Source organism: Rhizobium sp. PAMB 3182 (assembly GCF_052908355.1).
This window is the reverse complement of record NZ_CM128607.1, coordinates 2,848,949-2,904,869: the sequence shown is the minus strand read 5'-3', so window position 1 is coordinate 2,904,869 and position 55,921 is coordinate 2,848,949. Positions and strand designations below refer to the sequence as shown.

Annotated in this window: 56 protein-coding genes (2 of these 56 cut by a window edge); 36 read left to right on the top strand and 20 right to left on the bottom strand. The window is 62.7% G+C overall.

What is annotated here, in order from left to right:
- The 10 genes from ACU5AZ_RS14060 to ACU5AZ_RS14015 form a co-directional block, all read left to right on the top strand.
- Positions 1 to 1,174, top strand: partial view of a sensor histidine kinase gene (locus tag ACU5AZ_RS14060; RefSeq protein ID WP_446822972.1) — the 3' portion only. Its footprint begins 572 nt before the window's first position; the window shows 1,174 of its 1,746 coding nt (coding positions 573-1,746); its start codon lies off the left edge, out of view; the stop codon is at positions 1,172 to 1,174.
- 3 nt (positions 1,175 to 1,177) lie between these two features.
- Positions 1,178 to 2,557, top strand: a complete 1,380-nt coding sequence (locus ACU5AZ_RS14055; protein ID WP_446822971.1) for a sigma-54-dependent transcriptional regulator — start codon at positions 1,178 to 1,180, stop codon at positions 2,555 to 2,557.
- A 306-nt stretch (positions 2,558 to 2,863) separates the two neighbouring features.
- Entirely contained in the window at positions 2,864 to 3,865 is a 1,002-nt protein-coding gene (locus ACU5AZ_RS14050; protein ID WP_446822970.1) for a DctP family TRAP transporter solute-binding subunit, read from the top strand.
- A gap of 82 nt (positions 3,866 to 3,947) precedes the next feature.
- Positions 3,948 to 4,634 (top strand): TRAP transporter small permease, encoded by a 687-nt coding sequence (locus ACU5AZ_RS14045; protein WP_446822969.1) that lies wholly within the window; start codon positions 3,948 to 3,950, stop codon positions 4,632 to 4,634.
- Positions 4,635 to 4,638: 4 nt separating this feature from the next.
- Positions 4,639 to 6,258 carry a TRAP transporter large permease gene (locus tag ACU5AZ_RS14040; protein WP_446822968.1) on the top strand — a complete coding sequence of 540 codons (1,620 nt, stop codon included), beginning with the start codon at positions 4,639 to 4,641 and terminating at the stop codon, positions 6,256 to 6,258.
- Between the two features lie 278 nt (positions 6,259 to 6,536).
- Positions 6,537 to 7,718: an ABC transporter substrate-binding protein gene (locus ACU5AZ_RS14035; protein ID WP_446822967.1), complete on the top strand. Its 1,182-nt coding sequence runs from the start codon at positions 6,537 to 6,539 to the stop codon at positions 7,716 to 7,718.
- A 63-nt stretch (positions 7,719 to 7,781) separates the two neighbouring features.
- Positions 7,782 to 8,564 (top strand): ABC transporter ATP-binding protein, encoded by a 783-nt coding sequence (locus ACU5AZ_RS14030; RefSeq protein ID WP_446822966.1) that lies wholly within the window; start codon positions 7,782 to 7,784, stop codon positions 8,562 to 8,564.
- A complete protein-coding gene (locus ACU5AZ_RS14025) occupies positions 8,561 to 9,265 on the top strand; it encodes an ABC transporter ATP-binding protein (protein WP_261928933.1) in 705 nt (234 codons plus the stop codon). Before ACU5AZ_RS14030 ends, ACU5AZ_RS14025 begins: the two co-directional genes overlap by 4 nt.
- Before the next feature lie 2 nt (positions 9,266 to 9,267).
- Positions 9,268 to 10,281: a branched-chain amino acid ABC transporter permease gene (locus ACU5AZ_RS14020; protein ID WP_446822965.1), complete on the top strand. Its 1,014-nt coding sequence runs from the start codon at positions 9,268 to 9,270 to the stop codon at positions 10,279 to 10,281.
- Complete coding sequence (locus tag ACU5AZ_RS14015; protein WP_446822964.1) at positions 10,278 to 11,591, top strand: branched-chain amino acid ABC transporter permease; 1,314 nt, start codon at positions 10,278 to 10,280, stop codon at positions 11,589 to 11,591. Before ACU5AZ_RS14020 ends, ACU5AZ_RS14015 begins: the two co-directional genes overlap by 4 nt.
- Positions 11,592 to 11,637: 46 nt before the next feature.
- Here ACU5AZ_RS14015 and nagB read toward each other — a convergent pair whose 3' ends face one another.
- The 3 genes from nagB to ACU5AZ_RS14000 form a co-directional block, all read right to left on the bottom strand.
- Positions 11,638 to 12,390 (bottom strand): glucosamine-6-phosphate deaminase, encoded by a 753-nt coding sequence (gene nagB / locus ACU5AZ_RS14010; RefSeq protein WP_446822963.1) that lies wholly within the window; start codon positions 12,388 to 12,390, stop codon positions 11,638 to 11,640.
- 169 nt (positions 12,391 to 12,559) lie between these two features.
- Positions 12,560 to 13,765 carry an ROK family transcriptional regulator gene (locus ACU5AZ_RS14005; protein WP_446822962.1) on the bottom strand — a complete coding sequence of 402 codons (1,206 nt, stop codon included), beginning with the start codon at positions 13,763 to 13,765 and terminating at the stop codon, positions 12,560 to 12,562.
- Positions 13,766 to 13,858: 93 nt separating this feature from the next.
- On the bottom strand, positions 13,859 to 15,181 hold the full coding sequence (locus ACU5AZ_RS14000) for an aspartate aminotransferase family protein (protein WP_446822961.1): 1,323 nt from the start codon (positions 15,179 to 15,181) through the stop codon (positions 13,859 to 13,861).
- A 79-nt stretch (positions 15,182 to 15,260) separates the two neighbouring features.
- On the opposite strand from ACU5AZ_RS14000, the gene ACU5AZ_RS13995 reads away from it, so the two are divergent.
- Positions 15,261 to 16,088 (top strand): 3-keto-5-aminohexanoate cleavage protein, encoded by an 828-nt coding sequence (locus ACU5AZ_RS13995; protein ID WP_446822960.1) that lies wholly within the window; start codon positions 15,261 to 15,263, stop codon positions 16,086 to 16,088.
- A 132-nt stretch (positions 16,089 to 16,220) separates the two neighbouring features.
- Here ACU5AZ_RS13995 and ACU5AZ_RS13990 read toward each other — a convergent pair whose 3' ends face one another.
- The gene (locus tag ACU5AZ_RS13990; RefSeq protein ID WP_446822959.1) at positions 16,221 to 16,427 is read right to left on the bottom strand and encodes a DUF2735 domain-containing protein; all 207 of its coding nucleotides are present in this window, start codon (positions 16,425 to 16,427) and stop codon (positions 16,221 to 16,223) included.
- Positions 16,428 to 16,850: 423 nt separating this feature from the next.
- On the opposite strand from ACU5AZ_RS13990, the gene ACU5AZ_RS13985 reads away from it, so the two are divergent.
- On the top strand, positions 16,851 to 17,885 hold the full coding sequence (locus tag ACU5AZ_RS13985; RefSeq protein ID WP_446822958.1) for a glutamine synthetase beta-grasp domain-containing protein: 1,035 nt from the start codon (positions 16,851 to 16,853) through the stop codon (positions 17,883 to 17,885).
- Positions 17,886 to 17,964: 79 nt separating this feature from the next.
- Here ACU5AZ_RS13985 and ACU5AZ_RS13980 read toward each other — a convergent pair whose 3' ends face one another.
- Positions 17,965 to 18,339, bottom strand: a complete 375-nt coding sequence (locus ACU5AZ_RS13980; RefSeq protein WP_446822957.1) for a DUF2147 domain-containing protein — start codon at positions 18,337 to 18,339, stop codon at positions 17,965 to 17,967.
- 139 nt (positions 18,340 to 18,478) lie between these two features.
- Here ACU5AZ_RS13980 and ACU5AZ_RS13975 point away from each other — a divergent pair, with 139 nt between their 5' ends.
- The 3 genes from ACU5AZ_RS13975 to ACU5AZ_RS13965 are packed head-to-tail and all read left to right on the top strand — an operon-like array spanning position 18,479 to position 20,846.
- Complete coding sequence (locus tag ACU5AZ_RS13975) at positions 18,479 to 19,297, top strand: DUF1295 domain-containing protein (protein ID WP_446822956.1); 819 nt, start codon at positions 18,479 to 18,481, stop codon at positions 19,295 to 19,297.
- Complete coding sequence (locus ACU5AZ_RS13970; protein WP_446822955.1) at positions 19,294 to 20,319, top strand: SAM-dependent methyltransferase; 1,026 nt, start codon at positions 19,294 to 19,296, stop codon at positions 20,317 to 20,319. The genes ACU5AZ_RS13975 and ACU5AZ_RS13970 overlap by 4 nt, the downstream gene beginning before the upstream one ends.
- Entirely contained in the window at positions 20,316 to 20,846 is a 531-nt protein-coding gene (locus ACU5AZ_RS13965; RefSeq protein ID WP_446822954.1) for a hypothetical protein, read from the top strand. The genes ACU5AZ_RS13970 and ACU5AZ_RS13965 overlap by 4 nt, the downstream gene beginning before the upstream one ends.
- A 3-nt stretch (positions 20,847 to 20,849) precedes the next feature.
- Here ACU5AZ_RS13965 and ACU5AZ_RS13960 read toward each other — a convergent pair whose 3' ends face one another.
- Genes ACU5AZ_RS13960 through ACU5AZ_RS13950 form a run of 3 tightly spaced genes read right to left on the bottom strand, consistent with a single transcriptional unit; the run spans position 20,850 to position 24,182 of the window.
- Positions 20,850 to 22,079 (bottom strand): class I SAM-dependent methyltransferase, encoded by a 1,230-nt coding sequence (locus ACU5AZ_RS13960; protein WP_446822953.1) that lies wholly within the window; start codon positions 22,077 to 22,079, stop codon positions 20,850 to 20,852.
- Entirely contained in the window at positions 22,060 to 22,872 is an 813-nt protein-coding gene (locus ACU5AZ_RS13955; RefSeq protein WP_446822952.1) for a DUF1365 domain-containing protein, read from the bottom strand. Before ACU5AZ_RS13955 ends, ACU5AZ_RS13960 begins: the two co-directional genes overlap by 20 nt.
- Positions 22,869 to 24,182 (bottom strand): NAD(P)/FAD-dependent oxidoreductase, encoded by a 1,314-nt coding sequence (locus tag ACU5AZ_RS13950; RefSeq protein WP_446822951.1) that lies wholly within the window; start codon positions 24,180 to 24,182, stop codon positions 22,869 to 22,871. Before ACU5AZ_RS13950 ends, ACU5AZ_RS13955 begins: the two co-directional genes overlap by 4 nt.
- Here ACU5AZ_RS13950 and ACU5AZ_RS13945 point away from each other — a divergent pair.
- From ACU5AZ_RS13945 to ACU5AZ_RS13935, 3 genes are read left to right on the top strand one after another with little or no spacing between them, the layout of a single operon-like run.
- Entirely contained in the window at positions 24,088 to 25,020 is a 933-nt protein-coding gene (locus ACU5AZ_RS13945; protein ID WP_446822950.1) for a sigma-70 family RNA polymerase sigma factor, read from the top strand. The two genes, ACU5AZ_RS13950 and ACU5AZ_RS13945, sit on opposite strands and share 95 nt — an antisense overlap.
- Positions 25,017 to 25,688 carry a ChrR family anti-sigma-E factor gene (locus ACU5AZ_RS13940; protein WP_446822949.1) on the top strand — a complete coding sequence of 224 codons (672 nt, stop codon included), beginning with the start codon at positions 25,017 to 25,019 and terminating at the stop codon, positions 25,686 to 25,688. The genes ACU5AZ_RS13945 and ACU5AZ_RS13940 overlap by 4 nt, the downstream gene beginning before the upstream one ends.
- A 28-nt stretch (positions 25,689 to 25,716) precedes the next feature.
- A complete protein-coding gene (locus ACU5AZ_RS13935; RefSeq protein ID WP_446822948.1) occupies positions 25,717 to 26,121 on the top strand; it encodes a DUF2177 family protein in 405 nt (134 codons plus the stop codon).
- 22 nt (positions 26,122 to 26,143) lie between these two features.
- Here ACU5AZ_RS13935 and ACU5AZ_RS13930 read toward each other — a convergent pair whose 3' ends face one another.
- On the bottom strand, positions 26,144 to 27,121 hold the full coding sequence (locus ACU5AZ_RS13930; RefSeq protein ID WP_446822947.1) for a GlxA family transcriptional regulator: 978 nt from the start codon (positions 27,119 to 27,121) through the stop codon (positions 26,144 to 26,146).
- 123 nt (positions 27,122 to 27,244) lie between these two features.
- Between ACU5AZ_RS13930 and ACU5AZ_RS13925 the strand changes: the two genes are divergently transcribed.
- A complete protein-coding gene (locus ACU5AZ_RS13925) occupies positions 27,245 to 28,159 on the top strand; it encodes a 3-keto-5-aminohexanoate cleavage protein (RefSeq protein WP_446822946.1) in 915 nt (304 codons plus the stop codon).
- Positions 28,159 to 29,667 carry a carnitine 3-dehydrogenase gene (locus tag ACU5AZ_RS13920; RefSeq protein ID WP_446822945.1) on the top strand — a complete coding sequence of 503 codons (1,509 nt, stop codon included), beginning with the start codon at positions 28,159 to 28,161 and terminating at the stop codon, positions 29,665 to 29,667. The genes ACU5AZ_RS13925 and ACU5AZ_RS13920 overlap by 1 nt, the downstream gene beginning before the upstream one ends.
- Positions 29,668 to 29,906: 239 nt before the next feature.
- Here ACU5AZ_RS13920 and ACU5AZ_RS13915 read toward each other — a convergent pair whose 3' ends face one another.
- Positions 29,907 to 30,263, bottom strand: coding sequence for a hypothetical protein (locus tag ACU5AZ_RS13915; RefSeq protein WP_446822944.1), 357 nt, complete (start codon positions 30,261 to 30,263; stop codon positions 29,907 to 29,909).
- 104 nt (positions 30,264 to 30,367) lie between these two features.
- Here ACU5AZ_RS13915 and ACU5AZ_RS13910 point away from each other — a divergent pair, with 104 nt between their 5' ends.
- From ACU5AZ_RS13910 to ACU5AZ_RS13870, 9 genes are all read left to right on the top strand, one after another.
- A complete protein-coding gene (locus ACU5AZ_RS13910; RefSeq protein WP_446822943.1) occupies positions 30,368 to 31,957 on the top strand; it encodes an ABC transporter substrate-binding protein in 1,590 nt (529 codons plus the stop codon).
- 108 nt (positions 31,958 to 32,065) lie between these two features.
- A complete protein-coding gene (locus ACU5AZ_RS13905) occupies positions 32,066 to 33,073 on the top strand; it encodes an ABC transporter permease (protein ID WP_446822942.1) in 1,008 nt (335 codons plus the stop codon).
- Positions 33,070 to 33,897, top strand: a complete 828-nt coding sequence (locus ACU5AZ_RS13900) for an ABC transporter permease (RefSeq protein WP_446822941.1) — start codon at positions 33,070 to 33,072, stop codon at positions 33,895 to 33,897. The genes ACU5AZ_RS13905 and ACU5AZ_RS13900 overlap by 4 nt, the downstream gene beginning before the upstream one ends.
- Complete coding sequence (locus tag ACU5AZ_RS13895) at positions 33,890 to 35,521, top strand: ABC transporter ATP-binding protein (protein WP_446822940.1); 1,632 nt, start codon at positions 33,890 to 33,892, stop codon at positions 35,519 to 35,521. Before ACU5AZ_RS13900 ends, ACU5AZ_RS13895 begins: the two co-directional genes overlap by 8 nt.
- A gap of 64 nt (positions 35,522 to 35,585) precedes the next feature.
- Entirely contained in the window at positions 35,586 to 36,251 is a 666-nt protein-coding gene (locus ACU5AZ_RS13890; protein WP_446822939.1) for a dimethylsulfonioproprionate lyase family protein, read from the top strand.
- A gap of 77 nt (positions 36,252 to 36,328) precedes the next feature.
- Positions 36,329 to 37,285, top strand: a complete 957-nt coding sequence (gene ppk2 / locus ACU5AZ_RS13885) for a polyphosphate kinase 2 (protein ID WP_446822938.1) — start codon at positions 36,329 to 36,331, stop codon at positions 37,283 to 37,285.
- Between the two features lie 18 nt (positions 37,286 to 37,303).
- Complete coding sequence (locus ACU5AZ_RS13880; protein ID WP_446822937.1) at positions 37,304 to 37,603, top strand: type II toxin-antitoxin system Phd/YefM family antitoxin; 300 nt, start codon at positions 37,304 to 37,306, stop codon at positions 37,601 to 37,603.
- Positions 37,603 to 38,052: a PIN domain-containing protein gene (locus ACU5AZ_RS13875; protein ID WP_446822936.1), complete on the top strand. Its 450-nt coding sequence runs from the start codon at positions 37,603 to 37,605 to the stop codon at positions 38,050 to 38,052. The genes ACU5AZ_RS13880 and ACU5AZ_RS13875 overlap by 1 nt, the downstream gene beginning before the upstream one ends.
- 39 nt (positions 38,053 to 38,091) lie before the next feature.
- Entirely contained in the window at positions 38,092 to 40,092 is a 2,001-nt protein-coding gene (locus tag ACU5AZ_RS13870; protein ID WP_446822935.1) for a CocE/NonD family hydrolase, read from the top strand.
- Here the strand turns inward: ACU5AZ_RS13870 and ACU5AZ_RS13865 are convergent.
- The 10 genes from ACU5AZ_RS13865 to ACU5AZ_RS13820 all read right to left on the bottom strand — a co-directional run bounded on the left by ACU5AZ_RS13865 (position 40,085) and on the right by ACU5AZ_RS13820 (position 49,163).
- Positions 40,085 to 40,999, bottom strand: coding sequence for an alpha/beta hydrolase (locus ACU5AZ_RS13865; protein WP_446822934.1), 915 nt, complete (start codon positions 40,997 to 40,999; stop codon positions 40,085 to 40,087). The two genes, ACU5AZ_RS13870 and ACU5AZ_RS13865, sit on opposite strands and share 8 nt — an antisense overlap.
- Positions 41,000 to 41,096: 97 nt before the next feature.
- Entirely contained in the window at positions 41,097 to 41,435 is a 339-nt protein-coding gene (locus tag ACU5AZ_RS13860) for a hypothetical protein (RefSeq protein ID WP_446822933.1), read from the bottom strand.
- Between the two features lie 74 nt (positions 41,436 to 41,509).
- Positions 41,510 to 42,610 carry an ABC transporter substrate-binding protein gene (locus tag ACU5AZ_RS13855; RefSeq protein WP_446822932.1) on the bottom strand — a complete coding sequence of 367 codons (1,101 nt, stop codon included), beginning with the start codon at positions 42,608 to 42,610 and terminating at the stop codon, positions 41,510 to 41,512.
- 48 nt (positions 42,611 to 42,658) lie between these two features.
- Complete coding sequence (locus ACU5AZ_RS13850) at positions 42,659 to 43,696, bottom strand: ABC transporter permease (RefSeq protein ID WP_446822931.1); 1,038 nt, start codon at positions 43,694 to 43,696, stop codon at positions 42,659 to 42,661.
- Positions 43,697 to 43,709: 13 nt separating this feature from the next.
- A complete protein-coding gene (locus ACU5AZ_RS13845; protein WP_446822930.1) occupies positions 43,710 to 45,206 on the bottom strand; it encodes a sugar ABC transporter ATP-binding protein in 1,497 nt (498 codons plus the stop codon).
- A gap of 112 nt (positions 45,207 to 45,318) precedes the next feature.
- Entirely contained in the window at positions 45,319 to 46,209 is an 891-nt protein-coding gene (locus ACU5AZ_RS13840) for an NAD(P)-dependent oxidoreductase (protein ID WP_446822929.1), read from the bottom strand.
- Between the two features lie 21 nt (positions 46,210 to 46,230).
- Positions 46,231 to 46,728 (bottom strand): gluconokinase, encoded by a 498-nt coding sequence (locus ACU5AZ_RS13835; RefSeq protein ID WP_446822928.1) that lies wholly within the window; start codon positions 46,726 to 46,728, stop codon positions 46,231 to 46,233.
- Between the two features lie 9 nt (positions 46,729 to 46,737).
- Positions 46,738 to 47,502, bottom strand: a complete 765-nt coding sequence (locus ACU5AZ_RS13830) for an SDR family oxidoreductase (RefSeq protein WP_446822927.1) — start codon at positions 47,500 to 47,502, stop codon at positions 46,738 to 46,740.
- 149 nt (positions 47,503 to 47,651) lie between these two features.
- Complete coding sequence (locus ACU5AZ_RS13825; protein ID WP_261928894.1) at positions 47,652 to 48,077, bottom strand: GlcG/HbpS family heme-binding protein; 426 nt, start codon at positions 48,075 to 48,077, stop codon at positions 47,652 to 47,654.
- 48 nt (positions 48,078 to 48,125) lie between these two features.
- Complete coding sequence (locus tag ACU5AZ_RS13820; protein WP_446822926.1) at positions 48,126 to 49,163, bottom strand: LacI family DNA-binding transcriptional regulator; 1,038 nt, start codon at positions 49,161 to 49,163, stop codon at positions 48,126 to 48,128.
- A gap of 276 nt (positions 49,164 to 49,439) precedes the next feature.
- On the opposite strand from ACU5AZ_RS13820, the gene ACU5AZ_RS13815 reads away from it, so the two are divergent.
- The 7 genes from ACU5AZ_RS13815 to ACU5AZ_RS13785 form a co-directional block, all read left to right on the top strand.
- The gene (locus ACU5AZ_RS13815; RefSeq protein ID WP_446822925.1) at positions 49,440 to 50,366 is read left to right on the top strand and encodes an SMP-30/gluconolactonase/LRE family protein; all 927 of its coding nucleotides are present in this window, start codon (positions 49,440 to 49,442) and stop codon (positions 50,364 to 50,366) included.
- Positions 50,367 to 50,460: 94 nt separating this feature from the next.
- Entirely contained in the window at positions 50,461 to 51,408 is a 948-nt protein-coding gene (locus tag ACU5AZ_RS13810; protein WP_446822924.1) for a 2-hydroxyacid dehydrogenase, read from the top strand.
- 11 nt (positions 51,409 to 51,419) lie between these two features.
- Positions 51,420 to 52,451, top strand: coding sequence for an L-idonate 5-dehydrogenase (locus tag ACU5AZ_RS13805; protein WP_446822923.1), 1,032 nt, complete (start codon positions 51,420 to 51,422; stop codon positions 52,449 to 52,451).
- 137 nt (positions 52,452 to 52,588) lie between these two features.
- Positions 52,589 to 53,737, top strand: a complete 1,149-nt coding sequence (locus ACU5AZ_RS13800; protein ID WP_446822922.1) for an extracellular solute-binding protein — start codon at positions 52,589 to 52,591, stop codon at positions 53,735 to 53,737.
- On the top strand, positions 53,737 to 54,624 hold the full coding sequence (locus ACU5AZ_RS13795; RefSeq protein WP_446822921.1) for an ABC transporter permease: 888 nt from the start codon (positions 53,737 to 53,739) through the stop codon (positions 54,622 to 54,624). Before ACU5AZ_RS13800 ends, ACU5AZ_RS13795 begins: the two co-directional genes overlap by 1 nt.
- Positions 54,624 to 55,448, top strand: coding sequence for an ABC transporter permease (locus ACU5AZ_RS13790; RefSeq protein WP_446822920.1), 825 nt, complete (start codon positions 54,624 to 54,626; stop codon positions 55,446 to 55,448). The genes ACU5AZ_RS13795 and ACU5AZ_RS13790 overlap by 1 nt, the downstream gene beginning before the upstream one ends.
- A 34-nt stretch (positions 55,449 to 55,482) precedes the next feature.
- Positions 55,483 to 55,921, top strand: the start of a protein-coding gene (locus ACU5AZ_RS13785) for an ABC transporter ATP-binding protein (protein ID WP_446822919.1). Its footprint extends 641 nt past the window's final position; the window shows 439 of its 1,080 coding nt (coding positions 1-439); it begins with the start codon at positions 55,483 to 55,485; the stop codon falls past the right edge of the window.

The window sequence follows — 55,921 nt, the reverse complement described above, 5'->3', positions numbered from 1 at the left end:
CAGTCCGATCTACATCAGTGACCGCAACGGCACGATCCTGATCGCCAACCGTCCGGAATGGCGCCTGAAATCGGTCGAGGCGGTCTCGAACGAAACGTCCGGCACCATGATTTATCGGCTGGGGCGTGAAGCGGTGTCGCATCTGGACATGGTGCGCGACCTACCGCTGCTCGACTGGCGCCTGCACGTGCTCGGCGACATGCGCCCGGTCGAAGCCGCCGGCCTGTGGGGCGCGGCACTTGCCGCCATGGCCTGCCTGGTCTGCGCCATGATGATCTTCTTCTGGATCATGCGGCGGGAGCGCACGATCCTGCAGCTGCGCCGCGATCGGGCCACGGCACTGAGGCTGGAACGCACCGTCCGCGACCGCACCAGGGCGCTCAGCGTCACGAACCGAGAACTTTCCCGCGAGATCGACGAAAGACGCGCGACCGAGGACAAGCTGAAGAAGACGCAAGCCGAACTCGTCCAGACCGGCAAGCTCGCCGTCATCGGCCAGATGTCGGCCGCACTCAGCCACGAATTGAACCAGCCGCTCGCCGCGCTGAAGACGTACGCCGACAACACCCACCGCATGATCGCCGCCGGCAAGCTCGAACAGGCGACCACCAATCTCGGCCGCATCGGCGCCATGGTGGACCGCATGGCGGAGCTCTCCTCGACGCTTCTCTCCTTCTCCCGCAAGCCCGGCACGACGATCAGCGCCGTCAATCTCGGCTCGGTGGTCGACGAGGCCCTGATCCTCGTCAAGCCGCGGGCGCGCAAGGCCGGCGTGATGCTGACGGTCGACCCGAAACTGCGGGACTACACCGTCATGGGGGGCCGGGTCCGGCTCTCGCAGGTCATCGTCAACCTCATCTCCAACTCGATCGATGCCCTGTCCGGCCAGAAGGACAGCCGCATCAGCGTCACGGCGGGAAGCGAGGACGGCTTCGCCACCGTTGTCGTCGCCGACAACGGACCCGGCATTCCCGACGAGCTTCGCGCCTCCGTCTTCGATCCGTTCTTCACCACCAAGCAGGCCGGCGAAGGCGTCGGCATGGGGCTTTCCATCGCCTACAATATCGTCCATGACTTCGGCGGCCGCATCGAGTTGCAGGAATCGGCAAACGGCGGTTGCGCCTTTGCAGTCCATCTCGTTGCCGCCGACCAACAGCAAAAAGCAGCCGAATAAAGCATGACGGAATCGGTAACGCCCACAGTCCACCTCGTCGACGACGATGACGACCTGCGCGATGCACTCGCCCAGGGCCTTGAGCTTGAGGGACTGCCGGTCGCCGTCCATGACACGGCGGAATCGCTCCTGTCGGCGATCGCTCACGACGCCTATTGCGTGATCGTCAGCGATATCCGCATGCCGGACGTCGACGGTCTCGAACTCTTGAAGGCGGCGCTTGCCATCGACCCCACCATGCCGGTCATCCTGATCACCGGACACGGCGACGTGCAGATGGCCGTCGATGCAATGCGCGCCGGCGCCTATGACTTCATCGAGAAGCCCTTCCAGGTCTCGCGTCTTTACACCGTCATTGAACGCGCATTGGAAAAGCGCCGCCTGGTTCTCGAAAACCGCACGCTACGCTCGGAGCTGAACGAACGCGACGAACTGTCCGAGCGGCTGGTCGGCCGCACGCCCGGCATCAAGCGGTTACGCGAGCAGATCGTCATGCTGGCCGATACCGATGTCGACGTGCTGATCCTCGGCGAGACCGGTGCCGGCAAGGAGGTGGTGGCCCGCGCCCTGCACGACTTCTCGACCCGCAGCAAGGGCCATTTCGTCGCCATCAACTGCGCCGCCCTGCCTTCGGACATCATCGAGGCGGAACTGTTCGGCCATGAAGCCGGCGCTTTCACCGGCGCCCAGAAGCAGCGCATCGGCAAGCTGGAGCATGCCCATGGCGGCACGATCTTTCTCGACGAGATCGAATCCATGCCGCTCGACCTGCAGGCCAAGCTGCTGCGCGCCATCGAGACGCGAACCATAGAGCGACTGGGATCGAACAAGCCGATCCCGCTCGATATTCGCTTCGTCGCAGCAACCAAGTCCGATCTTGGCCAGGCAAGCAACCAGGGCAATTTCCGCGCCGACCTCTATTTCCGCCTGAACGTCGTCACCTTGTCCATCCCGCCGCTGCGCAACCGGCGCGAGGACATCCCGCTGCTCTTCTTTCATCTGGCCCGGCAGGCTCGCGCCCGCTTCCGCCGCGAAATCCCGCACCTCGACGCCGGGCTCGAACTGCAGCTGATGACCTATGAATGGCCGGGCAATGTGCGTGAACTGCGCAACTATGCCGACCGTTTCGTTCTGGGCATGTGGAATGGCTTCTACAGCGAGAGCGAAGAGCCGCAAACAGCCTCGAATGCATCGGAGGGATCGCTTGCCGATCTCCTCGACCGCTACGAGCGCTCTGTCATCGAAGCCGAGCTTGCCCGCAACAACGGCGCCATGAAGCCGACCTATGAAGCGCTGCAGATTTCCCGCAAGGGTCTCTACGACAAGATGAAGCGTCTCGGCATCACCGGAACCGAGGGAAGCGGCGAAAGCCTCAATGGGTAGAAGGCGACACAGCGCGCCTTAGCGGGCGTGTAGCCAGCTACCCACACCGGATACATCTTCGGCGGACGCCAGACGTGTCCGCATATCAAGTACCTCATTTTATTTAATAAATTATTCACCGATCCGGTTGGCACGCGGATTGCTACACTATTAGCGCCGCGAACATTGGGAGGATGTTTCGGCCGCCGTGTCCGCGAAAGCGGACCATTGGCCCTGTTTCCTCCCAACGTCTTCCCGGCATCCGGCAACAAGCCGGATCATTCCGATTTCATGGGCCGTGGGGGCCCAAAGTGGAGGACTTACAGAATGAAGAAACTGCTTCTCGCAGGCGTTTGCCTTTTCACGCTGGCAGCCGGTGCCAACACCGCATTCGCCGATGATTGCGATTCTGGAGAGATCGTCATCAAATTCGCCCATGACGTGGCGGAAAGCCATCCGAAGGGCGTCGCCGCCAAGATGCTGGCGGAGCGCGTGAACAAGGAAATGAACGGCAAGGCCTGCATGGAGGTCTTCCCGAACTCGACGCTGTTCGATGACGACAAGGTCAAGGAAGCCATGCTGCTTGGCGACGTCCAGCTCGCCGCGCCGTCGCTCTCCAAGTTCGAGGCCTACACCAAGAAGTATCGCCTGTTCGACCTGCCCTTCCTGTTCGACGACCTGGCTTCCGTCAACCGCTTCTACCACTCCGACGCGGCCAATCAGCTCCTGCACGCGGTCGACGACGTCGGCTTCACCGGCCTGCACTTCTGGGCCTCGGGCATCAAGCAGTTCTCTGCCAAGAAGCCGCTTCTCGTTCCGACAGACGCAAATGGTCTGAAGTTCCGCATCCAGCCGTCCGACGTCGCCCAGGCGATGATCGAAGCCTTGGGCGCATCAGCCCAGAAGCTTGCCTTCAAGGAAGTCTACGGTGCCCTGCAGACCGGCGTCGTCGACGGTCAGGAGAACTCCTGGTGCAACATCTACACCCAGAAGTTCTACGAAGTGCAGGACGGTGTGACCGAGACCAACCACGGCCTCCTCGGCTATCTGGTGGTCACGTCCAAGGACTGGCTTGACGGTCTGGAGCCGGACGTTCGCGACCAGTTCATGAAGATCCTCGACGAGGTCACCGACGAGTTCAACAATTCCATCGCCGGCAAGGAAACGACCTGCAAGGAAGACATGATCAAGGCCGGCGCCACCGTTCGCGAGCTTTCGCCCGAACAGCGCAAGGAATGGGTCGCCACGATGAAGCCCGTCTGGGATCAGTTCGAAGGCGATGTCGGCAAGGACATGATCGAAGCCGCGGTCGCTTCGAACAACAAGTAATCCGCACCGCTGACGTGTCGATTACAGCCCGGCCGCCCTTGTTGCGGCCGGGCTTTTCAAAAACTGCACTGGAGGGGATCCAATGTCATTCCTGCCTTACGGGCCATGGGTGCTTCTTGTCGTCCTGGTCGTCGTCTACTTCATTCTCGACCGCCGTTATCCCGAGGGACTGGCACGGTTCGAGGAAAACACGCTCGCTTTGCTGCTGGCCGTCATAACGCTCGTCGCCTTTACCCAAGTGATCGCGCGCTACGGCTTCAATTCCGGCTGGAGCGGCGCCCTTGAATTCCAGCGCATCCTGTTTGCCTGGCTGATCCTCTTCGGCATGAGCTACGGCGTGCGCACCGGCACCCATCTCGGGGTCGACGCCTTCGTGCGCATGTTCCCCGCTCCGCTGTTCAGGGCGGTCGCCATCTTCGGCGCTCTCGCCTGCATTCTCTACACCGCAATCCTGCTGGGCTCCGCCTGGATGCAGGTGTTCGGCACCAATACCAAGGGCGGCGCCGTCCTTTACTGGTCGACCATCTACCGCACCGGTGCCGGCCTCGACGAGATGAAATGGCCGCAGATCATGGTCGACGCTCTCGGCATCAAGGAGCGCCTGCCGCGCTGGTCAGCCTATCTGATCATGCCCGTCGGTCTCGCCCTGTTCGGCCTGCGCTCCGCCCAGGCCCTCGTGCAGATCGCACGCGGCGAGCGGGAACTGATGATCGCCGGCCACGAGGCGGAAGACCTCGTCGCCGAGCACAAAGACGTATTGAAGGACTGACGTCATGGAACCTCTGATCCTATTTATCCTCGTCCTGACGTTTCTGTTCCTCGGCGTCCCAGTCGCCATTTCGCTCGGCCTCTCCTCGATCCTCATCACCGCCTTCTTCTCGCGGGATTCGATGTCGTCGGTCACCGTGCAGATGATGGACGCCTCGCAGAACTATACCCTTCTGGCGATCCCGTTCTTCGTCCTCGCCTCCGCCTTCATGTCGACAGGCGGGGTGGCGAAGCGCATCATCCACTTCGCCATCGCCAGCGTCGGGCATTTCCGCGGCGGCCTTGCGATCGCCTCGGTTCTGGCCTGCATGCTGTTTGCCGCACTGTCCGGTTCGTCGCCGGCAACCGTGGTCGCAATCGGCACCATCGCCATCGCCGGCATGCGCCAGGTCGGCTATTCCAAGGAGTTCGCCGCCGGCATCATCGCCAATGCCGGCACGCTCGGCATCCTCATCCCGCCGTCGATCGTCATGGTGGTCTATGCTGCCGCGACCAACGTCTCGGTCGGGCGCCTGTTCCTCGCCGGCGTCGTGCCGGGCATCGTCGCCGGCCTCATGCTGATGGGCGCGATCTACATCATCGCCCGCCGCAAGGGATTGCCGGCAGGGGAATGGCGTGGCTTCGGCGAAATCCTGCAGGGCGGCAAGGAAGCCGGCTTCGGCCTGTTCCTGATCGTCATCATCATCGGCGGCATCTATGGCGGTGTCTTCACGCCGACCGAAGCCGCCGCCGTCGCAGCCGTCTATTCCTTCCTCGTCGCCATCTTCATCTATCGCGACATGGGGCCGATGAAGGACATCGTCTGGATCCGGGAAACCGACAGCCGCAAGGCGGTGCTCGGCTTCAAGGCTCTGGTCTACGCCGTCTCCTTCCTGTTCGTCTTTATGGTGCTGTCCTACTTCGCAACGGCCGACTGGCCGAACATCACTGCGATGGACCGGCTTTGGGTCGGCGGCATCATCGCGCTGGCGATCCTGGTTGCCTACACCATCTGGCGCGACCCGGGCAGCAATCCGGCGCATATCCCGAGCTACCTCACCGCCAGCCTGCCGATCTGGAGCCGCAACCTCGGCGCCATGGCCAGGCAGATCGTTCCGGCGATCTTCCACCAGGAAACCCGCAAGGTGCTGATCGACGCATCGCGCACGACCGTGATGCTGATGTTCATCATCGTCAACGCGCTTCTGTTCGCCCATGTACTGACGGCGGAACGCATTCCGGATACGCTGACACAGCTGATGCTGTCCTACGGCTTCAACTGGTTCACCTTCCTGATCGCGATCAACCTGCTGCTGCTGCTCGGCGGCCAGTTCATGGAACCCTCCGGCCTGCTCCTGATCGTGGCACCGGTGGTCTTCCCGATCGCCATGCAGCTCGGCGTCGATCCGATCCATCTCGGCATCATCATGGTGGTGAACATGGAAATCGGCATGATCACGCCGCCGATCGGGCTCAACCTGTTCGTCACGTCCGGCATCACCGGCATGAGCCTCGTTCAGGTTGTCAAGGCGGCCATGCCCTTCGTCGGCGTGCTGCTGCTATTCCTGGTTCTGGTCACCTATGTCCCGGCGCTTTCCACCTGGCTTCCCTACAGTCTGATGGGGCCTGAGATCGTCAACCAGTAGCCGTCAGCAGTGACAAAAACGGGCGGCGGAGCCATCCGCCGCCCGTTTTCCATTTGGACAATTTATTCTTGATTCCAGCCATTCGGGGGTGCATTGTCCGCATGTGCGCGCGGGAAACAGGCTTTCCCATGGGGAAATCCGGTCAAACGGGCAGTTGCGCAGGGGGAACGACTTGATCAAGGGCGATGAAATCCTGCCTGTGCACGCACGGGATCAACACGGGCGATTTTCCGCCCGGATACACAAGAACACTTCTGGACATCAAAAAGGGTGAACCTATGAAACGGATGTTTGCGGTCCTCGCAGCAACGACAATGCTGGCATTGCCGGCCAAGGCCGAAGATATCAAGCTCGGCGTCCTGATGGGCTTTACCGGCCCGCTGGAATCGCTTGCCCCGGACATTGCCGCCGGCGCGGAACTCGCCATGAAAGAAGTCTCCGACAGCGGCGCGCTGCTGAACGGCTCGAAGGTAACTCCGGTCCGCGGCGATTCCACCTGCGTCGACGCTGGTGCGGCAACGGCTGCAGCCGAGCGGCTCGTCACCTCCGACAAGGTCAACGCCATCGTCGGCGCCATGTGCTCCGGCGCCACGACCGCCGTTCTCCAGAACGTCGCGCTCGCGAACGGCGTCGTGATGATCTCGCCGTCTGCGACCTCGCCGGCTCTGTCCTCCGTCGAGGACAACGGCCTGTTCTTCCGCACCGCGCCGTCCGACGCCCGCCAGGGCGAAATCCTCGCCGACATTCTCTCCGATCACGGCGTGAAGTCCGCGGCGCTGACCTACACCAACAACGACTACGGCAAGGGCCTTGCCGACGCCATCAAGTCCAGCTTCGAAGCCAAGGGCGGCAAGATCACCATCTCCGCGCCGCATGACGACGGCAAGGGCGACTATTCGGCCGAAGTCGGCGCGCTGGCTTCTGCCGGCGGCGACGTGCTGATTGTGGTCGGCTATCTCGATCAGGGCGGCAAGGGCATCATCCAGGGCGCACTCGACGCCGGTGCGTTCGAAACCTTCGTCCTCCCCGACGGCATGATCGGCGACAGCCTTCCGGCCGCGATCGGCCCGGCTCTCGACGGTTCCTACGGCGAGCGTCCCGGCACGGATTCAAACGGCGCCGAGCTCTACGCCAAGGCGATCGAAGGTGCCGGCGGCAAGGTCGGCCCGTATGGCGCAGAAGCCTATGATGCCGCTGCCCTGATCATGCTCGCCATGCAGGCCGCCGGTTCGTCCGACAGCGCCAAGCTGAAGGAAAAGGTCATGGATGTCGCCAACGCACCGGGCGAGAAGATTCTTCCCGGCGAACTCGCCAAGGGCCTCAAAATCCTTGCTGACGGCGGGGACATCGACTATGTCGGCGCGTCCGACGTCGAGCTGATCGGCGGCGGCGAAAGCGCCGGCAAGTTCCGCGAGATCAAGATCGAAGGCGGAAAGATCGTGACCGTCGGCTATCGCTGATTTTCTGATTGAGGGGACCGCCCGGACCTTCCGGGCGGTTTCCGTTGAAGGACTTTTGTTTGCATGATCGTCGTTGAACAGATCGAAAAGCGTTTCGGCGGACTTCTCGCCGTCAACAAGGTCTCACTCACCATCAAGACGGGATCCATAACCGGCCTGATCGGCCCGAACGGTGCCGGCAAGACCACGCTGTTCAACGTGATCGCCGGACTGCACAAGCCGACTTCCGGACGCGTGCTTCTAGATGGTGAGGACATCACCGGCCTCGAGCCGCATGAACTCTTCGGCAAGGGACTGCTGAGAACCTTCCAGATCGCCCATGAATTTTCCTCGCTGAGCGTTCGCGAGAACCTGATGATGGTTCCGCCCGGACGGCCCGGCGAGAAGCTGATGAATGTCTGGTTCCGGCCCGGCGCCGTCAGGGCCGCCGACCGCGAAGTCCGCGAAAAGGCGGACGAGGTCATCGACTTCCTGAAGCTGAGCCACGTCGCCGACGAGCGCGCCGGCAATCTCTCCGGCGGCCAGAAGAAGCTCCTCGAGCTCGGCCGCACCATGATGGTCGACCCGAAGATCGTCTTCCTCGACGAGGTCGGCGCCGGCGTCAACCGTACGCTGCTCTACGAGATCGGCGACGCGATCCTCAGGCTCAACCGCGAACGCGGCTATACCTTCTGCATGATCGAACACGACATGGATTTCATCTCGCGTCTCTGCGATCCGGTGATCGTGATGGCTGAAGGCGCGGTATTGGCAACCGGCTCACCGGACGAAATCAAATCCAACGAAGAAGTCATCGAGGCCTACCTTGGCACAGGCCTGAAGAACAAACCAAAAGAAAGAATATGAGCTTTTTGATCGGGGAAAGCATGACCGGCGGTTACGGCGGTGCGGACATCCTGCACAACTGTACCATCGGCGTGGAAAAGGGCGAAATCGCCGTCATCGTCGGGCCGAACGGCGCCGGCAAGTCGACCGCCATGAAGGCGGTCTTCGGCATGCTGAAGCTGAGAACCGGCAAGGTCATGTTCGATGGCGAGGACGTCACCAATCTCGCGCCGCAGGCGCGCGTGGCGAAGGGCATGAGCTTCGTGCCGCAGGTCCGCAACATCTTCACCTCCATGACGGTCGAGGAAAACCTGGAGATGGGCGGCTTCATTCGTGAAGACGACATTTCCACGACGATGGAGCAGATCTACGACCTCTTCCCGATCCTGAAAGAAAAGCGTCGCCAGCTCGCCGGCGAGCTCTCCGGCGGACAGCGCCAGCAGGTCGCCGTCGGTCGCGCGCTGATGACCAATCCGAAAGTCCTGATGCTCGACGAGCCGACGGCGGGCGTGTCGCCCATCGTCATGGACGAACTCTTCGACCGCATCATCGAGATCGCCAAGACCGGCATCGCCATCTTGATGGTCGAGCAGAACGCCAAGCAGGCGCTCGAAATCGCCGACAAGGGCTATGTCCTCGTCCAGGGTGAAAACCGCTTCACGGACACCGGCCCGGCGCTGATCGCCGACGACGAAGTCCGCAAGACATTCCTCGGGGGCTGATCATGGAAAACGTTCTGAACGCCCTCGTCGTCCTGACAAACTACATCATCGTGCCGGCGACCGCCTATGGTTGCCAGCTGGCGCTCGGCGCGCTCGGTGCGACTCTGGTCTTTGCCATCCTGCGCTTCTCGAACTTCGCCCACGGCGAACTCATGTCCTTCGGCGCCATGCTCACCGTGCTCGTCACCTGGGCGCTGCAGTCGGCCGGCGTCAGCATCGCACCGCTGGCGACCGCCCTCATCGCCCTGCCGATCGGCATCATCGGCGCCGCGGCCATGACGCTCGCGACCGACCGGCTGGTCTATCGCTATTATCGCCGCCAGCGCTCGCACAATGTCATCTTCATGATCGTTTCGATCGGCGTCATGTTCTTCATGGCCGGCCTGATCCGCTTCATCATCGGACCGGATGACCAGAATTTTGCCGACGGCGCACGCTTCCTCATCACCGCCGGCGAGTTCAAGGCCTGGACCGGGCTGCAGGAAGGCCTGGCGATCCGTGCCTCTCAGGTCATTACCCTGGTGACGGCAATCATCTGCGTCATCCTGCTCTTCTGGTTCCTGGAGCGCACCCGCACCGGCAAGTCGATGCGCGCCTTCTCTGACAACGAAGACCTGGCGCTGCTCTCCGGCATCAATCCGGAACGCGTCGTGACCTTCGCCTGGGTGATCGCCGCAGCACTTGCGACCATCGCCGGCACGCTGTACGGCCTCGACAAGAGCTACAAGCCCTTCGTCTTCCAGCAATTGCTGCTGCCGATCTTCGCCGCCGCCATCGTCGGCGGCTTCGGCAATCCGCTCGGCGCAATCGCCGGCGGCTTCATCGTCGCCTTTTCGGAAGTCGCCGTCACCTACTCCTACAAGAAGGTGCTGACCTATCTCGTGCCGGAAAGCTGGGCACCCGACGGGCTCGTGCAGCTTCTGTCGACGGAATACAAGTTCGCCGTGTCCTTCATCATTCTCGTGCTGGTGCTGCTGATCAAGCCATCCGGCATCTTCGGCGGGAGGTCGTCATGAGTTCCGCACTGCGCAACGTCGCGCTCTTCGCGCTCATGTTCCTCCTTCTGGCGGGCGATGCCTACCTGCACAGCTGGAATTCGGCGCTGTACATCCTCAACCTCTGCCTCATCTCGGCGATCATGTCGCTGGGCGTCAACATCCAGTGGGGCTATGCCGGCCTCATCAACTTCGGCGTCATGGGCTTTGCCGCACTTGGCGGCGTCGCTGCTGTCTTCGTCGCCTCCAGCCCGGTCATGGAAGCCTGGACGGCCGGCGGCACCGGCATTCTCTTCGCCGGCGTCGCGCTGCTCGCGACCATTGCCGCGACGGTCTATGTCCGCAAGGCGATCGGCCGCGAGAACCGCCGCTTCCGCGCCTTCGCGACCGCGCTCGTGATCGCTATCGGTTATTTCGGATCGCGTTATTTCTACGACCCCGCCGTCAGCGCCATCGAAGCCGTCAACCCGTCGGCCACCGGCTATCTCGGCGGCCTCGGCATGCCGATCCTGTTTTCCTGGATCGGCGGTGCGCTGCTCGCCGCCGGCGCGGCCTGGATCATCGGCAAGGTGGCGCTCGGTCTGCGCGAGGATTATCTGGCGATCGCAACGCTCGGCATTTCCGAAATCCTCGTGACCATCATGCGCAACGAGGACTGGCTGACCCGCGGCGTGAAAAACGTCGTCGGTCTCCCCCGTCCGGTCCCCTATGAAGTGGATTTGCGCGGCGCGCAGTGGTTCATCGATCTCGCCGACAAGGTGAACATGCCGATCGCCGACTTCGCCTCGATCTTCGTCAAGCTCTGCTATGGAGGCCTGTTCCTTGTCGTGATCGCCGTCCTGCTCCTGCTTGCGGAAACCGCCCTCAAATCGCCGTGGGGCCGCACCATGCGCGCCGTACGCGACAACGAGGTTGCCGCCGAAGCCATGGGCAAGGACGTCAAGCGCATTCACCTGAAGGTCTTCATCCTCGGCTCCGCCGTCATAGGTCTTGCCGGCGCGATGCTGACGACGATGGACGGCCAGTTCACGCCAGGCTCATACCAGCCGCTGCGCTTCACCTTCCTCATCTGGGTGATGGTGATTGCCGGCGGGTCCGGCAACAACTGGGGCTCCGTCCTTGGCGGCTTCCTCATCCTCTTCTTCTGGATGGAAGCCGAACCCTTCGGCGTCTGGCTGCTGGAACACCTGACCGCGAACCTCGGCCCGGACAGCTCTATCCGCCAGCATCTGACGGACAATGCCCAGCAGATGCGCCTGGTGATGATGGGCCTGCTTCTGCTGCTCGTCATGCGCTTCCGGCCGAACGGACTGATCCCCGAACGCCGATAGGCTTATGGCAGCCGGTTCCAGCCGGCTGCTTTCCTTGTTCAGATTGTCAGTCGGCCGCCCGAAGCCGGATATCGACATCCGGCAGATCGGCGGAGGCCGCGCGATCGAGGAACCACCGCACATTGTCGTGCACCTTCAACGCGGAAGCCGGGCAATCAGCGTCCGGCTCCGAAAACAGCGCGCGCGCCACGGCGTCCGCCTTGGCGGCGCCGGTTGCCAGAACGGCGATCTCGCGGGCATCGAGAATGGTGGCGATCCCCATGGTCAGCGCCCGCTCCGGCACGCTGCGGTCGGAGAAGAAACCGGCATTGGCTTCCAGCGTTTCCTCTTCAAGCACCACAAGCCGCGTCCTGGAGGAAAAGGCCGAACCGGGCTCGTTGAAGCCGATATGCCCGTTGCGCCCAATCCCGAGAAGCTGCAGATCGATACCGCCCGCCTCCGCAATCAGCCGCTCGTAGCGCTCACCCTCATGCTCGGGATCATCCGTCATGCCATCCGGCAGGTGCGTCCTCGCCTTGTCGATGTCGACATGATCGAACAGCAGGTGATCCATGGTGGCCCTGTAGGATCCCGAATGGCGCGGCGAAAGCCCCTCATACTCGTCGAGATTGAAGCTCGTCACGCCGGCAAAGCTCACCCGGCCGGCCTTGTGCGCTTCGATCAGCGCCGCATAGACCGGCTCCATCGTCGCGCCGGTCGCGAGACCGAGCACGATGGAAGGCTTTTCATTGATGCGGGAAACGATCAGATCCGCCAACGCCTCGGCGGCATCCTTGCTGCTTTCGAAAATCTTGTACATGGCCCTCTGTGCTCGGGGTCTTTCCGGGTCGCGAATGTACGGCAGCGGAACACGCTCCCAACCGTCGGTCCGGTCAAATAACCGTTCGAATACAATATTAGTTCGTCAAGATGACGAATATATGAGGCAGCAGATTCTTTCGCAATAGGCGCGAAGCCGTTTGCAACAATTATCCGCGTGGCGGAGCGGGAAGATTGATATCGGTCGGCAGGGAATGGGGAGAGAACAGCAGGTTGTGCGTCTGCTGCAGGGCGATTGCCATCGCACCCATCAAGATCGCCCTCTCGCCAAGCCGGCTGGCTTCGATCAACAGCTTGCGCGCCGTGACCTTTTTCAGGCTTTCGCGGATCAGCGGAAGCAGGATTGGCTGGCGCCCAATCGGCCCGCCGACGACGATCTTTCCGGGATCGGCGAAGGCCGACACCGCGACGATGGTGAGTGCCGCGAGATCGGCGACCTGGCCGACGATCGAGACCGCAGCCTTCTGTCCGGCGCGCGCCTGCTCGAAGAGATTGGCGACGGTTGCGAAGGGAGAGCCACCCTCCCGCACATAGGCCTCCAGGATGGCCTTGGTGCCGAGCGCGCTTTCCAGCGTCCCGCGCTTCAGGCTCTCGGGCGCGGCCGGATCCGCACCGAAGGGCAGGAAGCCGATTTCGCCGGCAGCACCGCTGGACCCGCGCATAAGCTTGCCATTGACCAGCAGGCCGAGGCCGACACCGGCGCCAAGCGAGACGAAGGCAAAGGTCCCGCCGCGGTCGGCCTCGCCGAGCCAGGCCTCGCCGAGCGCACCGGCATTGATGTCGTTCTCGACCGCAACGTCACAGCCGAGCCGCTCGGACAGCGCTCCGGCGATGTCGAAGCCGCTCATGTCTTCGAGGTTTGGCGCAAGCGCCAGCCGGCCGCTGTCCGGATCGATGACGCCCGGCATGGCGACGGCCGCAAACAATAGCTTCTCCGGCGCCAGCTCCGCCTTGCGGATCAGGCCTTGCAGCATGAGGTGCAGTTGTGACAACGGCTCTTCCGGCGGACGGGGCGTCGCCTGCTCGGCGACCTCCACGAGGACCCGTCCCGAAAGGTCGGCCAGCACGGCACGAAGCGACGACACGCCGAAATCGATGCCGGCGACGTAGCCCGCATCCGGATCGATCTCATAGGTGACCGCCCGGCGCCCGACATGACCGCCGGTCTTGCCGCGCACCCTCACCCAGCCGCCCTCTTCGAGCGCCCGGATGACCTCGGACATGGTCTGCTTGGAAAGCCCTGTGATCTTGGCAAGGTCGGCGCGCGAGGTCGGCCCCTGATGCAACAGCACATCGATGACGGCGCGGACGGAAAACTGGCGGAGGACAGGCGGCTGGCTGTCACTGATCCTCATCGTCTGCCCGCTCCCTCAGCCACTTGAACACCCCGCGCGATTGTCCTGACTGAATCTTTTATGGACGGAAATCCCGCGACGCAAGCCCGCCGCTCAACCGATGGCGGCATCCACGGCCTCGCCGAGCCGCATGACGATGGCCTCGACATTCTCTTCCGTCACGATGAAGGGTGGCGCCAGCAGAACATGGTCGCCGAACACGCCGTCGATGGTACCGCCCATGGGGTAGACCATCAGCCCCCGCGCCATCGCTTCGCGCTTGATGCGGGCGTGCAATTTGAGCGCCGGATCGAAGGGCGCCTTGGTATCGCGATCGGCCACGAGCTCGATGGCCTGGAAAAGCCCGCGGCCGCGGATGTCGCCGACATGCGGGCTCTGCCCGAAGCGCTCCTGCAGCCCAGACCGCAAACGCTCTCCCATGTCGACGACATTGCCGAGCAGGCCATCCCGCTGGATGACCTGCTGCACGGCGAGCGCCGCAGCCGCCGCCATGGGATGCCCCATATAGGTGTGCCCGTGCTGGAAGAAGCCGGAGCCATTGGCAAATGCGTCGAAGATTTTGCCACTGAGCAGCACCGCGCCGATTGGCTGATATCCGCCGCCAAGCCCCTTGGCGATGGTCATCAGGTCGGGTGAAACACCCTCCTGCTCGCAGGCATGCAGCGTTCCGGTCCGTCCCATGCCGCACATCACCTCGTCGAGGATCAGGAGCACGCCATACCGGTCGCAGATCTCGCGGACACACCGGAAATAGCCGGGCGCCGCCGGCACCGCGCCCACCGTCGCGCCAACTACCGTTTCGGCGACGAAGGCGATCACAGAACCTTCGCCAAGCTCGAGGATCTTGTCCTCCAGTTCCTGTGCCGCTCGCAGGCCGTATGCCTCCTCGCTTTCTCCCTCGATCTGATGGCGATAGGCATAACAGGGGGCAATGTGATGCGTTTCGATCAGCAACGGACTGAACTGCGCCCGGCGCCACGCATTGCCGCCGGCAGCGAGCGCGCCGAGTGTGTTGCCGTGATAACTTTGTTGTCGTGCAATAACATGCCGGCGCTGCGGCTCGCCCGTCTCGACAAAATACTGCCGCGCCATCTTCAGCGCCGCCTCCACCGCCTCTGAACCGCCGCTGACGAGATAGACGCGATCGAGCCCCTTGGGCGCATGTGCGACGAGATGATCGGCAAGCGCCTCCGCCGGCTCGGAGGTAAAAAAGCCTGTATGTGCATAGGCGAGCCGGTCGAGCTGATCATGCAGCGCGGCCATCACGTCTGGATGGCCGTGGCCGAGGCAGGAGACCGCAGCACCCCCGGAGGCATCGATATAGGCCTTTCCGTCGCGATCGAAGATTTCCACGCCCCTGCCGCCGGTGGCGACCGGCATGACGGCATTGGCGGCGCGATGCAGAAGATGGGTCACGGCAGATTTTCCCGGTTGCACGACAGGAGAATGTGTCTACGACTGTGCGGGCATCGACCGGATTTTGGCAAGATCGGAAATGACAGACAGCGAACGAAACCTGACCACGATCGCCGTCGCACCGAATGGTGGGCGCAAGACGAAGGCGGATCATCCCGCCGTCCCGCTGACCGCCGCGGAGCTCGCACGGACGGCCGCCGAATGCCTTGAGGCCGGCGCGACAATGATCCATGTGCACGTGCGCGCGCCGGACGGCACACATCTGCTGGATGCCGGCGCCTATCTGCGGGCAACAGCGGCCATAAAGGCGGAAACCGGCGATCGCATGGTCGTCCAGATCACCTCCGAAGCGCTCGGCCAGTATGCGCCCGAGGCGCAGCGCGCCGTCGTGCGGGAGGTCAGGCCGCAATCCGCGTCGCTGGCGCTGCGCGAACTGGTGCCTGACGAGAGCGAGGAGAAGGCCTTCGCAGAGCTGCTGTCCTGGATGAAGGCAGAGCATGTCGTTCCGCAGATCATCCTCTACACGCCCGAGGAAGCCGCCCGGCTTTCGGACATGATGCGCCGCGGTCTCATCCCCGCCGAAGACATTCCGGTCCTCTACGTGCTCGGCCGCTATACGGAAAAGCAGATGTCCGAACCCGCGGATCTTCTGCCCTTCCTCGCACCCGGCTTGCCGTCCTTCGGTCACTGGAGCGTCTGCGCCTTCGGTCCGCGCGAAACGGGCTGCGTGACGACGGCGGCCCTTCTCGGCGGACACATGCGCGTCGGATTTGAAAACAACCTCTGGCTTCCGGGCGGCGGCGTTGCCGGATCGAACGCCGAGATCGTCGCCGGGACCGCCGCTGCAATCGCAGCATCGGGGCTTCATCTTGGCGACGCCGCAGCCTGGCGACCGTCGGGCTGGTAAGGCGGCCAACAAAAAAGCGCCTTCCGGCGCTTCTTCATGCAAAATCTGTTTTGGCCTCCGCCAGCCACGCAAAATCGGACAAATCTCTCCCGCGCCGGGCTGAATGCCCGGCCGATGGACGATCGTTGCGCCTCAATGCTTGAGCGCGTCTTCCGCTTCGCGAAGCGCTTCCTCGTGATACCAGCTGCCGCCGAACGCCGCATCACATACGGCTGGCGACGGCTGCATCGCTGCCGTCTCTGTCACGGCTCCGAATTCCTTGTATCCGCCGGCCGGCTTGCGCCCGTTACGGGGAAATTCGATGATCTTCGCCGTCTCTCTATATGTACCTGTAGCCATCGTATCGCCTTTCTGATTGATCCAGCGCACTAGTTTTGGAGCCACACGCAAACAGATTGCACAATTTTTGTTCCAATTGCAAAAAAAATAATCACAAACTGCGATCTCTCTGAGCGAAAGTCGACCAGATATCGATCAGTCGCGGCAATCGGGGACATTTTTCGCACGGAATGACTATCCGCCAGCTTGCTGGATCAGGGCTGACGGAGATGAAACGCGCCAACCCTGCCATAAGATCCCGCTCATACACGCCAAAATGTCGCAGCAACCTCGAATCACACCCGCAGGCGCGCCGGGGAATTCGAATTGGCACGCATTATGCTTCTATTTCTGTACCCACCGGCTGCGCCCGCGCGTCAGCTGGAGGCCCGTCACATTTCGGGGTTTGCTGAAACGCAACGAGAACCTAAAGAGAGATTCGCAATGACAAAGTATAAGCTCGAGTACATCTGGCTCGACGGGTACAAGCCGGTACCGAACCTTCGCGGCAAGACGCAGATCAAGGAATTCGACACGTTCCCCTCTCTCGGCGAACTGCCGCTCTGGGGCTTCGACGGCTCGTCGACGGAACAGGCCGAAGGCCGCAGCTCCGATTGCGTGCTGAAGCCGGTCGCCGTTTACCCCGACCCGGCCCGCACCAATGGTGTACTCGTGATGTGCGAAGTCATGATGCCTGATGGCGTCACCCCGCATCCGACCAACACCCGCGCTTCGATCCTCGACGATGAAGACGCATGGTTCGGCTTCGAACAGGAATACTTCTTCTACGAAAACGGTCGCCCGCTCGGCTTCCCGGAAGCCGGCTACCCGGCCCCGCAGGGTCCGTACTACACCGGCGTCGGCTACAAGAACGTTGGTTCGATCGCCCGCGAAATCGTTGAAGAGCACCTCGACCTGTGCCTCGCAGCCGGCATCAACCACGAAGGCATCAACGCCGAAGTGGCCAAGGGGCAGTGGGAATTCCAGGTTTTCGGCAAGGGCTCCAAGAAAGCCGCTGACCAGATCTGGATGGCACGCTACCTCCTGCTCCGTCTGTGCGAAAAGTACGGCATCGACATCGAATGGCACTGCAAGCCGCTCGGTGACACCGACTGGAACGGCTCGGGCATGCACTGCAACTTCTCGACCAAGTACATGCGCGAAGTTGGCGGCAAGGAATACTTCGAAGCCCTCATGGCCCAGTTCGAAAAGAACCTCGAAGACCACATCGCCGTCTACGGTCCGGACAACCACATGCGCCTGACCGGCAAGCACGAAACGGCTCCGTGGAACAAGTTCTCCTACGGCGTTGCCGACCGTGGCGCCTCGATCCGCGTTCCGCACTCCTTCGTCAACAACGGCTACAAGGGCTACCTTGAAGACCGCCGTCCGAACTCCCAGGGCGACCCCTATGCGATCGCTTCCCAGGTTCTGAAGACGATCTCGGAAGTTCCGCTGTCGGCATCTGCTGCTGCCTGATCGGCACAGACACCCAGAATAAAAGAACGGCGTCGGCAATTTTGCCGGCGCCGTTTTCGTTTGCAGCATTGCCGATCGTCTATTGCAGTCGCGACCAGCTGACCGACTTGCAGAGCAGCTTGCCGAGGACGCATCCGCGCGTCGTCATGCTGCTGGAGCCGGCATTGATGGTGATGTTGTAGGTCAGTCCCCGCTTAGGGTCCGATGCGCGGCCCTCATAACGACCATCGGCGACCGGCTCGACATCCATGACCAGGCGGTCACCGACCGACTCGCCGCTCGTCCCCGGCTTGATCCAGACATTGACCGCACAGAGATCGCCGCCACATTTCTCGATCTTCACACGCGCCTTGCCGTCGCCCCGGGCCCAAAGCCCGTTGATCGCTCCTTCTCCGGCCTCCACGGCCACGGCGGGAAATGCAAGCAGTAATGCTGCGGTCGGTATCATGCGCATGAAGGCCTCCTTCATCTGACAACTACTCAGTCCTACGCAGAAAAACGTCTTTCGGATCATTTGCCGCGCCACGCGATGAAATCCGGCCCGCTTGTTCCTGCGTATTGGAAAGTGTCCGTTTTAGAGGAGTGCCACACCCATGACGTCCGCCCTGCTGTTTCTGATTGCGGTTGGCCTTTGCGCTGCCATGACGTTTGCCTGGGCGATCCAGCGGCGAACCGGCAACAGCGGCTGGGTCGACACCATCTGGTCGGCGTCCGTCGGCATCGCAACGCTCGCAGCTCTGGCTTTTGCGGCAACCGGGGATACCGGCCGCAAGTGGACGGCGGCCGTCCTCGTGCTTCTCTGGGCCGCGCGGCTCGCCACGCACATCGGCGGACGCAGCGCCGGCGCGAGCGAAGATCCCCGCTATGAAGCCCTGATCAAGGAATGGGGCGACAAGGCATCATCCCGCCTCTTCCTGTTCCTGCAGGCGCAGGCCGCAGCCGCCTTCATCCTCGTTCTGTCGGCCCTTGCGGCAGCGACAGGCGACGCCGCGTTCCCCTCCATCACCGATGGTCTGGCGGCTGTCGTCGCCCTGGTGGCGCTCGCCGGCGAGGCGATCTCCGACAAGCAACTGGCCCAGTTCCGCAAGGACAATGCCGGCCGCAAGGCGATCTGTGATGTGGGATTGTGGCGCTGGTCGCGACATCCCAACTACTTCTTCGAATGGCTGTTCTGGTGCGCCTGGCCGGTCATGGCGCTCGGCAGTCACGCGGCCATCGGCCTGCCGCTGCTGCTATCTCTTCTGGCACCGATGCTGATGTACTGGCTGCTCGTCCACGTCTCCGGCATCCCGCCGCTCGAAGCCCATATGCTCGCCTCGCGCGGCGAGCGCTTTCGCATCTATCAGTCGAAGGTCAACGCTTTCTTTCCCGGCCCCCGCCGCTCGTCAGCCTCCGAGGAGATCGCAAGATGACGATCATTGCCAATGCCATCAATGCCGTTGAACGCATCCCTGTCCCCGACTGGCTGACGGCCGCCGGCGTCGACTTCCTGGTCGGCCGTACCAAGCGCCGGCTGTCGCGCACCGAAGCGATCAGCGAACAGGACTTCGCCGAGGAAATGAAGCGCTTTCCGATCGCCGTTCATACCGAAGAGGCAAACGAGCAGCACTACGAACTGCCGGCCGCCTTCTTCGCGGAAGCGCTCGGCGCGCGCAAGAAATACTCCTGCTGCCTCTATCCGACAGAGGAAACCACGCTCGATGAGGCAGAGATCGCCGCGCTCGACGAGACCATGGCGCACGCCGACCTCCATGACGGCCAGCACATTCTCGAACTCGGATGCGGCTGGGGTTCACTTTCGCTCTACATGGCCGAGAGGATGCCGAACGCCCGCATCACCTCCGTGTCGAACTCCGCGTCGCAGCGCGCCTTCATCGAGGAAGAAGCCCGGCGGCTCGGTCTCTCGAACCTCACGGTCAAGACAGCCAACATGACGGAGTTCGAACCGGGCAAACAGTTCGACCGCATCGTCTCGGTCGAGATGTTCGAGCATATGTCGAACTGGCAGGCGCTGCTGGAGAAGACGCGCGATTGGCTGAAACCCGACGGCAAGCTCTTCATCCACGTCTTCACCCACAAGGATCGGTCCTACCGTTTCGACCACACCGACAAGGCCGACTGGATCGCGCAATATTTCTTCACCGGCGGCATCATGCCGGCCCACGACCTGATCAAGCGCTTTCCCACTCTCTATACCGTTGAGAAGGAGTGGCGCTGGTCCGGGCGCAATTACGAGAAGACGGCGCTACACTGGCTGGAAAATTATGACCGCAATGACGACGCCATTCGTACGATCCTCGCCGAGACCTACGGCAAGGACGCCGATCTCTGGCACCGCCGCTGGCGCCTGTTTTTCCTGGCGACCGCCGGCCTGTTCGGCCATGACGGCGGCGCCACCTGGGGCGTCTCCCACTACCTCCTGACACCGGCATGAGCGGCGCACCGAAGGCCGGGCTGGACGGCCTCAGCGCCGCCAGCCGCTCGGTCGCGGTCGTCATCGCCCTCAACAAACCGGTCTATCCGCTCTACGTCTGGTGGCTGGCGGAAGATGCCTTCAAGGCGTCGCTGGTCACCGCCGCGTCCCTGCCGCTCTACGCGGCCGTCATCTATCTTTACCGGAAGAATCCGCTCTTCGCGCGAATAGGAATGGTTCTGGCCGGTACGCTCGACACATTGGCGATCACCAAGTTCTTCGGCGAGGCGAGCGGTGCCTGGCTGTTCCTTGCCCCCTGTCTTCTGCTGGCATTCCTGTCCTTCTACGAGACTGAGAAGTGGACGGCCCGCGTCCTGATCGGCGCAGTCTTCGCTCTGTTCGCCGTGTTCTTCGGCCGCTACGGCGCGCCGGTCATTTCGCTGTCGGCCAGCGACATAGACACGCTCTACACGCTGAACGTCTTCGGCGCGTTTTCGCTGCTCGCCTTCATCGGCCTTCGCTTCCCGATGCGGCAAGCGAAGGCCTGAGCGTCAGGCCTTCTCCAGCTTGAACTGCAGCACATTGATACTGCCGGCCTGGAAACCGGCGGCGCAATAGTGGAGATAATAGCGCCACATCCGCTTGAAGCGTTCATCGAAACCCATCGGCCGGATGCGTTCCCACTGCGCGATGAAGTCCTGCTCCCAGGTCAACAGCGTGCGGGCATAATGCTTGCCGAAGCCAAGCCAGTCCTTGACCGCAAGCCCGGCATTACCGGCGGCATTGCGGAATGTTGCGAACGACGGCAGCATGCCACCGGGGAAGATATAGGTCTGGATGTAATCGGCATTGCGCCGGTAGTCGTCGAAGCGCTCGTCGTCGATGGTGATCGTCTGGATCATCGCCTTGCCACCCGGTTTCAGCCGGTCGCGGACGGCCGAGAAATAGACCGGCCAGTTCTCCTCGCCGACGGCTTCGAACATCTCGATCGACACGATCTTGTCGAACTCGCCGCCACAGTCGCGGTAGTCCTCGATGCGGATATCGCTTTTGTCGCCGAGCCCGGCGCGTTCGAGACGATCGGAAGCGAAAGCCGCCTGCTCCTTGGACAAGGTCAGCCCCGTCACGCGGCACCCGGTCTGGCGGATCGCATATTCGGCAAAGCCACCCCAGCCGCAGCCGATCTCGAGCACATGGTCGTCAGGGCCGATCTCCAGCTCGCGCACGATACGGGCATATTTCGCCGTCTGCGCTTCGGAGAGCGTCAGATGCGGCTCCTCGAAGAGCGCCGACGAATAGGTCATCGTCTCGTCCAGCCACAGCCGATAGAAATCATTCCCGAGGTCATAATGATAGGCGATGTTGCGGCGGCTGCCACGTTTCGAGTTCCGCCGCAGGCGATGGCGCAGCAGCGCGACCTTGCCCCAGATGGCCGACGCGGCGATCACCGACCGCAGTGCCTTCTCGTTCAGCAGCGCGAAATTGAGAAGCGCGCTGATATCCGGACTGTCCCAGTCGCCGTCGATGTAGGATTTCGCAAAGCCGAGATCGCCGGAGGTCATCAGGCGGATGATCGGGCGCGGATTTTTCAAGTAGAGGGTCGCGTCCGGTCCCGGCTCCGCACCCGCCACCGTGTGGCTTCGCCCGCCCGGGAATTGCAGCGTGATGCTGCCCACCTGGATCCGGTCCACCATCCTGCACATGATTTTCTGCCAGAGAGAGAGCCTGCCCACCGGAGCCGATCCGGCAGCCGCTCCGCGATCATGCGTAGCTTTGCTCATGCAATTCACCCCGCTCCTTGGTGTCCACCAGCGAGCTTGCCACGGCCTCATCCGCCGGCTTGTGCCGGAACACGCGGATGCCTTTCGACCAGAGCCGCAGCGCCTCCCAGTGGATCGCGGCGGTAATCTTCACGGTCATTAACGGATAGGTCAAGAGTGCTTTCAGCAGGGCCCCATCGGAAAGTGCGTTGCGCCTGCCTTCGAAGGCCGCATAGAGCAGCTTGCCCTCTGCATCGGTCTCCACGATACGGACCGCAACGCCGCTCTCAGGCGGTTCGATGGTAAAGTGATAGCGGCATTCCATCGGCATGAACGGCGAGACATAGAGCGCCTTGTCGCAGCTCTGCCGGACGGCTCCTTCCTGCCCAGCGGCCGCAATGACATAGGTATGGCGTTCATTGAACGTGTTGCAGACCTCATAGAGGATCGCCGCCAGCGCGCCGTCACTCCGGTAGCAGAAGAACACCGTCAGCGGGTTGAAGACATAGCCGAAGATGCGCGGATAGCAGAGCACGCGCACCCGCAGCCCGTCATCCTCGATACCGAGCGAGCGCACATGGGCGACCGCCCAATCCTTGAGGCTCACACCGGCCTCCAGCGAGCCGTGGTCCTTGTCCCAGAAGCTGAAAAGGGCGCGGCGGTTGTGCCCGAAGAGACGAAGGGACCGGTCGAGGGTATCGAGCTCGTCGAGATCCAGAAGCAGCGAGAAGACCCTATACTTCAGGCTGTGCTTCTTCGGACGCGAGCGCGTATGCACCACATGCCCGGCGTAGAGCGAGGAAACCCCGGTCATTGCGCCGCCATCATCGGCTCTGGCAGGTAGATGCGGCTCGACTCCCCTTTGACCTGCCAAGGGCGCTTGACGCCGCCGATCGCTTCCGCCACCGCAAGGCCGGACTGCAGCCCGTCCTCATGGAAGCCGCTGCCGAAATGCGCGCCGCAGAACCATACTCCGCCCGAGCCCTGGATATCCCACAGCGCCTTCTGCGCCGCCAGCGCGGCGTTGTCGAACAGCGGATGGGTATAATCGAAGGCGGCGTGAATGTTGTCTTCGCTGATCTCGCTGTTCGGATTGAGCGTCACGAACAGGTCGGTGCGGGTCTTCAGATTCTGAAGCTTGTTCATCCAGTAGCTCACGCAAAGCTGCGCATCGGGGCCGTCGTCGCGATTGCCGATATAATTCCAGCTCGACCACACCCGCCGACGCTTCGGCATCAGGCGGATATCGCTGTGCAGCACGGCACGGTTATGGGTATATTTGAATGCGCCCAACAGAGCCTGTTCCTGCGGCGCGGCATCGTCAAGCATGGCTAGCGCCTGATCGGCGTGGGTGGCGATGACCACATGGTCGAACAGTTCGGCCTCGGAGCCTTGCGAGACCACCTCGACGCCGGCCCGGACGCGGCGCACCTGATGGATTGGCCAGCGCAACCGGACGGTGCCGTTGAAATCGGCGAGAATGCGCTTCACATATTCCTTCGAGCCGCCCTTGACCGTGCGCCAGACGGGGCGATTGGAGAGCGAGAGCAGCCCGTGGCTTTCGAAGAAGCGAATGAAGGCGACCAGCGGATAGGAACGCATCTCCCGTGCCGTGGTCGACCAGATCGCCGCGCCCATCGGCAGGATGTGATTGTCGACAAAGCTCTTGGAATAGCCTTCCGCATCCAGGAACTCGCCGAGCGTCATCTCCGCCGCCATCGCCTGCTTGGCGTAAACTGGCGCGCGCTTGTAGAAGCGCAGTATGTCGCTGATCATCTGCCAGAAACGGAAGCGGATGATATTGGACTTCTGGCCGAGCATCGCCGCGAAACTGGTGCCCGAATATTCGAACGCGCCACTGTCGAGCGAGGCGGAGAACGACATGTCGGACGCTTCGTTCGGCACGTTCAGCGTCGAAAAGAGTTCGACAAGATTCGGATAATTCCAGTCATTATAGACGATGAAGCCGGTATCAACCGGAACGATGCCGTCGTTACAGGTGACGTCCACAGTATTCGAATGTCCGCCGATGCGTCCGTCGGCTTCGAACAGCGTCACCTCCGCGCTCTTGCTCAAGAGCCACGCGGCGCTCAACCCGGAAATGCCGGAACCTATGACGGCCACCCGGCAGGGGCGTGAAAAATCTCTTTCATGGATGGACTTGAGCATTGCATGGTTCCTTTGGCGTCTGACACTCACTACGCGGTCGCCCGGCAAATGGATTGAAAAGAAGAGAAAATTCTTCGATGGTGTGATCCGCCGAACCTTGGGTGCCGTAACCGCTGACATGCAGACAGTCGTTTCCGCCAGGGCCATCGATAACCGGAAAATGCCGCTCCTCTTGCTGGAAAGAGGAAAGGCGTTGCACGAACGAAAGCCGCGACGCATCCAAATGAATGAACCCCTGGGAGAAACGGACGGGCAAGATTTGAAAGCCTGTCTAGCCGCAGTCGGACGAGATCGGAACGTGGACGCCTTCGAGGTCCTGTTCCGGCATTTCGGCCCGAAGATCCGCGCCTACATGATGAAGCGTGGCGGCAACAGGCAGCTGGCAGAAGAGTTGATGCAAGAAACCATGATGACGATCTGGAAGAAGGCCGAGCAGTTCGATCCGGCCCGCGGATCGGTGTCGAGCTGGATCTTCACGATCGCACGAAATGTGCGCATCGATACGTTCCGCAAGACCAACCGGCCCGAATTCGACCCCAACGACCCGGCCTTCGTGCCGGATGACATTCCCGCCGCCGACGCCATCGTCGAGGCCGGCGATGAAGCCGAGCGCCTGCACGACGCCATGAAGAAGCTGCCGGCCGAGCAGGTGGAGCTTCTCCGCCTCTCCTTTTTCGAGGAGGCGTCCCACAGCGTGATCGCCGAACGGCTGAACCTGCCGCTCGGCACCGTCAAATCCCGTATCCGCCTCGCTTTCGCACGGCTGCGCGACCTGCTGGGAGAAGGGCGATGAACTCAATCAATCACCACATCAGCGATGAACTTCTCGTCGAATACGCCAATGGCTCGCTCGAAGAGGGCTGGAGCATAGCCGTTGCCACGCATCTGGCGCTCTGCCCCGCCTGTCGCAAACGCCTGCAGGCGATCGAAGCGACCGCCGGCGCACTGCTCGAGGGCATCGAGGCGGAACCTTCGGAAACGGACGACAAATCCTGGGCGGCGCTGCGCGAAAAGCTGGCCGCTGCTCCGAAAGTGACGGAAGCGGCTTCGCCCCGCAAAGCGGCCACGCCATCGCCGCGCCGCGTCCCGGAACCGCTGCATTCCTATCTCGGCGGAGACCTCGACACCTTGAAATGGCGGGCTCTGGGGCTCGGCGCATATCATTATCCGATCCCGACGAAGGACAAGCAGATCTCGGTCAGGCTGCTTCGCATTCCGGCCGGCAAGCCGGTGCCCGAGCACACCCATGGCGGCCGCGAGTTGACGCTCGTGCTGAAGGGCGCTTTCCGCGACGGCGACGACCGCTTTGGTCCCGGTGACTTCGAGGAAACCGACGAAAGCGTCAACCATCAGCCGATCGCCGAGAAGGGCGACGACTGTATCTGCCTGGCCGTAACCGACGCGCCGCTGAAGTTCAGCAGCCGCATCGTCCGCCTCATCCAGCCGCTTCTCGGCATCTGACCAGGGCACTCGCGAAGGAGCAATACCCATGCGTATCTATGCAACGGCGTTTGCCGCCACGGCCTTCGTGTTCCTTCTGCTCGATTCCATCTGGCTCAGCGTCGTGGCGATCGGCTTCTACCGTGAGACGATCGGCCATCTGCTTGCCGCCGAGCCCGACTTCCTGGCTGCAGCCTGCTTCTACGTGCTCTATCTTCTCGGCGTGCTCTATTTCGCGGTCGCGCCGGCGGTAACGCTCGGAAACCTGACCAGCGCCACGCTGTCCGGTGCGTTCCTCGGCCTCGTCGCCTACGGCACCTACGACCTGACCAACATGGCCACGATGAAGGACTGGCCCGTGTCGGTCACCCTCGTTGACCTTGCCTGGGGCGCATTCGTGACCGGGGCGGCCTCGGCTGCCGGTTACCTCGCCGGACGACGGCTGTCGGTCTGACGAACAGGCATACCTCTCAACGCTAGCTCATATCGGGCGGCGCCTTCGCCTGTCGCAGCCGCTTGCGTGTACCGCTCGGGCTCTCTCCGAAATGCGCGCGGTAGCTGCGCGAGAAAGCCGATACGGAGTTGAAGCCGCAGGCGACCGCGATCTCGGTGAAGGCCTGCCGCGTCTCGACGGCCTTTCGCCGCGCCGCATTCAGCCGCAGTGCAAGATAATGGATATGCGGCAGAACGCCGATATGCTCCTTGAAGAGGGACTGCAGATGCCGGGCGCTGACGCCGACCCGGCGCGCGATCCGGCTGACGGGCAGCGGCTGTTCGATCTGTTCTTCCATGATCCTGATGGCTGAAACGACGCGCTCGTCGCCAATCCGCTGGCTCGGCGCCAGCGGCAGCGACGGTGCGGCCGCCGCCGTGCCCCCGGGCTCGTAGATGAACAGCCGTGAGACCTCCAGCGCCAGCGAATAGCCGTGCCGCCGCCGAATAAGCTCCAGCATCAGGTCGAGTGTCGGAAGCGCACCACCGGCCGTCACCCTCTTGCCGTCAACGACATACCGGCCCCTGACTGCGTTGATCTGCGGATAGGTGGAAGCAAATTCCTCGAAATCCTCCCAGTGCACCGTCGCCGAAAATCCGTCGAGCAGGCTCGCTTCCGCCATCAGCCAGGTGCCGGATTCGATACCGGCGACATAGGGCCGCGTTCGCGCGCTACGCGACAGCATCATCTTGACCTGCGCCGTCGCATGCCGCTGCCAGTAATAGGCGGACAGCACGAAGAGCGGAGCAGTCTCCTCCTTCGGCGGAAAGGTGCCATCGACCGGCACGGGAATGCCGCTTGTGGTCACGACCGGCCTGCCATCCGGCGAGAGGATACGCCAGCGATAGAGTTCCCGGCCGGAAATACGGTTCGCCCCGCGCATGGGCTCGATGACCGAGGCGAGCAGGATCAGGTTGATGTCCGGCAGAACCAGAAGATCGATGGTCGTGGTTTCAGCCATTTGACGTTCAGACGTCCATTCTGTGCACGGAATTTCCGATAATGTACAGTTTGATTCCGATAATGCAAAGCATGACCCGGCATTATGCCGCCTAATCCCTGCAACGACAGGGAGCTACAAGACATGCCGCTTGCCATGAACCGCGAGGTCTTCATCACCTGTGCCGTCACCGGCTCAGGCGACACCACCGCGAAATCCGCCCATGTGCCGGTCACTCCGGCCGAAATCGCCGCCTCCGCCATCGACGCCGCCAAGGCCGGCGCCGCCGTGGTCCACTGCCACGTCCGCGATCCCGAGACCGGCAAGCCGAGCCGCCGCAATGACCTCTACCGCGAGGTGACAGAGCGCATCCGTGACGCCGAGATCGATGTCGTTCTCAACCTCACGGCCGGGATGGGCGGCGACGTCGTGTTCGGCGGCGTCGAGACGCCATTGCCGCTGAACCCGGCCGGCACCGACATCGTCGGCGCCACCGAGCGCGTCAGCCATGTCGCCGAATGCCGGCCGGAAATCTGCACGCTCGATTGCGGCACCATGAATTTCAGCCTCGGCGACTATGTCATGACGAACACGCCCGGCACGTTGCGCGCCATGGCAAAGATGATGACCGATCTCGGCGTTCGTCCGGAAATCGAGGCCTTCGACACCGGCCATCTGTGGTTTGCCAAGCAGCTGGTCGAGGAAGGCCTGATCGAGGATCCGGTCCTCATCCAGCTGTGCATGGGCATTCCGTGGGGCGCGCCGGACGACCTCAACACCTTCATGGCGATGGTCAACAACGTACCGTCGACCTGGACCTTCTCCGCCTTCTCAATCGGTCGTAACGCGCTCGCCTACCCGGCGGCCTCCGTTCTCGCCGGCGGCAATGTCCGCGTCGGCCTTGAGGACAATCTCTACATCGGCAAGGGGCAGCTCGCGACCAACGCCCAGCTGGTCGAAAAAGCGGTCACCGTGATCGAAGGAATGGGCGCCCGCATCATCGGGCCCGAAGAAGTACGCGCGAAACTGAAACTCCAGAAGCGGGCTCCGGTGAAGTGATGATCAAGATCAGCAAGGCCGCCTGTGTCGGCGGTGGCGTTATCGGTGGCGGCTGGATCGCCCGTTTCCTGCTTTCCGGCATCGACGTGGCGGTCTACGACCCGCATCCGGAAGCCCAGCGCATCGTCGGCGAAGTCATCGCCAATGCCGAGCGCGCCTATGGCATGCTCACGTCAGCGCCGCTGCCGCCGCGCGGCACGCTAACCTTCATGCCGACTCTGGAAAGTGCGGTGGCCGATGCGGACTTCATCCAGGAAAGCGTGCCGGAACAGCTGGAACTGAAACGCCGGGTGCTGACCGCGATTGACGCCGCCGCCAGACCGGACGCGCTGATCGGTTCCTCGACGTCTGGACTGCTGCCGACTGAACTCCAGGCGCACATGAAGCACCCCGAACGCTTCTTCGTCTCACACCCCTACAACCCGGTCTACCTGCTGCCGCTTTCCGAACTTGTCGGCGGCGAAAAGACCGCGCCGGATACCATCACCCGCGCCTCCGCTGTTCTGGAATCGATCGGCATGAAGGGCGTCCACATCGCCCGCGAGATCGAGGCCTTCGTCGGCGACCGCCTGCTCGAAGCGCTGTGGCGCGAGGCCTTGTGGCTGATCAAGGACGACATCTGCACGGTCGAGACGCTGGACGATGTCATCCGCTATTCCTTCGGCCTGCGCTGGGCGCAGATGGGTCTGTTCCAGACCTACCGCATCGCCGGCGGCGAGGCGGGCATGCGCCACTTCCTCGCGCAGTTCGGACCCTGCCTGCAATGGCCATGGACGAAGCTCACCGACGTCGTCGACCTCGACGACGCGCTGGTGGAAAAGATCGGCGCGCAGTCCGACGAGCAGGCCGACGGCCTGTCGATCCGCGAACTCGAGCGCATCCGCGACGAGAACCTCGTCGGCATTCTCCATGCGCTCAAGGGCTCACGCGACGGCGAAGGCTGGGGCGCCGGCAAGCTCCTGAAGGAATTCGAGACGTCGCTGTGGAGCAAGGCGCCAAAGGTCGATATCGCGGCGTCCGCCGGCCAGCCGCTGCGTCTCGTCGAGACCAAGGTCAATCCGTCCTGGGCGGACTATAACGGCCACATGACCGAGCACCGCTATCTGCAGGTCTTCGGCGACACTTCCGACGCGCTGCTGCGCCTGATCGGCGTGGATCTCGCCTATGTTGAGGCCGGACATTCCTATTACACCGTGGAAACTCATATCCGCCACCTCGGCGAGGCCAAGGTCGGCCAGGCAATCTATTCGACCTGCCAGATCCTTGCCGTCGATGCCAAGCGCCTGCACGTCTTCCATCGCATTCACGACGGGGCAAGCGATGCGCTGCTGGCAACCGCCGAGCAGATGCTGCTGCATGTCGACAGCGTTGCCGGCAAGGCCGCCAATGCGCCGGACTGGGTCATCGACAGGCTGAACGCCATTGCCGCCGAACATGCCGGACTGCCATGGCCGGACGGTGCCGGGCGGCAAGTCGGACAGAAGAAGGCCAGGGAGGCGGCTGAATAATGAACGCAAGGGTCAGGATGGAACGATGCTGACACCCACCGCGCGCGGCATGCCCGCGGCGGAAAACCAAACACGGAACATCCGCCGGCGCCGGCAGTCTATCCGGCCCGGCGCTGCCGTATCCACGTCTGCCGAAATGCGCGTCGCCCTTGGTGATCAGATCGCGATGACTGGCCCCACCGCGGCAGGATATGTCGCACAAGCGACCTCATTAGGATCGCAACCTGCTAAGAATTCAGTCATAACAAGAAGTGATCGAAGGAAGCCTCATCCGGGTTTCCTTCTCGAACATGCGGGGACACGGCCATGAGCCGAGCGATGGCAGACTGTGCAGGAATGCTCAGGTTAGACCCTGTCAATTCGGGGCTCATCCCGCTGATTCTCCACGCCTTGGGCGCATCTTCATCCCCTAACGTCAGGTTTTCCACAGCAATGGTGGACGCCGGCCGGATGGCCGCAACCGCCGTGCCTGGAAATGCCCGGATTGCCTGTCGCTCAAGAGGTTGGAAGCTGTCACACAAGTCGAACAGGCTGCATTCAGGGAAGGAGCGCTGACCGTCGAAGGATCGACGGATGGAGGAAAGGGGTTCAAGCACGGCCGCAAAGCCTTATAGTCCCGCCGGAATTCAGCGGAATATATCAAAACAATCAAAAACTTCCGCCTGCAACGAATAAAAGTAACCAGAGAAGGAACAAGGGAATGAGTGACTACACCAAATTTCTCGCAGGCCGCGTGACGTCCGGCGGCATGAACCGCCGCGAATTCATCGGACGTGCCATGGCAGCCGGCCTGACGCTCACCGCAGCCAGCAGCCTCTATGCATCTTCCGCCTCGGCGCAGGAGCCAAAGCGCGGGGGCCATCTGAAGCTTGGCCTCGAAGGCGGTTCGGCAACCGACAGCCTCGACCCGGCCAAGGCGCTGTCGCAGGTGCTCTTCTGCGTCAACCGCAACTGGGGCGACCTCCTGGTCGAATCCCACCCGACGACCGGCGAACCTGTCGCGGCGCTCGCCGAATCCTGGGAGCCGTCCGCAGACGCCTCGCAGTGGACCTTCAAGATCCGCAAGGGCGTGCAGTTCCACAACGGCAAGGAAATGACGATCGACGACGTCGTCAAGACGCTCCAGCGCCACACGGACGAGAAGTCCGAATCCGGCGCGCTCGGCGTCATGAAGTCCATCACCAAGATCGAAGCCAATGGCGACGACCTGGTGCTGACGCTGACGGAAGGCAACGCCGACCTGCCGCTGCTTCTCTCGGACTATCACCTGATCATCCAGCCGGGCGGTGGATTTGACGAGCCGACGGCCGCCATCGGCACCGGCCCTTACAAGCTGACCGGCTGGGAAGCCGGCGTGCGCGCCACCTTCGAGCGCAACGAAAACGACTGGCGCTCCGATCGCGGTTACGTCGACAGCATCGAAGTCATCACCATGAACGATGCGACGGCGCGTATCGCGGCGCTTTCGTCGGGCCAGGTCCACTTCATCAACCGCGTCGACCCGAAGACGGTCAGCCTCCTGAAGCGTGCACCGACGGTGGAGATCCTCAACACTTCCGGCCGTGGCCACTACGTGTTCATCATGCACTGTGACACGGCGCCGTTCGACAACAACGATCTTCGCCTTGCGCTCAAATACGCCATGGACCGCGAGACGATGGTCGACAAGATCCTCGGCGGTTACGGCAAGGTCGGCAACGACTTCCCGATCAACGAGACCTACGCGCTCTTCCCGGAAGGGATCGAGCAGCGCGCCTACGATCCCGACAAGGCCGCCTTCCATTACAAGAAGTCCGGCCATGACGGCAGCGTGCTTCTGCGCACCTCCGAAGTCGCCTTCCCCGGCGCCGTCGATGCGGCGGTTCTCTATCAGGAAAGCGCCAAGAAGGCCGGCATCAACATCGAAGTCAAGCGCGAGCCCGGCGACGGCTACTGGTCGAACGTCTGGAACGTGCAGCCATTCTGCACCTCCTACTGGGGCGGTCGTCCGACCCAGGACCAGATGTATTCGACCGCCTATCTGTCGACGGCCGATTGGAACGACACCCGCTTCAAGCGCGAAGACTTCGACAATAAGCTGCTCGAAGCCCGTTCGGAACTCGACAAGGACAAGCGCAAGGAACTCTATCGCGAAATGGCGATGATGGTCCGCGACGAAGGCGGCCTGATCCTGCCGATGTTCAACGACTTCGTGAACGCCTCCACCAAGCAGGTGAAGGGCTACGTCCACGATATCGGCAACGACATGTCGAACGGCTATGTCGCGACCCGCGTCTGGCTGGAAAGCTAGTCTCTGAAAGCATACCGGCGGGCGGCCACCCCGCCTGCCGGCGCATGCATGATCCATGGGACCAAAATCCCGTGGCGGTGCCCCAACCGTTTCAGAGGAGAGCTTAACATGGCCACTTCCGTCGATGACGGCGAACCGGCCCTACTTGGATTTGCGAAGCGCTTTCCGCTTCTCGTCCTGATCGCTCAGCGTCTTGGCCTGAGCGTGGTGCTGTTGTTTGCCGTATCCGTCCTGATCTTCGCCGGCGTCGAAGCCCTGCCGGGCGATTTCGCCACCACCTATCTCGGTCAGTCCGCGACCCCGCAGGCCGTCGCCAACATCCGCAAGGATCTCGGCCTCGAGCAGCCGGTCGTCACCCGCTACGTCGAATGGCTCGGCGGCGCCATCCATGGCGATTTCGGCAACTCCTGGGCCTCCAGGCAATCCGTCAGCGAGCAGATCGGCAAGCGGCTGGGCAATTCATTGTTCCTGGCCTTCTTTGCGGCGATCATCTCGGTGCCGCTCGCCGTCGGTCTCGGCATGCTGGCCGTCCATTTCCGAAACCGCTTTCCCGACCGCCTGATCAACGTCATATCGCTCGCTGCGATTTCGCTGCCAGAGTTTTTCGTCGGTTACCTGCTGATCCTGTTCTTCGCCGTCAAGTTCGGCGTCGCCACCTTTCCGGCAACAGTCTATGACGACATGGCCCTCCTGGACCGGCTGAAGGCGATTGCGCTGCCGACCGCCACGCTGGTGCTCGTGGTGCTTGCCCACATGATGCGCATGACGCGGGCGGCAATCCTCTCCGTTATGTCGTCCGCCTACATGGAGACGGCAGAGCTGAAGGGACTGTCCGCCTTCCGCGCCATCGTCAAGCATGCCGCGCCAAACGCGATCGCCCCAATCGTCAACGTCGTGGCTCTCAACCTCGCCTATCTCGTCGTCGGCGTCGTCGTCGTCGAAGTGGTCTTCGTCTATCCCGGCATGGGCCAGTACATGGTCGACGCCGTGACGGTTCGCGACATGCCCGTCGTGCAGGCCTGCGGCCTCATCTTCGCCGCCTTCTACATCCTGCTCAACATGCTGGCCGACATCATCGCGATAGCCGCCAACCCGAGACTGAGGCACCCGCGATGAGAGCAAAAGACATCCCCATCAGCGCCTGGATCGGCATTTTCGGCATCCTCCTGGCCTTCTTCCTGGCGATATTCGCCCCGATCATCGCACCCTACGGCGAACGCGATGTCGTCGCCGGCATCTGGGAACCGATGAGCGGGCAATACTGGCTTGGCACCGACAACCTCGGGCGCGACCTGCTGTCCCGCATGATCTACGGCGCCCGCACCACGCTGTTCGTCGCACTGGCGGCCAGCATCCTCTCCTTCTCCATCGGCATCTTCCTGAGCTTCACCGCTGCGGTATCCCGCGGTGTGATCGATCAGGTGCTGTCACGCTTCAACGACCTGATGATGTCGATCCCGACCCTCATCTTCGCACTGGTCGTGCTGGCGGTGCTGCCACAGAACATCTGGATCCTGATCACCGTCATGGCGGTGCTCGACAGTACCCGCGTCTTCCGCCTCGGCCGCGCCGTCGCGCTCGACGTCGCGGTGATGGAGTTCGTGGAAGCGGCAAGACTGCGCGGCGAAGGCAACATGTGGATCATCTTCCGGGAGATCCTGCCCAATACGCTGTCGCCGCTGCTGGCCGAATTCGGCCTGCGCTTCGCCTTCTCGATCCTTTTCCTCTCCACCCTCTCCTTCCTCGGCCTCGGCATTCAGCCGCCGGCCGCAGACTGGGGCGGCATGGTCAAGGACAACAAGGACGGCATCATTTTCGGCATCCCCGCCGCCCTCATCCCGGGCGGGGCGATCTCGGCGCTCGCCGTCTGCGTCAACCTTGTGGTCGACTGGCTTCTCAAACGCACCTCGAGCCTGAAAGGAGGACGTGGCGATGCCTAGTCTTCTCTCCGTAAGGAACCTGAAAATCGGCGCGACCATCTATCCGCCGGGCGAAGACCCGCAGGACATCGAAATCGTCCACGGCGTCTCCTTCGATCTCGAAAAGGGCAAGGTGCTCGGTCTGATCGGCGAATCCGGTGCCGGCAAGTCGACCATCGGCCTCGCCGCACTCGCCTACGGGCGTGGCGGTGTCAGGATCATCGGCGGCGAGGTCCTGCTCGACGGCGAAAACATTCTCGCCTTCTCCAAGAGCAAGATCCGCTCGGTGCGCGGTGCGCGCGTCTGTTACGTCGCGCAATCGGCGGCCGCGGCCTTCAACCCGGCCCACAAGCTCGGCGATCAGGTCATCGAGGCTTCAGTCCGCCATGGACTGATGTCATCCGAGGAGGCCAGGAAGCGGGCGCTCTACCTGTTCCGCGTTCTCGGCCTGCCCGATCCCGACAATTTCGGCGACCGCTATCCGCATCAGGTCTCCGGTGGCCAGCTGCAGCGCGCCATGACGGCGATGGCGCTCTGCCCCAATCCGGAGCTGATCATCTTCGACGAGCCGACCACCGCTCTCGACGTCACCACCCAGATTGACGTGCTGGCGGCGATCAAGCATGCCATCGAGGAAACGCATACGGCGGCGCTCTACATCACCCACGATCTCGCCGTCGTCGCGCAGATCTCCGACGACATCATGGTGCTGCGTCACGGCAACATGGTCGAGTACGGCACTGCCCAGCAGATCATCGAGGAGCCGCGAGAAGACTACACGCGCGCGCTCGTCAATGTCCGCGAGATGGGCAAGCCCGAGGCGGAGGATCAGTCCGACGCCGTGCTCAGGGTCGAAAATGTCTCGGCGAGCTACGGCAACGGCTTCAAGGTGCTGCACGATGTCAGCCTGCACGTCCCGCGCGGGCAGACGCTGGCGATCGTCGGCGAATCCGGCTCCGGGAAATCGACGCTCGCGCGCGTCATCACCGGCCTTCTGCCTGCGTCCGACGGCACGATCACCTTTGATGGCGAGGTCCTGCCGCCGGCCCTCAAGCAGCGCACGCGCGACCAGCTGCGCCGCATCCAGCTCATCTACCAGATGGCCGACACGGCGATGAACCCGCGCCAGACGGTGGGCGATATCATCGGTCGTCCCCTGACCTTCTACGAAGGGCTGACCGGAGCCAAGCGCCGGGCGCGGGTCAACGAGCTTCTCGAAGCCATTGAAATGGGCAAGGGCTTCTTCGAACGCTATCCGGCGGAACTGTCCGGCGGCCAGAAGCAGCGCGTGGCGATTGCCCGGGCGCTCGCGGCCAAGCCGGAACTCATCCTCTGCGACGAGCCGACCTCCGCCCTCGATCCGCTGGTGGCCGAAGGCATCCTGAAGCTCCTGATGAAGCTGCAGAAGGAAACCAATGTCTCCTATCTCTTCATCACCCACGATATCGCCATCGTCCGCGCCATTGCCGACAGCATCGCCGTCATGCTGCGCGGCAAGCTGCAACGCTTCGGGCCGAAGTCGAAGGTGCTCTCACCGCCTTTCGACGACTACACCGACCTGCTGCTGAAGTCCGTGCCGGAAATGGAAATCGGCTGGCTGGAGAAGGTGCTGGCGACACGGCGCATGGAAAGCGCCGGAAACTGAAGATCGGTCGAAGTGCCGTCCCCCAAGGGGGCGGCGCTTTTCTTTCTGTGGATGGGAGGATGACATGCAGCTTCGCGATGTGCCGGACTGGGCTTACCTGCTGCAGGAATTCGACTCTCTCTATCGCCAGAGTTCGTCCGGCGGCAGCAAGGCGATCCGCAGCCACCGCAAGCGGGTGCGCGAAGCCCTCTCCGCAGTAATCGATAGCAATCCCGAACTGATCGACCGGCAACCGGAACAGAAGCCGGTGACCGCCCATCTTGGGCGTGTCTTCGAGATCGCCGCCCGCGCCGGCGTCTCACGCCTCAGCCGCACGCTGGAACGGGTCTCCCATCTGCTGACCTGGGAATATGGCTATCAGTCGGTGCCGAAAGCCCTCGCCCAGAAATACGCCTATTGCGAAATCCTCGGGCCGATTGGCCCGATCCGCTCCGAGCGCCTCATCCTGGGCTTCGTGCTGTTTGCGCCGAACACGGTCTATCCGCGCCACAGCCATCACGAAATCGAGGAAAGTTACATTTCGGTCGCCGGCGCCTGGTCGGAAAACGAGATGGCTGTCTATGCGCCGGGCTCCATGGTACTCAACATGCCCGGCCACGAGCATCGGATCACCACAGGCGAACACGACCCTTGCCTGCTGGCCTATGCGTGGATCGGCCCCGACGAGCGTCTCGCCCAGCCCGGCATGAAATTCTCCAAGGTTCGGAAGCGCCTGGAACAGGGCATCTGACCGTCCGGAACGGGATGGCGTACCGCGAAATGACAGCCATCAAAAATCTGTCATACGCGCATGGAATAAGCTGTGAGATGCCGAAGCAGATCCCTGACAGACGGAGCGCCACCTTGAATACCTCCTTTACCGCCGGTCCCGGCGCCGATTGGCTCGAAGCCGAGCTCGCCGATACGCTCGACGAGGACTACGAGCTCGAACTGTCCGAACCGGCACTGTCGGAGGAAATCAGCCGCATCTACAAGAAGAGCCATCCGCCATCGATCCCGCGGATGGACTATTTCCGCGCGCTGCTGACGCTGCAGTCCGAGCTCATCAAGCTGCAGGACTGGGTGTCCTACCACAAGGAAAAGGTGGTCGTGATCTTCGAGGGCCGCGATTCCGCCGGCAAGGGCGGCGTCATCAAGCGCATCACCCAGCGGCTCAATCCACGTGTCGTCCGCGTCGTGGCGCTCCCCGCTCCGTCCGACCGCGAAAAGACGCAATGGTATTTCCAGCGCTACGTGCCGCACCTTCCGGCCGGCGGCGAAATCGTGCTCTTCGACCGCTCCTGGTACAACCGCTCCGGCGTCGAGCGGGTTATGGGATTTGCCTCCGAAGACCAGGTAGAGCAGTTCTTCGACGACGTGCCGGAATTCGAGCGCATGCTGGTGCGCTCCGGCATCCGCCTCGTCAAATACTGGTTCTCGATCACCGACGAGGAACAGCAGATGCGATTCCTGATGCGCATCCACGATCCGCTGAAGCAGTGGAAGCTCTCGCCGATGGACCTGCAGTCGCGCGTGCGCTGGGAAGGTTACACCAAGGCCAAGGAAGAGACCTTCGCCCGGACCAACATCCCGGAGGCACCGTGGTATATCGTCGAAGGCAACGACAAGAAGCGCGCACGGCTCAACTGCATCGACCATCTTCTGTCGATGATCCCCTATGAGGACGTGCCGCACGAGGAAGTCTGCCTGCCCGAGCGCGTCTTCAACCCGGACTACGAGCGCAAGGTACTGCCGCCGGAACTCTACGTGCCGTCGAAATATTGAGGCGGCCATTGACGGCGAATGAACGGCAATCCACATTATGACCACAGTGGTCATGATGTGGATTTTGCCATGAAGGAAATTCAGCTGAAGGATGCCAAGGCGCGGCTCTCGGCGGTCGTCGACGACGCAGTCAACGGCGATGGCGCGATCATCACCCGTCATGGCAAACGAGATGCCGTACTGATCTCCTTCGAGGAGTTTCAGCGCCTGACCAGACAGGTACCCAGCTTCGGCTGGTTGCTGGCACATGCACCGGTGGAAGATGAAGACCTCCCCACACGCAAAAGCGCCCGAAGGGCCGACGAAGACGCCGTCTGATGTATCTGCTCGATACGAACGTCATCTGGGTGCTTTCACCGTCAACGCGTGAAGCGTCTTCCGAGGCCGACGCCGTGAAACGCTGGCTGATGACGACGCAGGCTGAGCTGTACCTCTCGGTCATCACGATCGCGGAAATCCAGGCCGGCCAATCGAAGGCCGAGCGCAGCGGCGCCACACAAAAGGCAAAGGCCATTTCGGCATGGCTGGATGCGATCATGGGTCTTTATGGCAACCGGATACTGCCTCTTAATGCTGCCGCGGCTAGGACCACCGGACGCTTGCTTGACAGAGTCATTGGAGAGGGTGGCGATCCCGGCTTCGAAGATGCCGCCATTGCCGCAATCGCCCGTGAAAACAGGCTGACCGTTCTGACCCGCAATGTGCGCCACTTCCGGCATTTCGATGTCGCATTTGCCAATCCCTTCGAGAACCTGCCACCCTTATGATCCGATTCGAATTCACTCCCATCTCCTGAAGGCTCCCCCATGACGTCCCGTCCCTTTTCCGTCATCGAAAACCAATGGATCACGCTCGCCGACGGCACGCGGCTTGCGGCCCGCATCTGGATGCCGGAGGGCGCCGCGGCCGATCCGGTCCCGGCCGTGTTCGAGTTCCTGCCCTACAGAAAGCGCGACGGAACGAGCCCGCGTGACGAATCGACCTATCCGGTCTTCGCCGAAGCCGGCATCGCCGGCGTGCGCGTCGACATTCGCGGCTCCGGCGAATCCGACGGCGTCATCGACGGCGAATACACCGAGCTGGAGCTCGCCAATGCCTGTGAGCTGATCGCCTGGATCGCCGCCCAGCCTTGGAGCAACGGTTCCGTCGGCATGATGGGCATCTCCTGGGGCGGCTTCAACTGCCTGCAGGTCGCAGCCCTGCGCCCGCCGGCGCTGAAGGCCGTCATTTCCATCGCCTCCACAGTCGACCGCTATAACGACGACATCCACTACAAGAACGGCTGCCATCTCGCAGCCCAGCTCGGCTGGGCTGCCACGATGCTCGCCTACCAGTCGCGCTCGCCGGATCCCGCGATCGTCGGCGACCGCTGGCGCGAGATGTGGATGGAACGGCTGGAAAACGAGCCCTACTTCCTGGAGGAATGGCTCTCCCACCAGCGCCGCGACGCCTTCTGGAAGCACGGCTCGATCTGCGAAGATTTCAATGACGTCGAAATTCCCGCACTGGTGATTGCCGGCTGGGCCGACGGCTACCGCAACACACCGCTGCGCGCCGTCGAAGGCCTCGGAGAGGAGGCCAAGGCGCTCCTCGGCCCGTGGATCCACAAATATCCGCATTTCGCCTGGCCGAAGCCGCGCCAGGATTTCCACGGCGAGGCGATCCGCTGGTGGAACCGTTGGCTGCGTGGCGAAGAGAACGGTGCGGAAGACCTGCCACAGGTCCGGGCCTACATCATGGAAGGCATCCGCCCTGCCCCGCGTCGCGATTTCGATCCGGGCTTCTGGATTGCCAAGGACACCTGGACAGCGCCGGAAAGTCTCGAACTTTCCGTGTCGTCGACCGGAAAGCTGGTGCTCGGTGCTCCGGACGCCTCCTCAGGTACTGGCGACATCTACCATCGCTCGCCGCTCGACACCGGCACCTCCTCGGGCGAATATTTCACGCTGAAGCCGGACGCGGAAATGGCGATCGACCAGCGCGGCGACGATGCCGGCTCGCTGGTGTTCGAAACCACATCGCTCGAAGCGGATATCGATATTCTCGGGCGCCCCGTCGTGACCGTCGAACTGGCCTGCGAAGACGACTGGGCGAACCTTTGCGCCCGCCTCGTCGACGTCCATCCGGACGGCACGGCCTACCGCGTCGCCTTCGGTGTGCTCAATCTCGCACACAGGAATTCCTACGAATTCCCGGAAACGATGCCGAAGGGCGAGAAGGTCAGGATCACGCTGACGCTCGATGCCTGCGGCTATTCCTTCAAGAAGGGCCACAAACTGCGGCTGGCGCTTTCGACCGCCTACTGGCCGATGATCCTGCCGGCTCCGTCAGACCCGGGCCTTACGTTCGACACGGCGACACTGAACCTGGCCCTGCCCCTTCTCGGACAACATGAAAAGATCTCCGTCAAGGAACCGGACAATCCGGATCCGCTGCCGAAATACATCGAGCACAAGCCGGGCGGGACGAAGCGCAAGGTCGTTCACGACCTGCAGGCGGGCGTCACGCGCCACAAGATCTACGAGGACACCGGTCTAAACGAACATCCCGGCACCGGCCTCTCTACCCAGCAGATCCGTGATGAAACCTGGTCGATCGCCCTCGACGATCCACTCTCGGTGACAGGCGAAACGGAGTGGACTTGTGATATGGCCCGCCCCGACTGGTTTGTCCGCACCGTCTGCCGCACGAAGCTCGCCTGCACGAAAACCGACTGGCTGCTGAGCGCCAGCGTCGTGGCCTATGAAGGCGAGACGCAGGTGTTCGAAAAGACCTTCGAGAAGGTCATCCCGCGCGACTTCATGTGAGTAGTGCCTTGATCCCCTCGCAGAGCGCCACGAAACCGGCGCGGGCGCCGGGGCTCATGTGGCGGGCTCTGAGCCAGGCATGCACCATCTGTGGCTCGTCGCGGTAGGTGACCGCGACGCCTGCCGCTTCCAGCCGCTCGGCATAAAGCCGCGCATCGTCCCGCAACGGGTCGAAATGGGCCGACGTGATATAGGCCGGGGGCAGGCCGGAAAGATCCTCGGCCTTCAGCGGAAAGGCGACCGGATCTTCCTCCGGCGCGCCGAGCACCTCGCGGTAGTAGGCGACATCGGCGGTGGTCAACCCGGGCGCATTGGCCATCTCCGCATAGGAGCCGGATACAAGGTCTCCTCCGAGCCCCGGATAGATCAGCACCTGTCCGATGAGACCGCCGGCGATGCCATGCTGCCGGGCTTGGATCGCCGCGCCGGCCGCCAGGTTGCCGCCGGCGCTGTCGCCGATTACGATCACCTTGTCGCCGCGATCCAGGATAAGCCTCAGCACGGAATAACAGTCGTCTGCCGGAGCGGGATAGCGGTGTTCCGGCGCCAGACGATAATCGACAGCCGTCAGCTCGGCGCCAACCGCATCGGCGATCTCGGCGCAGATGGCGTCATGGCTTTCAAGTGAACCGACGACGAAGCCGCCGCCGTGAAAATAGCAGAGCTGGACATCGGTGGTGACACGTTCCGGCCGGTAGCGGCGAACCGGCACGCCCGCGACGACGCCATCCACCTTTTCCATACCGGCCGGCAGGGGTGGCGCGAATGCCGCGCAAAGTGCGTCATACCATTGCCGCTGCTGCGCGATCGGCGCATCGACCGCGTCGGGAGGATAAAAGGCCTCGCACTGCCTCTGAAAGGCGAGAATTTCCTCTTCCCGCGGCATGACCTGCGTACCGTCCAACATTGCTCATCCTCCGGAGACCCCGGAGCGACTATCGCAGCAACCGCCTGCCATCTGCAATGCCCTTGATGCGCACTGCGGATGTTCCAATCCGTGATGATTAATGAGCCTTCACCGGATACTCGTTGGCGTCAAAGACGTGGTGATGCACCCTGCCGGTGAACATCTCGAGAAGCCCCTTGGTGACCTCCCGGCTTTCGAAGCGGACCGGGCTTTGCAGCGCCGCATTGCAGGTTTCCATATCCGGATAGCGGATGGCGAGCGCCATGGCATAGACCGGCGCGCCCTCGTCACGCTCCGTACCGTCCAGCACCCGTACCTCCGTCGCCCCCGGAAACTGCGTCCAGAGCGGCACCAGCCGGTCTTTCACATAGGCGCGGAATGCCTCTTCCTTGCCGACATGGATTTCACCCTCGAACAGGGCATAGCGAATGATCATGGAAAGCACCTTGAAGGGAGGGTCCTGCAAAAAGGGCACGCCTTTCGACGTGCCCTTTCCGGGAGGTGGGCTGATTACATCTTGCCCCAGATCTTCTTGTATTCGTCGCGATAGCCATTGTCGGGATCGAAGGTGTTCTTCGGTCCGCCATCGAATTCGACGTTGGCGGAGGTCACGACATGCAGCGGCGAGACGTAACCTGACCACTGCTCACCCGCAAAGGCGCGGTTCAGTTCGTCGACCAGCTGCCAGCCCTGCAGGTTCAGAGGCTCCGCGACGGTGACCTGCTGATACTGCTTCGCGCGGATGCGCTGATAGGCGCTTTCCGAACCATCGCCGGCAGCGACATTGACCGGATGCCCGTCACCGGGAATGCCGGCAGCAGCGAGCGACGGGCCCATGAAGTCGAAATAGAGGTCGTTGATCGCCAGCGAATGCGTCCACTGGTCGCCGTACTTCTGCAGGAGCGACGTGGTCAGCTGCGGCATGCGCTGCGAGGTCTCGGCGATCGGCGTGTCGACATATTCGAGCACCGTGCCGCCGAGATCCTCGATCTCCTTCTTCATCCGGTCGGCCTTGGCGATCGCGATCTGGTAGGTCGAGTCGGTGAAGATGATGACGCCCGGCTTGCCCTTGGCATCGACATAGGCCCAGTCGGCGGCGGCCTTGGAAACTTCCATCGCGTCCGTGGTGACGTTGGCGAAGACGCCGACATCCGCAACCGGGCCAACGGCCGGGGCCGCATGCCAGGAGATCATCGGAATGTTGGCGGCCTTGGCCTGCTCCATTGCCGGTCCCTGCTCGACGGCATCGAAGCCGTTGATGATGATGCCGTCCGGCTTCAGCGCCATCGCCTGGCCGAAGGCCGCCGTGCGGCCGGAAATCGAGCCCGCGCCGTCCAGTACGGTGACTTTCCAGCCGGCAGCATCGGCAGCCTCCTGGACGCCGTTGACGACGCCGAGAATGCCGCCGTTTTTCATGTCGCCGGCCAGCACGACGATGCTCTTGCCTTCAGCGGCCTTCGGACCAGTCGTCGGACCGTCCCACTTGTCCACCTTCGAGGCGTACTTGTCGACGACGGCCTGTGCGTCCGCCATGGCATCGGCAAAGGCCGGTGCAGAGATCATCAGTGCCACGACCGCGACGGTCGCCTTCATCATTGTCCTGCGTTTCATGCTCATTCCTCCCTTTGAGTATTCCGGCAAGCCCCCTGGAACTTGGCCTTATTTTCGTGGTGCGGCCTTCTTCGCCGCCCCGCGTTTGCGCTGTGCGTATCCCGCGATGCCGATGGCAACCAGCAGCGTCACGCCGTTGAAGAGCGGCTCGACGAAGAACGAACCGCCGAATTGCTGAATGCCGGAAATACCGACCGCCAGGATGACGACGCCGACGATCGTGCCCCAGACATTGACGCGGCCGGGCTTGATCGTGGTCGAGCCGAGGAAGGCGCCGACCAGCGCCGGCAGAAGATATTCGAGGCCGACGCTCGCCTGGCCGATCCTGAGCTTGGAAGCGAGCAGCACGCCCGTCAGCGCCGACAGAAATCCGGACGAGATGAATGCCCCCATGACGAACTTGCGCACCGGAATACCGTTGAGCGCCGCAGCCTTGGGATTGGCGCCGATCGCGTAGAGGTACCGGCCGATCGGCAGGTATTCGAGAGCAATCCACATGACGACAGCGACGATCATGACGTAGAAGCCGGTGATCGGCAGGCCGAACAGCATGGTGCCGTTGAGCGCGTAGAAGCCGTCCGGCAGAACGCCGACCACCTGCCGGCCTCCGGTGTGCCAGAGCGCCAGTGCATAAAGCACCGTGCCGGTGCCCAGCGTGGCAATGAAGGAATCGATCTTGGCGACCTCCACCAGCAGGCCGTTCAACAGGCCCGTGAATGCGCCGAGCGCGAGAACGATCAGTACCGCGACAGGCCAGGGCAGGCCGAACATGGTCTGCAGGCTGATCGCCAGAACGTGCCAGAGCACGATGCCGTAGCCGATCGTCAGGTCGATGCGGCCCGCCGCCATCGGGATCATCGCCGCCAGCGACAGGAGCGCGATGATCGCCTTGTCGGAGATGATCGAACGCAGGTTGAGGAGCGTCGGGAAGGTCCGCGGCAGCATGATCGAAAAGAGAATGATCAGCGCGACGGTTAGGATGACAAGGCCGTAGACCGGCAAAAGGCGGGCGATCCGCTGGCCGGCCGTCAGCCCCTTCAATTCCGCCTTGGTCGGCTCAAGCGCCGTGGATTCGATCGACTGCATGCTGTTCTCCCGTTCAAGCCGCTTCGGAGGCGGAGGCCGCGGTTATCAACGCGGGCGTCGTCAACGCCTCTCCGGCAAGTTCACTGACGATATGACCGCGCGAAAACACCAACGCGCGGTGGCAGATATGGGCGATTTCCTCGAAATCGGTGGACACCACGACGACCGCGAGCCCGGCTTCGAGCGCACGGGCGATCAGCCGGTAGATGTCCGCCTTTGCGCCGACATCGACGCCGGCGGTCGGATCTTCCGCGATCAGGAGCTTGCGGCCCGTCGCCAGCCAGCGCCCGACCACCACCTTCTGCTGGTTGCCGCCCGAAAGTGCCTCGACCGGCAGATCGGGATCGTTCGGCCTCAGACCGACGGACTGGCCGATGAACTCCGCATGCGCCGCTTCGCTGCGCGGCGTGAGGAAGGAAAACAGGCTGCGCTTGCCGGCAGCCGGATTGAGAAAGGTGTTCTCTCGCACCGACAGCGACAGCGCGACGGACTCTTCCGTCCGGTCGCGGGCAATGAGCCCGATACCGCAGCGCATGGCGGCAATCGGGCTCGACAGATCCGGCGCCTCGCCGTTCAGTAGAACCTTGCCATCAAAGTCTTCAGCACCGAATAGCGCGCGGCCAATGAGCTCCTGGCCGGCGCCGCGCAGGCCGACCAGACCGAGCAATTCGCCCTTGCGAATGTCGAAGGAGATCGGAGCCGTTCCGGCGCACTGCAGGTCTCGCACTTCGACGACGGCCTTGCCGGGATTCGCCTGCGCCTTGACGAAGAGTTCGTCCGTCGAGCGGCCGACGATCATCTGCACCAGCTCGGCCGGCGTCGTATCGGCAACCTCTTTCTGGCCGACGAGCTTGCCGTCGCGCAGCACCGCGACGCGGTCGGCGATGCGGAAGATTTCATCCAGGCGGTGCGAGACATAGATCATCCCAACACCGCGTTCCTTCAGCGGCCGGATGGCGGCAAACAGCCGCTCGACCTCGTCGGCCGGAAGGCTTGCCGTCGGCTCGTCGAGAACGAGCACGTCCGCTTCGACCGCCAGTGCGCGGGCGATGGCAACGAGCGACTTTTCCGTCCGCGTCAGGCTGGAAACCCGGGTCGAGGGATCGAAATCGCAACCGACCAGCTTCAATGCCTCTGCCGCGCGTTTCTCCGTCCTCGACCAGTCGATCAGGCCGGAGCGCATGGAAAAGCCCTGCGCCAGTCCGACGTTTTCACCGACCGTCATCCATTCGATGAGGCCGAGATCCTGGTGGATGAAGGCGACCGGCTGGCGTTCATTGGGTTTTGGGGGACGATGCGCATAGGCTTCGCCGCGAAAACGGATTTCGCCGCCGTCGGGCTTGTGAATGCCGGCAAGCGTCTTGATCAGCGTCGACTTGCCGGCTCCGTTTTCGCCGAGGAGAGCGAGGATTTCGCCGGCCTTCAGATCGATCGAAACATCCGAAAGCGCACGGGTTCCCCCGAACTCCTTCGTGATCGACCGAAATTCCAGAAGCCGGCTCTCTCCCACTAGACGCTCCTCCCAAAGCCTCGTGATGAAGTTATGTTATCGATAACAATTGCGCGCCGTCAAGTGCAAAAGCGGAAAGGCATCGCGATTTTGGAATGCCTCGCCGTAGCCTTCAGCCGAGGTCGCCGTCGAGCAGCCGCATCATCTCCGCCGAGTCCTTCGGACCCAGTCCGGCAGCACAGAGCAGGCGGTGGATTTCGACGACCGGACCGGTCATCGGCAGCGGTGTCTTCGTCTTCAGCGCGAACGCCTGAAGGCTGTCGAGATCCTTCAGCATGTTGTCGATCCGACCCGTCGGCGTGAAGTCCCGGGCGGCGAACTTGCCCATGAATTCCTGCATGATGGCGCTGTCGGCGCGTCCACCCTTCAGCGCAGCCGGAATCCTGGCGGCATCGACGCCACCCGCCTCGGCAAGTTTCACCGCCTCGGCGAGCGCCTGGAAGGCCACCGCGCAGAACAGCTGATTGATGAGCTTGACCGTCTGCCCCGCCCCATTCGGCCCCATCAGCGTATAGTTGGCGGCAAGATGCTGCATCACCTGGCGGGCACGCTCGAAATCGGCTTCATCGCCGCCAGCCATGATCGTAAGCCGTCCGCCAAGTGCCCCCGGCGCACCACCCGAAAGCGGGCAGTCGACCCATTTCATCCCGGTTTCGGATGCCAGCTTCCGGGCCATGTCAGCGGTATCCTTCGGATCGATCGAGGACATATCGATCAGCAGTTTGTCGGCCGAAGCAGCCTTGGCAACACCCGTTTCGCCGAAAACGACGGCACGCACGATATCCGCATGGTTGAGGCTGAGGATAGCGAAATCCGACACCAATACGGCATCAGCCACCGTATCGGCCGCATGCGCGCCCTTCCCCACAAGGGCCGCGACCTTTTCGGCATCGAGATCAAAGATCGTGACCTCCTGTCCGACCTCCAGCAGTCGCGTGGCGATAGCCGACCCCATGATGCCGGCCCCGATCACCGCAATCTTCAACACGCCATTGCCTGCCATCCCCCGGCCTCCCGCCATCATTCAGTTTCTGATCAGCGCCGCGACACGGGCCACGGCTGTCTCGAGCGGTTCGGCACAATCGACCGGAATCGCATGTTCATCGGCACCCGGCACCTCCAGCGTCGCCAGCTGGCTGTCGAGCAGCGAAGCGGGCATGAAATGGCCGGGACGATGGGTCATGCGTTCGAGAAGCAGATCCCGCGACCCGTGCAGATGGACGAAGATGAGGTCATCGCCCGCCTTGCGCCGCAGGACATCGCGGTAAATCCGCTTGAGCGAGGAGCATGACGCAATCCCGCCACCGTCCGCCCGCATCGCCGCCAGCGTCTCTCCGACCTTCTCCAGCCAGGGCCAGCGGTCGTCGTCGGTCAGTGGAATGCCCTTCGACATCTTCTCGACGTTCGCCGCCGGATGCAGGGCGTCCCCTTCAACGAACGGCAGCCCGAGCTTTTCAGCCAGTGCAGCGCCCATGGAGGACTTGCCGCAGCCACTCACACCCATCACCACGATCAACGCCATGTCTTCTCCTCAGAGGCAGGCGGTGATGCCGCCATCGACATGCAGCGTCTCGCCGTTGATGAAGGAAGAAGCCTTCGACGACAGGAAGACGGCCGCGCCGATCAGCTCTTCGACATCGCCCCAGCGCCCGGCCGGCGTACGCTTTTCGAGCCAGGAGGTGAATTCGGGATTGTCAATCAGCGCCTGGTTGAGCGGCGTCTTGAAATAGCCGGGCGCGATCGCGTTGATCTGCAGCCCGTATTTCGCCCAGTCGGTGCACATGCCCTTGGTCAGGTTTTTGACCGCGCCCTTGGTCGCCGTGTAGGGCGCGATCGACGGGCGCGCGAGTTCGCTCTGCACGGAGGCGATATTGATGATCTTGCCGCGTCCTCGGGCGATCATGTGGCGCGCCACGGCCTGCCCGACGAGGAAGACGCTGGTGACATTCGTCTTGAACAGGAGCTCGAACTTGTCGGCCGGATAATCCTCGAGCTGGGTTCGAAACTGCATGCCGGCATTGTTGACGAGAATATCGATCGCGCCAATCTCCGCTTCGATCTTGGCAATGCCCGCATCCACCTCGGCCTTGTCGGTGACATCGAAGATGGCGGCATGGCTCGTATAGCCCTTGGCCGCAAGATCCTTGCGCGCCTCTTCCACCTTGTCGGCGTTACGGCCGTTGATGATGACCTCGGCCCCGTGCGCCGCAAGACCATGGGCAAGCGCGAGGCCGATGCCCTGGCTGGAGCCGGTGATCAGCGCGCGGCTGCCCGAAAGATCGAACAATGGAAACATGATTTTCCTCCCGAAATTCTTGTTTGCGTATCAAGCGGCCAGGTTGGCAGACCCGGCCCGGCCGCTCAATGCGGCATTGCATTCTCGACATATGTTATCGATAACATTTTCAATCTGCAACTCGACCCGCCGAACGGATCACCGCATTTTTAGACTTCGATCGGATCCGCGCCGATAGCGGCAAGTGCTGCCTGCGCCACGGCGACATCCTCTTCGCCCTTGCCCGAACCGACACCTATGGCGCCGGCGAGAAGGCCTGAAAAACGGATCGGCAGGCCGCCCTTCAGATGCGTGACACGGCCCTGCGAGGCGATGCCCGCCGCCGTGCCGAATTCCGGCGGCATGTTACCGGTGGCGGCGTTGATCGAGGCGGCCGTGATGGCCTTTGCGGACGCCGTGTGCATCGAGGTGAACTTGGCGCCGTCCATGCGGAACTTTGCCAGCGTCTCGCCGCTCTGGTCGACGATCACGATGTCCTGCGGGACACCCATCTCCTCGGCCTTGGCGATGGCGGCGGTCAAGGCGGCCATGACGCCCTTGTGGGTGAGCGCGGTGGCGGGGCGGGTATAAGACATGAAGGAGGCCTTTCGGTATGAATGATTGAGAAATGGAATGGAAACGGATCAGGCGCTTTCGCGCAGGATCACCTTGTACGGGGTGAGGATCAGTTCGTCGCCGCTGGCCGCTTCGCCGGCGATCGCCTGAAGCAGCCTCTGCGCGGCGAGCCGACCGATATCGTAGCAGCCGACATTGACGGTTGAAATCCGGGGGTGGCAGAAAGCCGAAATTTCGTAATCGCCGAAACCGGCGATGGCGATGTCGCCCGGCACCTTCATGCCCCGCCGCTGACATTCCATCAGCGCGCCGAAGGCGGAAAGGTCGGAAACGCAGAGCACCACGTCCGTGTCCGGCCAGCGCTCCAGCATGGAGACGACTGCCTGCGCGCCCTGCTCGATGGAAATCGGCGGTACGCCAAAGGAAATCAGCCGCCCCGGCTCCAGCCCAAGCTCCTCGACCGCCTTGAGGAAGCCCGCACGGCGCAGACTGCCGCGCGTGTCGCGCGCCGACGTGCCGCCGATATAGCCGAATTTCCGGTAACCCTTGGCGGCCAGCGCCCGCACGAGATCGGCCATCACCTCGCTGTTGGAAAAGCCGACGACATCGCCGATGGGCTCTTCGGGAATCTCCCAGGTCTCGACCACCGGTATCCCGGAGTTCTGCAGCATCCGCCGCGCCTGAGGCGTATGCGATCCGCCGGTGAGGATAATGCCCTCCGGCCGCCGCTGCAGCATCGACTGGATCAGCTTCTCCTCCTTCTCGGTCGAATAATCCGTGTAGCCGAGCAGAAGCTGGAGCCCCGATTGTTCAAGCGCGTCGGTAATGCCGCGCGCGGTATCGGAGAAGTTGGAATTGTTGATAGAAGGCACAAGCGCGGCGACGAAGCCCGTCCGTCGCGAGGAGAGAGACCCGGCCGCCTGGTCGAGCACGTAGCCGAGTTGATCGACGGCCTCGAGGATGCGCTTGCGGGTCTCTTCGGAAACCCGCCCGTCCTTCTTGAGCGCCCGCGACACGGTCATGGTCGATACACCGGCATAATCCGCCACATCGGCCATCGTCGGTTTGCCGCCGATGCTGGAAGGCAACGGTCCGCCCTTGCTCATCCCCTTCTTCGCCAAACCTATCCTCCCGCCATTCTCTGTCAGCGGATCATAAAGTTATCGCTATCACCCAGCAATAACCCGGAGGCGTTTTTCCATAGCTGCCGTCAAATGAGAGATAGGACATGTGAATCAATGCAATAACGACCGACGTAGCGACGGGATCAATCTCCATAGCTCACATTCGGCCTTGAAAATGATATCGATAACAGCAATAGAAACGGACTGGATCAGGCGATCGCGAATGCTATGATCCGCGCCAATTCGGGAGGAAGACTGATGTTTGGAGAGTTGGAAGGAACGGGTTTCGAGGTCATCGATCCGCGGTTCGAGGCCTGCTTTGTCGGCCATGCCAAGGTCGAGCGGCTGTGGACAGGCGGTCGCTGGCTGGAAGGCCCCGCCTGGTTTGCGCCGGGCCGCTACCTGGTTTTCTCCGACATCCCCAACAACCGGATGATGCGCTACGACGAAGCCGGTGGCACGACCGCCGTCTTCCGTCAGCCCTCCAACAACTGCAACGGCAACACCGTCGACAATCAGGGCCGGCTGGTCACCTGCGAACATCTTGCCCGCCGCGTCACCCGCACGGAAGTCGATGGCTCCATCACCGTTATCGCCGATAATTTCGAAGGCAAACGCTTCAATTCGCCGAACGATGTCGTGGTCAAGTCGGACGACACGATCTGGTTTACCGACCCCTCCTACGGCATCATGCATGATTATGAGGGCGATTACGGCAAGGAAGAGATCGGCGGCTGCCACGTCTACCGCCACGATCCGTCCACGAGAAAGACCGTCCGCGTCGCCGATGATTTCGTCAAGCCGAACGGCCTTGCCTTCTCGCCCGACGAAAGCCTGCTCTATATCGTCGACACCGGCGGCACCCACCAGCCGGGCGGCCCCCATCACATCCGCAAGTTCGCGGTCAACGCCGACAACAGCCTCAGCGACCTCGGCATGTTTGCAGATTGCACCGCCGGCTTCTTCGACGGCTTCCGCCTCGACCGCACCGGCCGCATCTGGACCAGCGCCGGCGACGGCGTGCACTGCTACGATCCCGACGGCACGATGATCGGCAAGATCCTGATCCCCGAAATCGTCTCAAACGTCACCTTCGGCGGGCCCAAGCGCAACCGGCTGTTCATCACCGCCACAACCTCGCTCTACGCGGTCTATCTGACGGCCAACGGCTGCAAGCTCGGCTGACCCCAAATACGGATTGTCGAAGCGCATGCCCTCGACAATCAGTCGCAATTCGCTATGTTATCGATAACAATAACACTGGAGCCGGGAGGCACCCTTGTCGAAAATCGAGATACTGCAGGTGGGTCCCTACCCGTCATGGGACGAGGAACGCCTGAACGAGAATTTTGTCATGCATCGCTATTTCGAAGCGGACGACAAGCAGGCCTTCCTCGCCGAAAACGCCGCCGGCATTCGCGGCATCGCCACCCGTGGCGAACTCGGCGCCAGCCGGGCCATGATCGAAGCCCTGCCGAACCTCGAAGTCATCAGCGTCTACGGCGTCGGCTATGACGCGGTCGATCTCACGGCGGCCCGCGAGCGCGGTATCCGTGTCACCAACACGCCGGATGTCCTGACGAAGGACGTCGCCGATCTCGGCATCGCGATGATGCTCACGCTCTCCCGCGGCATGATCGGCGCCGAGCGCTGGGTCAGGAGCGGCGACTGGGCGGCAAAAGGCCTCTATCCGCTGCAGAGACGCGTTCACGGAAAGCGGGCCGGCATCCTCGGCCTCGGCCGCATCGGCTTCGAGGTCGCCAGGCGTCTGGCCGGCTTCGACATGGAGATCGCCTATTGCAACCGCAGCCCGAAGGCCGTGGCCGGCGACTGGAAATTCATTGCCGACCCGGTCGAACTGGCCAAGCAGTCCGACTTTCTCTTCGTTGCGCTGGCTGCCACACCTGACACGCGCCACATCGTCAACCGACAGGTGATCGCGGCGCTGGGACCGGAAGGCATGCTGATCAACATTTCCCGCGCGGCGAACATCGACGAGGATGCGCTGATCGAGGCCCTGCAGGACGGCAGGCTCGGCTCGGCGGCGCTCGACGTCTTCGAAGGCGAACCGAAGCTCGATCCGCGCTTTCTCACACTCGACAACGTGCTCCTGCAGCCGCACCATGCCTCCGGCACCTACGAGACCCGCAAGGCGATGGGCAAGCTCGTCTTCGATAATCTCGATGCCCATTTTGCCGGTCGCGACCTGCCGACACCCGTTCTTTGAAAGACACGTCCATGAAAGCCATCGTCATCCACGCCGCACACGATCTTCGCATTGAAGAACGCACCGAGGTCCTGCCGGGCAAGGGCGAAGTGCAGATCCGCCTTGCCACCGGCGGCGTCTGCGGCTCCGACCTGCATTACTATAACCACGGCGGCTTCGGTGCGGTGCGCCTGAAAGAGCCGATGATCCTCGGCCACGAAGTTTCCGGCCACATCTCGGCTCTCGGCGAAGGCGTCTCGGCTCTGGCTGTCGGCGACCTCGTCGCAGTCTCGCCCTCGCGCCCGTGCGGCACCTGCGAATACTGCCAAAAGGGTCTGCACAATCATTGCCTCAACATGCGCTTCTACGGTTCGGCCATGCCCTTCCCGCATATCCAGGGTGCGTTCCGGGAAGTCCTGGTGGCAGACGCCAGCCAATGCGTGAAGGCCGATGGCCTCACCGCCGGCGAAGCGGCGATGGCGGAGCCGCTGTCCGTCACCCTGCACGCCACGCGGCGCGCCGGCGAGATGCTCGGCAAGCGCGTCCTCGTCACCGGCTGCGGCCCGATCGGCACGCTGGCGATTCTCGGCGCCCGACGCGCCGGCGCCGCCGAGATCGTCGCGACCGACCTCACTGCACAGACGCTGAAATTTGCCGAGACGGTCGGCGCGGATCGGACCATCAACCTCTCCGAAGATCCGGACGGGCTGAAACCCTACACCGCCGCCAAGGGCTATTTCGATGTCCTCTACGAATGCTCCGGCGCGGCGCCAGCCCTTGCCGGCGGTATTGCCGCGATGCGACCGCGCGGCGTCATCCTGCAGCTTGGCCTCGGTGGCGACATGAGCGTGCCGATGATGGCGATCACCTCGAAGGAACTCGACCTGCGCGGCTCCTTCCGTTTCCACGAGGAATTTGCGACCGCCGTGAGGCTGATGCAGGCCGGGCTGATCGACGTCAAACCGCTCATCACCCACACCATGCCGCTTGCCGAAGCCGAGCAGGCCTTCATTGCCGCCTCCGACCGGACAAAGGCCATGAAAGCGCAGATCGCCTTCGGCTGACCTCTCCAACGGGAAGGTCGAAGACTTAGTTCGACCACCGAACTTATTCGCAAAGCTGTAACTTTACTGTCATCCCACTGTCACCCGGCGGGATTAGCAGGGGCCATTCCGGTCCCTGACAATCCATGGAGAGTGACATGAAGAGACGTGAATTTCTGGCCGCTTCCGCAGCCGTTGCCGGCGCCGGCCTGATGCCGCGCTTTGCCTTCGCCGACGAGCACACGATCGAACTCTACAGCGGGTCCGATTCCAACATCATCGATCTCTGGAACAACGTCGTGCGTCCGGCCTTCGAGCAGGCCAACCCCGGTCTGAAGCTCAAGGTCGTCGACGCCCAGGACAACAACGGCCTGCGCGCCATCGCTGACCGCGCGCTTGCCGCGCTGAAGACCGGCACCGATCCGAAGGCCGACATGTTCGAGCACTTCGACCCCCGCCTGCCGACCGACGGCATCAAGGAAGGCCTCTGGGTGAAGTTCTCGACCGAAAACACCCCGGACTACGCCAAGGTCAACCCGATGGCGATCGACAGCGACTACTCGCTGCCCTATCGCGGTTCGCAGGTGCTGCTGGCCTACGACAAGACGAAGCTCGATCCGAAGGACGCGCCTAAGACCTGGGATGCGCTCGTTGCCTGGATCAAGGCCAATCCCGGCCAGTTCATCTACAACCGTCCCGACAAGGGCGGCTCCGGCGGCAACTTCGTCCGCCGCGCCATCCACGAGGCCAACGGCCGCGATCCGTCGAAGTTCACCGTGGCGAACTACACCGAGGACTTCGCCGGCAAGGCCCTGCCGCCGGCCTGGGACATCCTCAACGACATCGCCCCTTCGCTCTTTGACAAGGGTGGCTATACGGCCGGCAACAGCCAGTCGCTGCAGCTGCTCGCCCAAGGCGTTGTCACCATGACGCCGGTGTGGTCCGACCAGGTTCTCCAGGCGATCGCCCAGGGTGTCCTGCCGGAAGAATCGACCGGTCTCGTGCAGCTGACAGACCTCGCCCTCTGCGGTGGTTTCTCGCGCATGACGGTCTTCACCAACGGCGCCAACAAGGACGCGGCGATGACGCTCGCCAACTTCATGCTGTCGCCTGACATGCAGGAAGCCGTCATCACCAAGATCGGCGGTTTCCCGGGCGTTTCCTGGGACAACATCTCCGACGACCTGCGCCAGAAGTATGCCGACGTCATCCCGCAGACGATCCCGACCTTCCCGGCGGGCGACTGGGAAACCGCCGTCAATGACGGCTGGTACCGCAACGTGGCTCCGAACCTGAGCCGCAGCTGATGGCCGTCACCGGCATCGCTGCCGCGCCGGTCAGCAATCTGGGACTGACGAGAAGGGGGCTCACCGGCCTCCTTCTCGTCGCCGTTCCTGTGCTGCTGCTCTTCTGGCTGATCATCTTTCCGATCTTCTCGGCGATCTACGACACGCTCTTCCTCGCCGACCAGACCGGAACACGTCATTTCTCCGTCGAGACCTATCGCTTCTTCTTCTCCGACGGCTACAGCCTCAACAATCTCTATCTGACGCTCTGGACGACGGTTGTCTGCGGCGTGCTGCTGATCGTCACCGCGCTACCGATCGCGCTTTACCTGCGCTTCTCGACCAGCCGGCTTGCCGCCTACGTACAGGGTCTGGCGATCTTCCCGATGTTCGTGCCGTCGATCATTCTCTCCTATGCGCTGATCCGCACCATCGGCCCGAACGGCGCCGTCGACATCATCCTGAACAGCGTCGGCCTGCCGAAGCTGCCCTCTCCTTACCTCTCGCCCTGGGGACCGGTGATCGGCCTCGTCTGGGACAATCTGCCGCTGACGGTGCTGATGCTCGTCGCAGGACTGGGGTCCATATCCAACAGCGCCATAGAAGCCGCGCGCGATGTCGGCGCCTCACCGTTCCGGGTGCTGGCTCACATCATCCTGCCGCGCATGGGCAATTCGCTGCTGGTCGCCGCCTCCTTCGCCGTGCTGGGCATCTTTTCCGCCTTCACGCTGCCTTATCTGCTCGGGCCGGCGTCTCCGGAAATGATGGGACCGTTCATGCAGCGCACCTTCAACGATCTCAATGACCCGCTGAACGCCACGACGCAGGCCGTCGTCGCCTTCGGCTTCTGCCTGTTCTTCGGCATCTTCTACGTCTACTCGATCGCCAGAAACCGGGAGAAGAGCTGATGGCTATCCTCACCTCCTCCCCACGGCGTATCGACTGGACGGGCTGGACGCTCGCCATCCTGCTGACACTGTTCATCGCCCTGCCGCTTCTCGTGGTCGGCACCTGGGCCTTCACCGAGGTCTGGCGCTATCCCTCCCTGCTGCCGCAGCAGTTCGGACTGCGCTTCTGGCACCAGACGCTGGCCCGCCAGGATGTCTGGGATGCGCTCTTCATGAGCCTGCGCCTGACATTCACCGTGACAGCTCTGTCCGCGATCATTTGCCTGCCGGCGGCCTATGCCTTCGCCCGGCTGAAATTCCCCGGCCGCAACGTCTTCTTCCTCTCCTTCCTCGCCTCGCACGCCTTCCCGAAATTCGGGCTTCTGGTGGCGATCGCGGCGATCTTCCTGAAGCTCGGCCTGATCAGCACCTTCTGGGGTGTCGTCCTCATCCAGCTCGTCGGCACGCTGATGCTGATGATCTGGATACCGGTCGCAGCCTTCCAGTCGGTCGACCGCCGGATGGAGGAGGCGGCGCGTGACGCCGGCGCCGGTCCACTGCGCGTCTTCTGGTCTATCACCCTACCGCAGGCATTCCCGACCATTGCCGCCGCCCTGCTCCTGACCTTCGTCGCCACCTTCTATGAGACCGAAGGCGCATGGCTGATCGGCACACCGGACATCCGCACCATGCCGGTCCTGATGATCACCTTCATCAACAACCAGATCGTCGTCCAGTACGGCGCCGTCCTCTCGGTGATGCTGTGGGTCCCCTCCTTCATCGCCCTCATGTTCGCCCGCCGCGTCGTCGGCGCCGGCGCCTTCGCCAAGGGGTTTGGCGCATGAGACGGACAGGACTTCACTACAGAAAGGCATTCCCATGGCCCGCTTGAGCATGAAGCAGGTATCGAAAAGCTTCGGCACCGCCCATGCCGTCCGCGATTTCTCGCTCGAGGTCGAAGACGGCGAACTCGTCTGCCTGCTCGGGCCGTCCGGGTCCGGCAAGTCGACGCTGCTTCGGATGATCGGCGGCTTCGAGCAGCCGACCGGCGGCGCGGTCGAGATCGACGGCGAGAACGTCACGCGCCTGCCGCCGGAACGCCGCCCGACCGGCATGGTCTTCCAGAGCCACGCCCTCTGGAGCCACATGAATGTGTTCTCCAATATCGCCTTCGGCCTGAAGCTCAAGGGCATCCCGAAAGCCGATATTCGCGACCGCGTCGAGGAAGCCCTGACGCTGGTGGGTCTCGGTGGCTACGGCAAGCGCATGACGTGGCAGCTCTCCGGCGGCCAGCAGCAGCGTGTGGCACTCGCCCGCT

Coding starts and splice junctions, on each gene's coding strand:
- ACU5AZ_RS14055 (WP_446822971.1), top strand. CDS start 1,178: ATGACGGAATCGGTAACGCCCACAGTCCACCTCGTCGACGACGATGAC.
- ACU5AZ_RS14050 (WP_446822970.1), top strand. CDS start 2,864: ATGAAGAAACTGCTTCTCGCAGGCGTTTGCCTTTTCACGCTGGCAGCC.
- ACU5AZ_RS14045 (WP_446822969.1), top strand. CDS start 3,948: ATGTCATTCCTGCCTTACGGGCCATGGGTGCTTCTTGTCGTCCTGGTC.
- ACU5AZ_RS14040 (WP_446822968.1), top strand. CDS start 4,639: ATGGAACCTCTGATCCTATTTATCCTCGTCCTGACGTTTCTGTTCCTC.
- ACU5AZ_RS14035 (WP_446822967.1), top strand. CDS start 6,537: ATGAAACGGATGTTTGCGGTCCTCGCAGCAACGACAATGCTGGCATTG.
- ACU5AZ_RS14030 (WP_446822966.1), top strand. CDS start 7,782: ATGATCGTCGTTGAACAGATCGAAAAGCGTTTCGGCGGACTTCTCGCC.
- ACU5AZ_RS14025 (WP_261928933.1), top strand. CDS start 8,561: ATGAGCTTTTTGATCGGGGAAAGCATGACCGGCGGTTACGGCGGTGCG.
- ACU5AZ_RS14020 (WP_446822965.1), top strand. CDS start 9,268: ATGGAAAACGTTCTGAACGCCCTCGTCGTCCTGACAAACTACATCATC.
- ACU5AZ_RS14015 (WP_446822964.1), top strand. CDS start 10,278: ATGAGTTCCGCACTGCGCAACGTCGCGCTCTTCGCGCTCATGTTCCTC.
- nagB (WP_446822963.1), bottom strand. CDS start 12,390: ATGTACAAGATTTTCGAAAGCAGCAAGGATGCCGCCGAGGCGTTGGCG.
- ACU5AZ_RS14005 (WP_446822962.1), bottom strand. CDS start 13,765: ATGAGGATCAGTGACAGCCAGCCGCCTGTCCTCCGCCAGTTTTCCGTC.
- ACU5AZ_RS13995 (WP_446822960.1), top strand. CDS start 15,261: ATGACAGACAGCGAACGAAACCTGACCACGATCGCCGTCGCACCGAAT.
- ACU5AZ_RS13990 (WP_446822959.1), bottom strand. CDS start 16,427: ATGGCTACAGGTACATATAGAGAGACGGCGAAGATCATCGAATTTCCC.
- ACU5AZ_RS13985 (WP_446822958.1), top strand. CDS start 16,851: ATGACAAAGTATAAGCTCGAGTACATCTGGCTCGACGGGTACAAGCCG.
- ACU5AZ_RS13980 (WP_446822957.1), bottom strand. CDS start 18,339: ATGCGCATGATACCGACCGCAGCATTACTGCTTGCATTTCCCGCCGTG.
- ACU5AZ_RS13975 (WP_446822956.1), top strand. CDS start 18,479: ATGACGTCCGCCCTGCTGTTTCTGATTGCGGTTGGCCTTTGCGCTGCC.
- ACU5AZ_RS13970 (WP_446822955.1), top strand. CDS start 19,294: ATGACGATCATTGCCAATGCCATCAATGCCGTTGAACGCATCCCTGTC.
- ACU5AZ_RS13965 (WP_446822954.1), top strand. CDS start 20,316: ATGAGCGGCGCACCGAAGGCCGGGCTGGACGGCCTCAGCGCCGCCAGC.
- ACU5AZ_RS13960 (WP_446822953.1), bottom strand. CDS start 22,079: ATGAGCAAAGCTACGCATGATCGCGGAGCGGCTGCCGGATCGGCTCCG.
- ACU5AZ_RS13955 (WP_446822952.1), bottom strand. CDS start 22,872: ATGACCGGGGTTTCCTCGCTCTACGCCGGGCATGTGGTGCATACGCGC.
- ACU5AZ_RS13945 (WP_446822950.1), top strand. CDS start 24,088: ATGCGTCCGTCGGCTTCGAACAGCGTCACCTCCGCGCTCTTGCTCAAG.
- ACU5AZ_RS13940 (WP_446822949.1), top strand. CDS start 25,017: ATGAACTCAATCAATCACCACATCAGCGATGAACTTCTCGTCGAATAC.
- ACU5AZ_RS13935 (WP_446822948.1), top strand. CDS start 25,717: ATGCGTATCTATGCAACGGCGTTTGCCGCCACGGCCTTCGTGTTCCTT.
- ACU5AZ_RS13930 (WP_446822947.1), bottom strand. CDS start 27,121: ATGGCTGAAACCACGACCATCGATCTTCTGGTTCTGCCGGACATCAAC.
- ACU5AZ_RS13925 (WP_446822946.1), top strand. CDS start 27,245: ATGCCGCTTGCCATGAACCGCGAGGTCTTCATCACCTGTGCCGTCACC.
- ACU5AZ_RS13920 (WP_446822945.1), top strand. CDS start 28,159: ATGATCAAGATCAGCAAGGCCGCCTGTGTCGGCGGTGGCGTTATCGGT.
- ACU5AZ_RS13910 (WP_446822943.1), top strand. CDS start 30,368: ATGAGTGACTACACCAAATTTCTCGCAGGCCGCGTGACGTCCGGCGGC.
- ACU5AZ_RS13905 (WP_446822942.1), top strand. CDS start 32,066: ATGGCCACTTCCGTCGATGACGGCGAACCGGCCCTACTTGGATTTGCG.
- ACU5AZ_RS13900 (WP_446822941.1), top strand. CDS start 33,070: ATGAGAGCAAAAGACATCCCCATCAGCGCCTGGATCGGCATTTTCGGC.
- ACU5AZ_RS13895 (WP_446822940.1), top strand. CDS start 33,890: ATGCCTAGTCTTCTCTCCGTAAGGAACCTGAAAATCGGCGCGACCATC.
- ACU5AZ_RS13890 (WP_446822939.1), top strand. CDS start 35,586: ATGCAGCTTCGCGATGTGCCGGACTGGGCTTACCTGCTGCAGGAATTC.
- ppk2 (WP_446822938.1), top strand. CDS start 36,329: ATGCCGAAGCAGATCCCTGACAGACGGAGCGCCACCTTGAATACCTCC.
- ACU5AZ_RS13880 (WP_446822937.1), top strand. CDS start 37,304: ATGAACGGCAATCCACATTATGACCACAGTGGTCATGATGTGGATTTT.
- ACU5AZ_RS13875 (WP_446822936.1), top strand. CDS start 37,603: ATGTATCTGCTCGATACGAACGTCATCTGGGTGCTTTCACCGTCAACG.
- ACU5AZ_RS13870 (WP_446822935.1), top strand. CDS start 38,092: ATGACGTCCCGTCCCTTTTCCGTCATCGAAAACCAATGGATCACGCTC.
- ACU5AZ_RS13865 (WP_446822934.1), bottom strand. CDS start 40,999: ATGTTGGACGGTACGCAGGTCATGCCGCGGGAAGAGGAAATTCTCGCC.
- ACU5AZ_RS13860 (WP_446822933.1), bottom strand. CDS start 41,435: ATGATCATTCGCTATGCCCTGTTCGAGGGTGAAATCCATGTCGGCAAG.
- ACU5AZ_RS13855 (WP_446822932.1), bottom strand. CDS start 42,610: ATGAAACGCAGGACAATGATGAAGGCGACCGTCGCGGTCGTGGCACTG.
- ACU5AZ_RS13850 (WP_446822931.1), bottom strand. CDS start 43,696: ATGCAGTCGATCGAATCCACGGCGCTTGAGCCGACCAAGGCGGAATTG.
- ACU5AZ_RS13840 (WP_446822929.1), bottom strand. CDS start 46,209: ATGGCAGGCAATGGCGTGTTGAAGATTGCGGTGATCGGGGCCGGCATC.
- ACU5AZ_RS13835 (WP_446822928.1), bottom strand. CDS start 46,728: ATGGCGTTGATCGTGGTGATGGGTGTGAGTGGCTGCGGCAAGTCCTCC.
- ACU5AZ_RS13830 (WP_446822927.1), bottom strand. CDS start 47,502: ATGTTTCCATTGTTCGATCTTTCGGGCAGCCGCGCGCTGATCACCGGC.
- ACU5AZ_RS13825 (WP_261928894.1), bottom strand. CDS start 48,077: ATGTCTTATACCCGCCCCGCCACCGCGCTCACCCACAAGGGCGTCATG.
- ACU5AZ_RS13820 (WP_446822926.1), bottom strand. CDS start 49,163: ATGAGCAAGGGCGGACCGTTGCCTTCCAGCATCGGCGGCAAACCGACG.
- ACU5AZ_RS13815 (WP_446822925.1), top strand. CDS start 49,440: ATGTTTGGAGAGTTGGAAGGAACGGGTTTCGAGGTCATCGATCCGCGG.
- ACU5AZ_RS13805 (WP_446822923.1), top strand. CDS start 51,420: ATGAAAGCCATCGTCATCCACGCCGCACACGATCTTCGCATTGAAGAA.
- ACU5AZ_RS13800 (WP_446822922.1), top strand. CDS start 52,589: ATGAAGAGACGTGAATTTCTGGCCGCTTCCGCAGCCGTTGCCGGCGCC.
- ACU5AZ_RS13795 (WP_446822921.1), top strand. CDS start 53,737: ATGGCCGTCACCGGCATCGCTGCCGCGCCGGTCAGCAATCTGGGACTG.
- ACU5AZ_RS13790 (WP_446822920.1), top strand. CDS start 54,624: ATGGCTATCCTCACCTCCTCCCCACGGCGTATCGACTGGACGGGCTGG.